The 55,342-nt window shown below is 55.9% G+C and carries 58 protein-coding genes, 1 tRNA gene and 1 pseudogene; 25 read left to right on the top strand and 35 right to left on the bottom strand.

Annotated features, from left to right (window positions below):
• Positions 1 to 14: 14 nt before the first annotated feature.
• Positions 15 to 1,697, bottom strand: a complete 1,683-nt coding sequence (locus ACTRXA_RS13900; RefSeq protein WP_442427770.1) for a TldD/PmbA family protein — start codon at positions 1,695 to 1,697, stop codon at positions 15 to 17.
• Positions 1,698 to 1,985: 288 nt separating this feature from the next.
• On the opposite strand from ACTRXA_RS13900, the gene ACTRXA_RS13905 reads away from it, so the two are divergent.
• From ACTRXA_RS13905 to ACTRXA_RS13925, 5 genes are all read left to right on the top strand, one after another.
• Positions 1,986 to 2,432 (top strand): GatB/YqeY domain-containing protein, encoded by a 447-nt coding sequence (locus tag ACTRXA_RS13905; RefSeq protein ID WP_442427771.1) that lies wholly within the window; start codon positions 1,986 to 1,988, stop codon positions 2,430 to 2,432.
• A gap of 104 nt (positions 2,433 to 2,536) precedes the next feature.
• Entirely contained in the window at positions 2,537 to 4,303 is a 1,767-nt protein-coding gene (gene dnaG / locus ACTRXA_RS13910) for a DNA primase (protein WP_442427772.1), read from the top strand.
• 61 nt (positions 4,304 to 4,364) lie between these two features.
• A complete protein-coding gene (gene rpoD / locus ACTRXA_RS13915) occupies positions 4,365 to 6,128 on the top strand; it encodes an RNA polymerase sigma factor RpoD (protein ID WP_442427773.1) in 1,764 nt (587 codons plus the stop codon).
• Positions 6,129 to 6,136: 8 nt separating this feature from the next.
• Positions 6,137 to 6,213: transfer RNA gene (locus ACTRXA_RS13920), tRNA-Ile, on the top strand.
• A gap of 242 nt (positions 6,214 to 6,455) precedes the next feature.
• Positions 6,456 to 7,127, top strand: a complete 672-nt coding sequence (locus ACTRXA_RS13925) for a M48 family metalloprotease (protein ID WP_442427774.1) — start codon at positions 6,456 to 6,458, stop codon at positions 7,125 to 7,127.
• Between the two features lie 102 nt (positions 7,128 to 7,229).
• On the opposite strand, the gene ACTRXA_RS13930 is transcribed toward ACTRXA_RS13925, so the two are convergent.
• On the bottom strand, positions 7,230 to 7,409 hold the full coding sequence (locus tag ACTRXA_RS13930; protein WP_442427775.1) for a hypothetical protein: 180 nt from the start codon (positions 7,407 to 7,409) through the stop codon (positions 7,230 to 7,232).
• 256 nt (positions 7,410 to 7,665) lie between these two features.
• Between ACTRXA_RS13930 and ACTRXA_RS13935 the strand changes: the two genes are divergently transcribed.
• From ACTRXA_RS13935 to ACTRXA_RS13945, 3 genes are all read left to right on the top strand, one after another.
• Positions 7,666 to 8,016 (top strand): helix-turn-helix domain-containing protein, encoded by a 351-nt coding sequence (locus ACTRXA_RS13935; RefSeq protein WP_442427776.1) that lies wholly within the window; start codon positions 7,666 to 7,668, stop codon positions 8,014 to 8,016.
• 249 nt (positions 8,017 to 8,265) lie between these two features.
• Positions 8,266 to 8,718 (top strand): Hsp20/alpha crystallin family protein, encoded by a 453-nt coding sequence (locus ACTRXA_RS13940; protein WP_442427777.1) that lies wholly within the window; start codon positions 8,266 to 8,268, stop codon positions 8,716 to 8,718.
• Positions 8,719 to 8,867: 149 nt separating this feature from the next.
• A complete protein-coding gene (locus tag ACTRXA_RS13945; RefSeq protein ID WP_442427778.1) occupies positions 8,868 to 9,218 on the top strand; it encodes a hypothetical protein in 351 nt (116 codons plus the stop codon).
• A 55-nt stretch (positions 9,219 to 9,273) separates the two neighbouring features.
• On the opposite strand, the gene ACTRXA_RS13950 is transcribed toward ACTRXA_RS13945, so the two are convergent.
• The 4 genes from ACTRXA_RS13950 to ACTRXA_RS13965 all read right to left on the bottom strand — a co-directional run bounded on the left by ACTRXA_RS13950 (position 9,274) and on the right by ACTRXA_RS13965 (position 11,195).
• On the bottom strand, positions 9,274 to 9,498 hold the full coding sequence (locus ACTRXA_RS13950) for a hypothetical protein (RefSeq protein WP_005005812.1): 225 nt from the start codon (positions 9,496 to 9,498) through the stop codon (positions 9,274 to 9,276).
• Between the two features lie 75 nt (positions 9,499 to 9,573).
• Complete coding sequence (locus ACTRXA_RS13955) at positions 9,574 to 9,777, bottom strand: hypothetical protein (RefSeq protein ID WP_442427779.1); 204 nt, start codon at positions 9,775 to 9,777, stop codon at positions 9,574 to 9,576.
• A gap of 120 nt (positions 9,778 to 9,897) precedes the next feature.
• Entirely contained in the window at positions 9,898 to 10,713 is an 816-nt protein-coding gene (locus ACTRXA_RS13960; RefSeq protein WP_442427780.1) for a sterol desaturase family protein, read from the bottom strand.
• Between the two features lie 35 nt (positions 10,714 to 10,748).
• Entirely contained in the window at positions 10,749 to 11,195 is a 447-nt protein-coding gene (locus tag ACTRXA_RS13965) for a hypothetical protein (RefSeq protein WP_442427781.1), read from the bottom strand.
• 199 nt (positions 11,196 to 11,394) lie between these two features.
• On the opposite strand from ACTRXA_RS13965, the gene ACTRXA_RS13970 reads away from it, so the two are divergent.
• Entirely contained in the window at positions 11,395 to 12,102 is a 708-nt protein-coding gene (locus ACTRXA_RS13970; RefSeq protein ID WP_442427782.1) for an AAA family ATPase, read from the top strand.
• Positions 12,103 to 12,183: 81 nt separating this feature from the next.
• A complete protein-coding gene (locus ACTRXA_RS13975) occupies positions 12,184 to 13,506 on the top strand; it encodes an MFS transporter (protein WP_442427783.1) in 1,323 nt (440 codons plus the stop codon).
• A gap of 9 nt (positions 13,507 to 13,515) precedes the next feature.
• On the opposite strand, the gene ACTRXA_RS13980 is transcribed toward ACTRXA_RS13975, so the two are convergent.
• Together ACTRXA_RS13980 and def are read right to left on the bottom strand one after the other, a co-directional pair.
• Positions 13,516 to 13,872: a hypothetical protein gene (locus ACTRXA_RS13980; protein WP_005005828.1), complete on the bottom strand. Its 357-nt coding sequence runs from the start codon at positions 13,870 to 13,872 to the stop codon at positions 13,516 to 13,518.
• Positions 13,869 to 14,444, bottom strand: a complete 576-nt coding sequence (gene def, locus ACTRXA_RS13985) for a peptide deformylase (protein WP_442427784.1) — start codon at positions 14,442 to 14,444, stop codon at positions 13,869 to 13,871. Before def ends, ACTRXA_RS13980 begins: the two co-directional genes overlap by 4 nt.
• 312 nt (positions 14,445 to 14,756) lie before the next feature.
• Between def and ACTRXA_RS13990 the strand changes: the two genes are divergently transcribed.
• A complete protein-coding gene (locus ACTRXA_RS13990; protein WP_005005830.1) occupies positions 14,757 to 15,035 on the top strand; it encodes an HU family DNA-binding protein in 279 nt (92 codons plus the stop codon).
• 169 nt (positions 15,036 to 15,204) lie between these two features.
• Here ACTRXA_RS13990 and ACTRXA_RS13995 read toward each other — a convergent pair whose 3' ends face one another.
• Both ACTRXA_RS13995 and ACTRXA_RS14000 read right to left on the bottom strand, forming a co-directional pair.
• Positions 15,205 to 15,588, bottom strand: coding sequence for a hypothetical protein (locus ACTRXA_RS13995; RefSeq protein WP_442427785.1), 384 nt, complete (start codon positions 15,586 to 15,588; stop codon positions 15,205 to 15,207).
• 150 nt (positions 15,589 to 15,738) lie between these two features.
• Positions 15,739 to 16,320, bottom strand: coding sequence for a lytic transglycosylase domain-containing protein (locus tag ACTRXA_RS14000; RefSeq protein WP_442427786.1), 582 nt, complete (start codon positions 16,318 to 16,320; stop codon positions 15,739 to 15,741).
• 375 nt (positions 16,321 to 16,695) lie between these two features.
• On the opposite strand from ACTRXA_RS14000, the pseudogene ACTRXA_RS14005 reads away from it, so the two are divergent.
• Positions 16,696 to 16,791 (top strand): annotated as a pseudogene (locus ACTRXA_RS14005) (zinc-ribbon domain-containing protein); the annotation flags it as partial.
• Between the two features lie 159 nt (positions 16,792 to 16,950).
• A complete protein-coding gene (locus tag ACTRXA_RS14010) occupies positions 16,951 to 19,785 on the top strand; it encodes a hypothetical protein (protein ID WP_442427821.1) in 2,835 nt (944 codons plus the stop codon).
• Here ACTRXA_RS14010 and obgE read toward each other — a convergent pair whose 3' ends face one another.
• The 3 genes from obgE to rplU are packed head-to-tail and all read right to left on the bottom strand — an operon-like array spanning position 19,786 to position 21,461.
• Positions 19,786 to 20,844 (bottom strand): GTPase ObgE, encoded by a 1,059-nt coding sequence (obgE, locus tag ACTRXA_RS14015; protein ID WP_442427787.1) that lies wholly within the window; start codon positions 20,842 to 20,844, stop codon positions 19,786 to 19,788. It abuts the gene before it with no gap.
• 32 nt (positions 20,845 to 20,876) lie between these two features.
• Complete coding sequence (gene rpmA / locus ACTRXA_RS14020; RefSeq protein ID WP_442427788.1) at positions 20,877 to 21,134, bottom strand: 50S ribosomal protein L27; 258 nt, start codon at positions 21,132 to 21,134, stop codon at positions 20,877 to 20,879.
• Between the two features lie 15 nt (positions 21,135 to 21,149).
• The gene (gene rplU / locus ACTRXA_RS14025) at positions 21,150 to 21,461 is read right to left on the bottom strand and encodes a 50S ribosomal protein L21 (RefSeq protein ID WP_442427789.1); all 312 of its coding nucleotides are present in this window, start codon (positions 21,459 to 21,461) and stop codon (positions 21,150 to 21,152) included.
• 220 nt (positions 21,462 to 21,681) lie between these two features.
• Between rplU and ACTRXA_RS14030 the strand changes: the two genes are divergently transcribed.
• Positions 21,682 to 22,257, top strand: coding sequence for a class I SAM-dependent methyltransferase (locus ACTRXA_RS14030; protein ID WP_442427790.1), 576 nt, complete (start codon positions 21,682 to 21,684; stop codon positions 22,255 to 22,257).
• Position 22,258: 1 nt separating this feature from the next.
• Positions 22,259 to 23,122, top strand: a complete 864-nt coding sequence (locus ACTRXA_RS14035; protein WP_442427791.1) for an SHOCT domain-containing protein — start codon at positions 22,259 to 22,261, stop codon at positions 23,120 to 23,122.
• Positions 23,123 to 23,153: 31 nt separating this feature from the next.
• Here the strand turns inward: ACTRXA_RS14035 and ACTRXA_RS14040 are convergent, their stop codons facing one another.
• The 4 genes from ACTRXA_RS14040 to ACTRXA_RS14055 are packed head-to-tail and all read right to left on the bottom strand — an operon-like array spanning position 23,154 to position 25,779.
• A complete protein-coding gene (locus ACTRXA_RS14040; RefSeq protein WP_442427792.1) occupies positions 23,154 to 23,786 on the bottom strand; it encodes an O-methyltransferase in 633 nt (210 codons plus the stop codon).
• Between the two features lie 11 nt (positions 23,787 to 23,797).
• Positions 23,798 to 24,457, bottom strand: a complete 660-nt coding sequence (locus ACTRXA_RS14045) for a DNA-3-methyladenine glycosylase family protein (RefSeq protein ID WP_442427793.1) — start codon at positions 24,455 to 24,457, stop codon at positions 23,798 to 23,800.
• Positions 24,457 to 25,257 (bottom strand): hypothetical protein, encoded by an 801-nt coding sequence (locus tag ACTRXA_RS14050; RefSeq protein ID WP_442427794.1) that lies wholly within the window; start codon positions 25,255 to 25,257, stop codon positions 24,457 to 24,459. The genes ACTRXA_RS14045 and ACTRXA_RS14050 overlap by 1 nt, the downstream gene beginning before the upstream one ends.
• Before the next feature lie 3 nt (positions 25,258 to 25,260).
• The gene (locus tag ACTRXA_RS14055; RefSeq protein WP_442427795.1) at positions 25,261 to 25,779 is read right to left on the bottom strand and encodes a shikimate kinase; all 519 of its coding nucleotides are present in this window, start codon (positions 25,777 to 25,779) and stop codon (positions 25,261 to 25,263) included.
• A gap of 242 nt (positions 25,780 to 26,021) precedes the next feature.
• On the opposite strand from ACTRXA_RS14055, the gene ACTRXA_RS14060 reads away from it, so the two are divergent.
• Positions 26,022 to 26,483 (top strand): tetratricopeptide repeat protein, encoded by a 462-nt coding sequence (locus ACTRXA_RS14060; protein ID WP_442427796.1) that lies wholly within the window; start codon positions 26,022 to 26,024, stop codon positions 26,481 to 26,483.
• Positions 26,480 to 27,151, top strand: a complete 672-nt coding sequence (locus tag ACTRXA_RS14065) for a hypothetical protein (RefSeq protein ID WP_442427797.1) — start codon at positions 26,480 to 26,482, stop codon at positions 27,149 to 27,151. The genes ACTRXA_RS14060 and ACTRXA_RS14065 overlap by 4 nt, the downstream gene beginning before the upstream one ends.
• Positions 27,152 to 27,179: 28 nt before the next feature.
• Here the strand turns inward: ACTRXA_RS14065 and ACTRXA_RS14070 are convergent, their stop codons facing one another.
• A complete protein-coding gene (locus ACTRXA_RS14070; RefSeq protein ID WP_442427798.1) occupies positions 27,180 to 28,121 on the bottom strand; it encodes a hypothetical protein in 942 nt (313 codons plus the stop codon).
• A gap of 385 nt (positions 28,122 to 28,506) precedes the next feature.
• On the opposite strand from ACTRXA_RS14070, the gene ACTRXA_RS14075 reads away from it, so the two are divergent.
• Positions 28,507 to 28,743: a sulfurtransferase TusA family protein gene (locus ACTRXA_RS14075; RefSeq protein ID WP_005005869.1), complete on the top strand. Its 237-nt coding sequence runs from the start codon at positions 28,507 to 28,509 to the stop codon at positions 28,741 to 28,743.
• 156 nt (positions 28,744 to 28,899) lie between these two features.
• Here ACTRXA_RS14075 and ACTRXA_RS14080 read toward each other — a convergent pair whose 3' ends face one another.
• The 5 genes from ACTRXA_RS14080 to ACTRXA_RS14100 form a co-directional block, all read right to left on the bottom strand.
• Entirely contained in the window at positions 28,900 to 29,673 is a 774-nt protein-coding gene (locus ACTRXA_RS14080) for a type III pantothenate kinase (protein WP_005005871.1), read from the bottom strand.
• Positions 29,674 to 29,714: 41 nt separating this feature from the next.
• A complete protein-coding gene (locus ACTRXA_RS14085; RefSeq protein ID WP_442427799.1) occupies positions 29,715 to 31,553 on the bottom strand; it encodes a carbamoyltransferase family protein in 1,839 nt (612 codons plus the stop codon).
• A 12-nt stretch (positions 31,554 to 31,565) separates the two neighbouring features.
• Positions 31,566 to 31,715, bottom strand: a complete 150-nt coding sequence (locus tag ACTRXA_RS14090; RefSeq protein WP_005005875.1) for a DUF5989 family protein — start codon at positions 31,713 to 31,715, stop codon at positions 31,566 to 31,568.
• A 12-nt stretch (positions 31,716 to 31,727) separates the two neighbouring features.
• Complete coding sequence (locus ACTRXA_RS14095) at positions 31,728 to 32,153, bottom strand: SxtJ family membrane protein (RefSeq protein ID WP_442427800.1); 426 nt, start codon at positions 32,151 to 32,153, stop codon at positions 31,728 to 31,730.
• Positions 32,154 to 32,248: 95 nt separating this feature from the next.
• Positions 32,249 to 33,322 (bottom strand): multicopper oxidase domain-containing protein, encoded by a 1,074-nt coding sequence (locus ACTRXA_RS14100; protein WP_442427801.1) that lies wholly within the window; start codon positions 33,320 to 33,322, stop codon positions 32,249 to 32,251.
• Between the two features lie 124 nt (positions 33,323 to 33,446).
• Here ACTRXA_RS14100 and ACTRXA_RS14105 point away from each other — a divergent pair, with 124 nt between their 5' ends.
• The 3 genes from ACTRXA_RS14105 to ACTRXA_RS14115 all read left to right on the top strand — a co-directional run bounded on the left by ACTRXA_RS14105 (position 33,447) and on the right by ACTRXA_RS14115 (position 34,710).
• A complete protein-coding gene (locus tag ACTRXA_RS14105) occupies positions 33,447 to 33,797 on the top strand; it encodes an STAS-like domain-containing protein (RefSeq protein WP_442427802.1) in 351 nt (116 codons plus the stop codon).
• A gap of 203 nt (positions 33,798 to 34,000) precedes the next feature.
• Entirely contained in the window at positions 34,001 to 34,492 is a 492-nt protein-coding gene (locus ACTRXA_RS14110; protein WP_442427803.1) for a hypothetical protein, read from the top strand.
• Positions 34,489 to 34,710 carry a hypothetical protein gene (locus ACTRXA_RS14115; protein ID WP_442427804.1) on the top strand — a complete coding sequence of 74 codons (222 nt, stop codon included), beginning with the start codon at positions 34,489 to 34,491 and terminating at the stop codon, positions 34,708 to 34,710. Before ACTRXA_RS14110 ends, ACTRXA_RS14115 begins: the two co-directional genes overlap by 4 nt.
• Before the next feature lie 6 nt (positions 34,711 to 34,716).
• Here ACTRXA_RS14115 and ACTRXA_RS14120 read toward each other — a convergent pair whose 3' ends face one another.
• Positions 34,717 to 36,003 (bottom strand): NupC/NupG family nucleoside CNT transporter, encoded by a 1,287-nt coding sequence (locus tag ACTRXA_RS14120; protein ID WP_442427805.1) that lies wholly within the window; start codon positions 36,001 to 36,003, stop codon positions 34,717 to 34,719.
• Between the two features lie 83 nt (positions 36,004 to 36,086).
• On the bottom strand, positions 36,087 to 36,977 hold the full coding sequence (locus ACTRXA_RS14125; protein ID WP_442427806.1) for an SDR family oxidoreductase: 891 nt from the start codon (positions 36,975 to 36,977) through the stop codon (positions 36,087 to 36,089).
• Between the two features lie 100 nt (positions 36,978 to 37,077).
• On the opposite strand from ACTRXA_RS14125, the gene ACTRXA_RS14130 reads away from it, so the two are divergent.
• Positions 37,078 to 37,875: an arylamine N-acetyltransferase family protein gene (locus ACTRXA_RS14130; RefSeq protein WP_442427807.1), complete on the top strand. Its 798-nt coding sequence runs from the start codon at positions 37,078 to 37,080 to the stop codon at positions 37,873 to 37,875.
• Between the two features lies 1 nt (position 37,876).
• Here the strand turns inward: ACTRXA_RS14130 and ACTRXA_RS14135 are convergent, their stop codons facing one another.
• Positions 37,877 to 38,878, bottom strand: a complete 1,002-nt coding sequence (locus tag ACTRXA_RS14135; protein ID WP_442427808.1) for a CobW family GTP-binding protein — start codon at positions 38,876 to 38,878, stop codon at positions 37,877 to 37,879.
• 50 nt (positions 38,879 to 38,928) lie between these two features.
• Positions 38,929 to 39,141 (bottom strand): hypothetical protein, encoded by a 213-nt coding sequence (locus ACTRXA_RS14140; RefSeq protein ID WP_442427809.1) that lies wholly within the window; start codon positions 39,139 to 39,141, stop codon positions 38,929 to 38,931.
• A 220-nt stretch (positions 39,142 to 39,361) separates the two neighbouring features.
• Here ACTRXA_RS14140 and ACTRXA_RS14145 point away from each other — a divergent pair, with 220 nt between their 5' ends.
• From ACTRXA_RS14145 to ACTRXA_RS14155, 3 genes are all read left to right on the top strand, one after another.
• Positions 39,362 to 40,849, top strand: coding sequence for a mannose-1-phosphate guanylyltransferase/mannose-6-phosphate isomerase (locus tag ACTRXA_RS14145; RefSeq protein WP_442427810.1), 1,488 nt, complete (start codon positions 39,362 to 39,364; stop codon positions 40,847 to 40,849).
• Positions 40,850 to 40,985: 136 nt separating this feature from the next.
• Positions 40,986 to 42,131 carry a glycosyltransferase family 4 protein gene (locus ACTRXA_RS14150; RefSeq protein ID WP_442427811.1) on the top strand — a complete coding sequence of 382 codons (1,146 nt, stop codon included), beginning with the start codon at positions 40,986 to 40,988 and terminating at the stop codon, positions 42,129 to 42,131.
• 22 nt (positions 42,132 to 42,153) lie between these two features.
• Complete coding sequence (locus tag ACTRXA_RS14155) at positions 42,154 to 42,954, top strand: transporter (protein WP_442427812.1); 801 nt, start codon at positions 42,154 to 42,156, stop codon at positions 42,952 to 42,954.
• A 48-nt stretch (positions 42,955 to 43,002) separates the two neighbouring features.
• Here ACTRXA_RS14155 and ACTRXA_RS14160 read toward each other — a convergent pair whose 3' ends face one another.
• From ACTRXA_RS14160 to ACTRXA_RS14195, 8 genes are all read right to left on the bottom strand, one after another.
• Positions 43,003 to 44,205: a response regulator gene (locus ACTRXA_RS14160; RefSeq protein ID WP_442427813.1), complete on the bottom strand. Its 1,203-nt coding sequence runs from the start codon at positions 44,203 to 44,205 to the stop codon at positions 43,003 to 43,005.
• Entirely contained in the window at positions 44,198 to 46,921 is a 2,724-nt protein-coding gene (locus ACTRXA_RS14165) for an MASE1 domain-containing protein (protein ID WP_442427814.1), read from the bottom strand. The genes ACTRXA_RS14160 and ACTRXA_RS14165 overlap by 8 nt, the downstream gene beginning before the upstream one ends.
• Positions 46,922 to 47,372: 451 nt before the next feature.
• Positions 47,373 to 48,575, bottom strand: coding sequence for a response regulator (locus ACTRXA_RS14170; RefSeq protein ID WP_442427815.1), 1,203 nt, complete (start codon positions 48,573 to 48,575; stop codon positions 47,373 to 47,375).
• Between the two features lie 190 nt (positions 48,576 to 48,765).
• Complete coding sequence (locus ACTRXA_RS14175; RefSeq protein ID WP_442427816.1) at positions 48,766 to 51,483, bottom strand: MASE1 domain-containing protein; 2,718 nt, start codon at positions 51,481 to 51,483, stop codon at positions 48,766 to 48,768.
• Positions 51,484 to 51,986: 503 nt separating this feature from the next.
• Positions 51,987 to 52,424 (bottom strand): tetratricopeptide repeat protein, encoded by a 438-nt coding sequence (locus ACTRXA_RS14180; protein WP_442427817.1) that lies wholly within the window; start codon positions 52,422 to 52,424, stop codon positions 51,987 to 51,989.
• A gap of 170 nt (positions 52,425 to 52,594) precedes the next feature.
• A complete protein-coding gene (locus ACTRXA_RS14185) occupies positions 52,595 to 53,068 on the bottom strand; it encodes a tetratricopeptide repeat-containing protein (protein ID WP_442427818.1) in 474 nt (157 codons plus the stop codon).
• Between the two features lie 530 nt (positions 53,069 to 53,598).
• On the bottom strand, positions 53,599 to 53,811 hold the full coding sequence (locus ACTRXA_RS14190; RefSeq protein WP_442427819.1) for a hypothetical protein: 213 nt from the start codon (positions 53,809 to 53,811) through the stop codon (positions 53,599 to 53,601).
• Between the two features lie 318 nt (positions 53,812 to 54,129).
• Entirely contained in the window at positions 54,130 to 55,134 is a 1,005-nt protein-coding gene (locus ACTRXA_RS14195) for an ethylbenzene dehydrogenase-related protein (protein WP_442427820.1), read from the bottom strand.
• Positions 55,135 to 55,342 lie beyond the last annotated feature (208 nt).

The following is a 55,342-nucleotide window of genomic DNA, read 5'->3' on the forward strand; positions in this document are numbered from 1 at the left end:
TTTTTCCAAAGATTTTATTGAAGCGATGTGGACACGGCAGGCGGTGTGAGGATCGGCGGGCGAACCCGCATTTTCTTCGCACCCTGCAATTCCACCTCACGCAAAAGCACGCTGGGAGCGATGCTGGTGACGGGGATCGCCCCGGACTCCGCGTGGCAGAATCCGTTCAAAACCTCCCGCTTGTCTCCGGTGACCATGATCTTGCCGATCATGGAAAGCGGCGTGCCTACGAAATCGACCCCGCGAACCAACTCCTCGCGTCCGTCGGGATACACTTTATACAGGTATAACGGTTCGCCTTTGAACACCTGGAACCCGGCGCCTTCGGTGTGGGTCTCACCACCGGTGATCTTTTTCACGAACAGGCCGAAGGGTTTGCCCTGCCGCTGGACTTCCTCGATGAGTTTCCGCTTCAACGTCGCGGCATCCACCCGCGACTTCGATTCGATGATGAAATTGCTCATGCGCGACATGGGCGCGTGCACGCCGTCGCCGCGGGCGTGGCCGTTGGTGCGGCTGAATCCCAGTACCGGCATGCGCGTGAGGAGAAAATTTTGCAGGGTGCCGCCTTCTACCAGCACCACCTCTTCGCTTTCCTGGCCTTCGTCGTCGAAGCGGTAATGCCCAAGCAGGGGGGTGCCCTGGAAACGGGTCATCTCCGGATTGTCCGTCACCGACAGGAATTCGGGAAGTATCCTCCGCCCGATCTTCTTGAGAAATGTCTTGCCGTCGCGGTCCTGCCGCAGGCGGTCGCCTTCCAGACGGTGGCCCAGCGCCTCATGGAACAGCACCGCCGTGGCATCCGGACTGAAGATGGCCGGACCGATGTACGGGTCCATGCGCGGCGCGCGTTTGAGCTTCCCCAGAGACTCGATCAGGCGGTCGGCGCGGGAGATCAGTTCTTCCTCTGTAGGAAAGGGGTCGCCTTCGTGCAGGTAAACCGATTCCTCGTCATGCAGGCGGTCGCCCTGGGGAGACCGGGCCCAGCCTTCGATGACAAGGGCATAGTACAGCTTCCCCTCACGGATCTTGTTGCCTTCGGAATCGTAGTAATAACGGATGGTGCGGTTGGCGGACACTTCCACCTTGGACTTCTCGATGTCCTCCGCGTTGCGGAACCGCTCGGAGACGGCTTTCGCCAGGGATTCCCATTCCTGCATGCGGGGCTTCCACTCAGGAACCGGCCCCAGCCGCACCTGCGGGGGGTTGCCGGGAGAAAAGTCTGAAATTTCGTGGCTTTCCACGCCACTGATGAACCGTCCCTTTTTCTTCAGCAGGTTGACGATGGCTTGTTTGTAGCGCAGATCCGTTTCATACCACAACGCACGCCGGAGGGCGCCGACCTGGTTATCGAGCGGGATCAACGCTTCGGTGACGTACTGATGGCTTTGCGGATGCGAACTGTCGAACTCGGGATCGCCCACCTTCACATCCACAAAAAGCGTCTGCTTCTGTTTGATGTCCGATTCCAGGAGCGCGCCGAACGTGGCTGTCACTTCCGCCCGGTCATGGTGACGCACCTGGTAATTGATGAAATACGGCGGGCCGAAGTCATCCACCTGGAGCTCTTTCAACGAGCGGGCCATCTCCTCTTCCATGGCCTGGAAAATCTGGGCGCCGTTTCCGGATTCCGCCTTGGCCGGCAAAGCGGCCGCAACCCAGATCAGCGCGAGGCTTCCAAAGAAATACCGTTTCAAGATCTGTCAACCTCCCTCACAACGAGAAATTCAACTTGCATAACAAATACAACCTTTTGGCGTACAGATTTCAAATTGTACCGCCGTCCGGCCCTGGCCACAAAAATGTCTTGCCACATGCCCCCCACTTTGGGGGTACTGCCATTCCGAAAGCCCAGTAACCCTAATATTATCAATATATTCTCTCCATATTGTAGGAAAAATACCGACAAAAAATTCATTTTGAGGGACATCTATTGACAAAATCCGCACCCGGCCCTATATTTTCTTGTTTATTTGAAAAGGGTTATGGGACTCAAAGACAAGCTCCTCCAGGACCTCAAAGAGGCCCTGAAATCAAAGCAATCTCTCAAGGTCGAGACCTTGCGCCTGGTTTCTGCTGAAATCAAAAACAGGGAAATCGATCTCCGCAAAGAACTTGAGGACGAGGAAATCACCGCCCTCTTGTCCACCCAGATAAAAAAAAGAAAAGAAGCCGCGGCGCTTTACGAAAAAGGCGGCCGTGCCGATCTGAAAGAAAAGGAAGAGCAGGAAATGGTCATTCTGGCAGGTTATCTGCCGGAACAGGTGGGGGAAGACACCTTGCGAAAGCGCATTCAGGAAGTCATCGCCGAAACCGGCGCGCAATCCCCCAAAGACATGGGCAAGGTAATGAAGGTGGTCGCCCCGGAGTTCAAAGGCCGGGCGGATGGAGAGCAGATTCGCTCTCTTGTTACGGAAATGCTGGCGGGGTGACGCCTCCCGGGTGCACCCTCAGTCCCACACAACTTTTTGGCAATGGAACCCCGGGCACCTGCGGGGGTTCTCAACCATCAATCCTTGAAGCCGGTTCGTGATCGTTGAAACAGCATATTCCGGAACAGGTCATTGAAGACGTGCGCCAGCGGGCCGACATCATCGATGTGGTCTCGGACTTCGTTCACCTGAAAAAAGCGGGCAAGAACTACAAGGGGCTGTGCCCGTTCCATCAGGAGAAAACCCCGTCGTTCACCGCCAGCCCCGACAAGCAGATCTATCATTGCTTCGGTTGCGGTGCGGGGGGCAATGCGTTCAAATTCCTGATGGAACTGGAGGACCTCACTTTCGTCGAGGCGGTGAGGAAGCTGGCGGCGCGCTACCACGTCACCATCCCGGAATCCGCCCTGCGTTCCTCCAGCCAGCCGTCTGAACGGGAAACCCTGCTTCACGTCAACTCCCTGTCCGCCGAATACTTCGCGCAAAACCTGAAACACCCCCAGCTCGGCAAACCCGCGCGGAAATACCTGGAGTCGCGCGGCTTTGATGATGGCGTGATCGATGCGTATCAGCTCGGCTGGGTACCGGACGAATGGCGGGGCCTCCTGACGCACCTCGAAAAGAAAACCAAATGCACCCGCGCGCAGCTGGAAAAATACGGGCTGATCGTTCGCAACCAGGAAAAGGGCGTCGAATACGACCGCTTCCGTGGGCGCATCATCTTCCCCATCCGGGACGTGCAGGGACAGGTCATCGGTTTTGGCGGCCGCGTGCTGGGGGACGGGGAACCAAAATACCTGAACAGTTCCGAAACTCCGGCTTATAAAAAAGGAAAACACCTGTTCGGCCTCAACATGGCCAAAAGCGCCATTCGCCAGCACGACCGGGTGCTGGTCGTCGAGGGCTACTTCGACCAGCTACGCGCCTGGCAGGCGGGCATGCAGAACACCGTCGCCACCTGCGGTACGGCCCTCACATCCCAGCAGGCGGCCATGCTGAAGCAGTACACCCATAACGCCGTGCTGGTTTTCGATGCCGACAACGCGGGTCTGCAGGCCGCAGCCCGGGCGTTCGAGGTATTCAAGGAACAGGGGCTCAACGTCTACATGGTGGCCCTGCCGGAGGGAGAGGACCCGGATACCCTCATCCGTGACCAGGGAGCGGGAGCGTTGTTGTCGCGGGTGGAGCAGGCGCCGCCCTACATACACTTCGTGGTGCAGAAAGCCATTCAGAGTTCGCCGCCCAAAACACCGGAGGCGAAGCTGGACCTCATCAACCGTCTCCTGCCGCTTCTCACCAAGGTGACGAACGCGGTCGAACGCAGTGAATACGTGCGATACATCGCCGAAACCGTGGGGGTGGAAGACCGGGCCCTTTTGGACGAACTGAGGAAAACGCTGGCGGAAAACAAACCCCGGGTCAAACCCCCGGTGCGGGAACAGCCTGTGGCGCACAGCCCGGAGTGGTACCTGCTCCACCTCATGCTGGCGGATGCCGAGGCGGCGGTGGAAATCCGCCGCTCGGTGGACCTCGATGGATTCCGGCGTCCGGAATGCCGAAAAACCGCCCAATTTCTTTACCAATTGATTGATGACGATCAACCGCTTGCGCTTCACCGCCTGTTGGACCATGTTGAGGATGTGGAGGTGAAATCCGTGCTGACCCGCATCGGGCTCGCACCGCTCACCTTCGACAACCTGAAACAGGCGGTTTCAGACTGTATTCTCGATATCCGCAGGAGATCGGTCCAGGACGAAATCAACAAATTGAGGCGCCAGCGCAATGAAGCGATGCAGGCCGGGGACAACGACCTTTCCCGGGAACTGCACAGCCAGGTGAGGAAAATGCAATTCTCCCTGATACCCGATTGAGTTATTTGCATCCTATTTATTAGAAACCGTTGGAATTCATAACACAGGAGAGTCGGACCTCATGTCAAATGCGGATAAAGTGGCAGATGTTTCGGAAATCAATCAGCTCATCTCACTGGGCAAGGAAAAGGGTTACCTCACCTATGAAGAGGTGAATGATGTTTTGCCGTCGCATCTCGTGGCGCCGGATCAAATCGACGATCTGATGCATCTGTTCGGCGAAAACGAAATCGATATTGTCGATTCGGCCATGAAAGAGGACAAGAGTACGGACGAAGAAGACGAATCAGAAAAGGAGGAGGCAGTGGTTGAAGAAACCATTACCGACACCAAAACCGATACCGTGAGCATTGACGACCCGGTCCGCATGTACCTGCGGGAGATGGGAACGATCTCCCTGCTCACCCGGGAGGGTGAGGTCGAGATCGCCAAGCGTATCGAAGATGGCCAGAACGAGGTGCTCTCCGCCGTGGCCAACTGCTCGGTGACGATCTACGAAATCGTCTGCCTCGGCGAGTCCATCAAGGAAGGCCTCATCAACGTATTCGAGGTCATCAACCAGGGCGAACCGGACGAGAAAAAGGAAATCGACGAAAAAGAAGAGATCAAGCGCCTGCAGAAAGCCATCCGCAACCTGCTGGCGCAGGAAAAGAAGGTGTTCCGCCTGCGCGAGCGATGTGAGACCAAGCTGTCCGATAAGATGCGCGAGAAGGTGGAGAAGGAACTGGTCGAGCAACAGAACAAGCTCGAGGACATGGTGCTGGACCTCAACCTGAACAGTGATGTGATGGACGGCATCATCGAAAGGATTTACGAGATCGCCGCCCGGTTTCGCGAAGCGGGCAAGCAGGAACGCATGATCGAGAAAGAACTCGGCCTGTCGCTCGCGGAGGTGAAGAAACTGGCCAAGAACTGGACCAAGCAGAAAAGCGTCAAGCTGCCGTCCAACAAGGTGGTCACCCGCGCGCAGTACGACAAGCACATGAAAGTCGCGCAGGCGTGCCGCCGCAAGATCAAGAAGATCGAAAAGGAAACCAACACCTCGAAGGACCAGCTGCTCGCCACGGTGCGCACCATCGCCCGCGGCCGGGTGAAGGACAAAACCGCCAAGCGCGAACTGGCCGAGGCCAACCTGCGGCTCGTGGTCAGCATCGCCAAGAAATACACCAACCGCGGCCTGCAGTTCCTCGACCTCATCCAGGAAGGCAACATCGGCCTGATGAAAGCCGTCGATAAGTTCGAGTACCGCCGCGGTTACAAGTTCAGCACCTACGCCACGTGGTGGATCCGCCAGGCCATCACCCGCGCCATCGCGGACCAGGCCCGCACCATCCGCATCCCGGTGCACATGATCGAGACCATCAACAAACTCATCCGCGTCTCCCGCCACCTCGTGCAGGAGCTGGGTCGCGAACCGACGCCGGAGGAGATCGCGGAGAAGATGAGCCTGCCGGTGGACAAGGTGCGCAAGGTGCTCAAGATCGCCAAGGAGCCCATCTCGCTGGAGACCCCGATCGGCGAGGAGGAAAACAGCCACCTGGGCGATTTCATCGAAGACAAGAAGGTGCTCTCACCCATCGACTCGGTGGTGAAAAAGAACCTGAAGGAGCAGACGCTGAAGGTGCTGGGCACGCTGGCCAGCCGCGAGGAAAAGGTTCTGCGCAAACGGTTTGGCATCGGCCTCGACTCCGAGCACACGCTGGAGGAAGTGGGCCAGGACTTCGCCGTCACGCGCGAGCGCATCCGGCAGATCGAGGCCAAGGCGCTGCGCAAACTGCGGCACCCCAGCCGGTCCAAGAAACTGCGCAGCTTCATAGAGGGCTGACCGCTTTCGGGCCCATAGCTCAGTTGGTCAGAGCCCCCGGCTCATAACCGGATGGTCCCAGGTTCGAATCCTGGTGGGCCCACCACATACGCTACAGATTTATATATTAAGGAAAGAAGGCCCGGGCGCCCCGCGCTCCCGGGTCTTTTTTAATGGTTTTGCACCGACTGCGGCCCGATCGGCCCCTCCCCTGCATTTTCTCCCCCAAACAAAAATCTCACAATCCCCGCATAAAACCCTCTCAGGCCGCCGCCATATTGAAGGCAATGAAAACGGGGCCTGTTTACAGCACCCCCTTCCGTCTTGATCCAATTTTCGAGTGAACGGATGAACCTGAACCGTGTGATGAAACGAAGCCTGCTGTTGATCCTGCTGACCTTTCAATCCGCCTGTGCGGCGCAGATGGCGCAGTTGCCCTGCGGACCCGATACCTGCGCCGGAGAAAACCGCTGGCAGGAGAGCATCGACCAGATCGCCGCGAATAATTTTCACGGCGAGGAATTTGAAGGCGTGGTTTACAAGGACCGGCTGTCCAATGCGTGGACCACGTTCGATCACCGCGTGCACATCACGGAAGACCTTCTGAATGCACTGGGCCGCGCCGGCCAACCTCACCTGTTGAGCATCGCCGCACACGAGATGGCCCACATTCAGTCCGAACACTTTTTGAAGAAAGCGACCAAGACCTACGTGCAGTGGTTCAAATCGCTGTTCAACCACGATGACTACAAAAACAGCGCGCGTCACGTGCCCGGAGCCATGGACCCGGAAGTCGCCGCCATGAGCCGGGAACACGAATTCGAAGCGGACCGGCTGGCGGTGCGTTACCTGGAGAAGCTGGGGCTGGGTAAAACCGAGTACATCGATTTCTTGAAATGGATGCAGGCACACCTGCAGGACGCACCGTTGACGGAATCGGCCAGCCACCCTTCGTTTGCTGAACGCATTGCGCGGATTGAGGCCATGGAGGAGCCACCAGAAATTCAGAAGGGTGTGTGAGAAAACCAAAATGAAAAGGAAAAACAAAAGAGGCCGGATGCGTACCGGCCTCTTTCGCTTCCTGCGGATTCGTTTCAAGTGAGCCAGGGAGCCCACTCATCGTCAATCCATACGATGTTCGTTGTGCTCGAATTCGGGGTTTTTGTACAGGTTTTTGTCCCCGTTTTTGTATTCACCCGATTGGGAGGGAGCCACATGGTTCGGGGCAACCGTCGAACAACCCATTCCCAAAATAAAGACCAGCAACACGCACAACAGCAAACCGCTTCCTCGCTTCACCATCTGGCACCTCCGCCCGGTCCGGGCAAATACAGGGTTCAAGAATCTCCACTATCAATATTAGTTGTTTGGGTGAGCGCCGCAACAAACAATTGCGTACAGCCAAAAACGGGCTCCATGAGGAGTGAATTTTTATAGCTTCATCCTATAAAAAATCATGTGGAGACAATTGAGTTTCGAAGGACCCCGGAATCGACTACAAATATAACACAAATAAAAACAACCTATTATTAGACCTGGAACACCACCGATTCGACGCATGGGATTCACTGACGCGTTCAACCGCATCCGCCTGGAAACCGATTTGCAGACGCAGGAAGAGCTGGCACGTTTCCTGGGAATCCGGCAGAGTTCCGTATCCGGCGCGAAAAAGCGGGGGCGCTTTCCCAACACCTGGGCGGAGAAACTCAGCCGGCACTACAATTTGCGCTACGAATGGATCATGGAGGGCCATGAGCCGAAGCGGCTGGTGCCCGGGATGACCCCGGCGGAGATCCAGCAATTGATGGACCGGTTCTGGTGGGTTCTGCTCCACGCCTCCGATGCCGGCCGCACGCGGTTGAAAGAGGTTCTCGAAAGCGTTTACCGAGAAGCCCGCGAGAGCAGGTGACCCCCGCATGGCCCCTCCAGGAGGGACCCCCGTCCTTCCTTCCTTTCCATCCTCCCCAGAAACGGTATCCCCCCGAAACCACTTAATTTTTAAGCCCGTACCGGCTCCCTTAAAAAAAATCACGACCAGCTTGACACCCCCGAGAAACATCTTATTTATTGAACAGAAGGTTGAGAGACACGGTTCGGTACCGAATCCTCCATTCTGGACCCAAGCAATGCGTTAACCCGTATCCTTTGGAGGAAGAACATGAGCAAGATTGTGAATTACACTCCCAAAACCTACATGGACAAGTTTTTCGAGGATGCCGACTTTTTCGGCCGGATGAGCCCGTGGGCCCCGCTGTGGGAGCCGGTATCCAAGATGCAGGAATCCCTGCGCTGCAACATCGAGGAAAAAGAAGACCGCTACATCCTGACCGCGGCCGTTCCCGGCTGGAAACAGGATGAGATCGATATCGGTATCCATGACGGGCGACTGACCGTCAAGGGCAGCCGTGAATCGGAATCCAAGTCCGAAAACGAAAAGTATCACCTGAGGGAGTTCAGCCAAACCAGGTTTGAACGTTCCTTCACCCTGGGTGACGGCATCGACCCTGAAAACGTCGAGGCCACCCTGGAGCACGGCATGTTGACCGTCAATCTTCCGAAAAAGGAAGAAATGAAGCCGCGCTCCGTGCAAATCAAGGTCAACAACGCGTAACCTCCCCAACCAGAGCCCGCGTTTCCTGAGGAAACGCGGGCTTTTTTTTCGCCGGTTTTCTTCATATAATGAGGGCAGGAAACGGGGCCCCGAGGGTCACCTTCCTGTCCCACTGCCAACCCCGCAGAAATTAGAATGGAAGGAACCGAATGAAATCGCTGGCATCCATCAATGCAAAGGATATCGAAACCATCAAGATGGCCTTGAACGATGCTATCTCCGATATCAACATGGAACTGAAAACAAACCTGCCTGAGAAGAAGAAACGCGACATCATGGAATACAAGGCGAAGTACACCCGTGTGTACGACAAACTGCGCGCCAATCCTTCCATTTACGCCCTGGTGGAACACGAACTGGACATTGCCGCCGGCGGCCTGAACGATGCCATCGAACTGCTGGAAGAAAACATGACGGACGACCTGGACGAGCAGGAGAAACAGGACATCCAGGAATACAAAAACGAGTGCGAGCGGCTGATCGATATTCTGGCGAGTTGAAAGAAGTCTGGGGACCGGGCCGGGTGCAGCCCTTCCCTGCTTTGGCGGGACCTGCCTAGAAATTCACGTAATACCCGTAAGCGAACATCCAGCCCGTCACCCCCGCCCCTGCGGCCATGCAGAGGATCCAGGCCTTCTTGCTGTTGCGAGGCAATTTCGGTGAGTCTTCGTACATCCAGGCGGAATGGATCATCATCCCCATGAAGTAGGAAATGAACACAAATGCAATTCCCATGATGATGAACATGATGGGACTGAATTCCATGTTGCTCGTGCTCATGCTTCCACTCCGTAACTCATGACCGGTTGAGAACCTTTCTTCCCATCCCGCGGTCGGGCGCGTTCCTGTTCAAAATTAAAATCCGGATTGTGCAATACCAAGCGTTTCCAGCAGTTTCGCCAGTCCGGCAATCAGCAGACCGATGACGACCAGGCCCGCGGCCACGGCGGCCATGATGGTGAAAAATTCCTTCTTCGTGCGGGTCTGACGAAGCCAGCTGATGACAACCGTCAGCACCAGCACAACGATAAAACTGATCCAGTAATACCTGGCGGACATTGGCAGATTCTATCAAGAATGGGTTGGAGAATGGGAAAAATCTGACACGGGCCCAAGCCCGTCATCAGGCTCGCAACCGGCCCCGGACGAGCTTTCCTTAGCCCGATCAGGCGTCCAGAATCATGAGGCGGGCCGGGGTGGCGCCCCCTGAGGCCCGGCTTTAAGCGGGAGCATCACCACCCGGCCGAAGGTCAACTGCTCCGGCTGCTTGTACTGGGGCACGCCGATCACGATCTCCGGCTGGGCCTTCTGCGCATCGGCAATGTACGTCCCCAGCATGCGGTCCCAGATGGACAGGTTGAACCCGTAATTGGAGTTGGTCTCACGCATCTCTTCGGAATGGTGGATACGGTGCATGTCCGGCGTCACGATCAGGCGGCGAAGCACACGGTCCACCGGCTCAGGAATGTAAATATTGGAATGCGTGAACTGCGCCATGCCGTTCAGCACCGCTTCAAAAATGATCACCGCAAGCACCGACGGACCGATCGCCAGCACCAGTCCCATCTTGAACAGCATCGATCCCAGGATTTCCACGGGGTGAAAACGCAGGGCGGAGGTGACGTCCAGATCCAGGTCCGAATGGTGCACGATGTGGAACCGCCAGAAGAACGGAATCATATGCACCACCACGTGCTGCAGGTAAATCATGAAATCGAAGAACACGATGGTGAGGGCCACTTCGATCCACACGGGCCAGTGCAGGTAATTGAACAGCCCCCATCCCCGGTCTGCAGCGAAGGCGGCGGCGCCCACGGCGGCGGTGCTTAAAAACAGTTTGACCAGAACGACATTCACTCCCGTGAGACCGAGATTGATACCCAGCCGCCGCAGCTTGGAATCCACCGTCGGGTGACGCGGGATCAGCCGCTCCAGCCCCAGCAGAAGCACAAATACTCCCAGAAAAATGGCAAAACGGATCTGGTCGACGTTCATGGCAAGCCCCTTTGGGCGCAGGCTCTCTCAATGCATCACAATGGAGGTTTCTGCTGGCGAACGAGGTTGACCACCCCCTGAATCATGAGTCCGATAAACCAGAACCCGGAAAAAGCGATCATCCACAGTCCAAATAAATTGAACCAGTACTGGTAGGGAGTGTAGTCGATGGACTCGTGGTAGATTTTGCGGATCTTCCCTTTCTCCACCTCCGAGGCCTTCATATAGGAATGGTAAAAAGGATGCTTTGCCTTTTTTACTTCCTTTATCTTTTCATCGTGAGGCATGCGCAGGAACTCGCCGACCTTGATTGCATTTTCCTTGAAGAACAGGCGCATGCGTTTCAACTCATCACCGTCCGGTGGGTTGGCCATGGCATACCAGACGGTCATGGCTGTAGCCAGAAAAAGAGATATCCATAAGGAGATTTTGCCAACGAGTCGGTCGAGCTTGTCATCAAGTTCGTGCGGGGTTTGATCCATAGGTCGCGGTCGTGAGTGAATGATTAAAAAAGAAGTCCATTATGAATTATTATTTTATCGCATTCACGGAAATTCCGGCAGGTTCTTTCGGTGAAACCGGTGAATTTCCGGCAAATATGTTTGAGGAATGTCAGGGGATAACCTATATTACTTGTGGAATCGAAACCATCGGGCACCCTTCAACTTTAAGGAGGGGAACATGTCTGCAACCCTGCCGGAGTCCATAGCGGAAAAAATCATTGAAGACAAAATTCAGGAATGGGAAGCCAAAAAAAGAGGCCGGTCCGGGAAGGAACCGGGCATCGGGGCCTATCCTTTCATCGCCATTTCACGGGATTACGGATGCCTGGAAGAAAAACTGATTCCCCTCTTCGAAAAAAAATTCCAGTGGAAGGTTTACGGCCGCAACCTGCTGGACCACATCGCCAGCCGCGACGCCCTGAACCGCAGCTTCATCGAAACCCTCGACGAACACCATGCCAACCAGTTGGACCAGTGGATTCATTACCTCATCTCATCCGGAGCGTTGCGTCCGGACGAGTACCTGGTCAAGCTGTCCAAACTGATGAAGGTGATCGTCACTCACGAAGCCGCAATTTTCGTCGGTCGCGGCGCACACTACATTCTCGCCGACAAACCGCATGGCGTGTTCGTGAAGCTCACCGCGCCTTTTGCTTACCGCGCAGAGCACATCGCCCGCCTGAAAAATATTTCGCAGACGGAGGCGGAAACCCTGGTCCGGCGAATCGACCGGGAACGCCAGGAATTCATCCAGCACCATTTCAAACAGGACATCGAGGACGCATCGCATTTCGACCTGTCACTGAACACGCGGACGATTCCCGCGGACATGGTGTGCCAGCTGGTAGGGCGCGTGATGGAGATCAAGACGTCAACCGTGTGGTAATCCATCCAGCCGTTCCGTCCCGGAATACGCCGCACGCGTTCCGCTTATTCATTCGACCCGTTTTCTTCTGAAACCGCGACCATGGCCACCGACCGTTCGGCCGGGTACGTCCGGCTTCTCAAATCCAACCGCCCGTTTCGCAACCTGTGGTACGCACAGGTGGTCTCCGAACTCGGCGACTGGCTGAACAGCATCGCCATCTTCGCGCTGGTGCTGAAAGTCGGGGGCACCGGCATGGCCATGGCGACGGTGATGATGGCCAAGCTCCTGCCTATTTTTTTCGTGAGCCCCATCGCCGGTGTGCTGATCGACCGCATGGACCGGCGTGCCATCATGATGGCCTCCGACGTGTTTCGCTTCGTGGTGGTACTGGGTTTCCTGCTGGTGGAAGACCAGAACGACCTGTGGTTGCTGTACACGCTGGCGGTGGTGGAAATCGCGCTGGCGGGATTTTTCGAACCGGCACGCAGCGCGGTGATCCCTTCCCTCTGCACACGCGAGGAGCTGGTGACGGCGAACGCGTTGAGCGGTTCCACCTGGTCGGTGATGCTGGCTTTGGGCGCGGCCCTGGGAGGCGGTGTGGTCAGCCTGTTCGGCATCAAAGCCGCTTTTGTCGTCGATGCCTTCACCTTCCTCGTGTCCGCATTTTTCGTCTCGCGGATTCAATTCCCGGTTAAAGCCGCCGCAGGCACAGAGGATGAAACCCCACGCACGAAAAAAGAGAACGGCTGGGTGGAAGGCATGAAGTACCTCGTACGCCGGCCGGTGATCGGCGTGCTTTCCCTTTTGAAAGCCGGCCTGGCGCTGGGCGGTGGGTTGATGACCCTCATTCCGCTTTACGCCAACACTTTGTTCTCGACCGAAGCCGCTATTTCCATGGCCACGGGTTTGATGTATTCGGCGCGCGGGCTGGGTGCGGCACTCGGGCCGGTCCTCGTGAAACGCTTTTTCGGCGACTCCACCCGGGTTCTGCAACTGTCGATTTTTTCCGCGTTCTTCATCAGTGGCGTCGGGTTTTATTTTCTGTCGCGGTCGTTCACGCTGGGAACGGCGGCGGTGAGCATCGGGCTCGTTACGTTTTTTGGTTCCATCATCTGGGTGTTCAGCTCCGCCCTCATTCATCTGGAAGCGGAGGACCGGTTTCTAGGCCGCGTGTTCAGCACGGAGATGGCGATGCTCACCCTGGTCATGGGACTCAGCAACTGGTGGGTCGGGTATTCGATCGACCACCTGGGATGGACATTGAGCGAGGTGGCCCTGGGGCTGGCCGCGGCGTTCGCCTTGCCGGGAACCTTGTGGGGGTTGTTTCTGCTGGTGCGCAGGCGGGCTGAGAAAAGGAAGGCCGTGGATTCGATCTGCCCGGTGGAACCGAGCGATTCCAAACTGCCTCCGTCGAACTATTGAATCAACCGATCAGGGAGGATTGATGACAAAGTGCTCGGCGAGGGATTTGCCGATGTCGAAGTGGCTGGTGAACATATGGCTGTCGTCACGCCCTTCCGCCCACTGGTATGCATTTTCCACATGGTCGTGCATGCCGAGCGCGTGCAGGACGCCGACGGAGACGTAACTGGAAGCGAGATCGTCCGACTGCGAGAACGTGACCACCATGGATTTCATGTATTCCATCTGTTCCGATTCCAGGCTGCGGAACTTGGTCACCAGATTGACGAGGTTGGCTTCACCGTAGGTGTTGCTGTAACCAGAGCCGATGACCGGTTCCTGGTACAGGTGCAGGATTTCCTGTTCCAATGTATCGTGCCAGCTCATACGGTTTGTTGGGGTTCAGTGGTTTCTTCCGCGGGTTTCACCCAGTAGGTCATGAACTCTTTTTCGTAGGAAAGCTGAGTGAGGTCCTCCATGCGGTCCAGGAATACCTTGCCGTTCAGATGGTCGATCTCATGCTGCAGCACCACGGCGAGAAACCCGTCCGTCTTCACCACCACCTTCTCACCCCGGCGGTTGTAGGCTTCCATGGTGCAGGCGGAAGGACGGCTCACCAGCCCGCGCAAATCCTTGACGCTCAGGCATCCTTCCCAGAACTCTTTTTTCTCTTCACTGACCCAGGTGATCACCGGGTTGATGTAAACCTCAAGAGGTATTTCGGCCCCATCCGGGTAACGTTCGTTGCCCTGGTACTCCACCACAATGATCTGCAATGAACGCTGAACCTGGGGCGCAGCAATGCCCACACCGCCTTCATCGTGCATGGTCTCGATCATGTCATCGATAAAATTTTGCAGTTCGTTGTCTCCGGGTGCCGTCAATTGTTCGAGATCCACCGGATCTGCCACGCGTCGCAACACCGGATGACCCAGATACGCTATGGGTAACACCGCCACTTCCGCACTCCTAATCAATTTTGATTTAATTTTATTATTGTATCCCTGATGAAGAACGAGTCCAATCAAAAATGAAAATCGTTGCGATAATTTTTCCTTTCCCGCATTGCGAAACGCTTATAATTCCGTACGCAAAAACAGGCATACCCCGTATCGGCCTTTATTTATGGGAGGGAAAAGGGTGTTGCTTCTGATTTTTTGTTTGACATTTAAACCCCATTTTTTATAATGAGCCCGCTTGATGTCCTACACCATACTCACCTTTTCCAGAAGGTCCTGTCTCAAAAAAATCTCGAAAGGAGGGATGATCCATTGACTAAAGATGAGCTCATCGCCAGCGTAACCAAAAACGTGAAAGATTCGAACCTCAGTAAACGATTGGCCGGAGATGTTGTCGACGCCACCTTTGATGTCATCGCCAAGGCGATCAAGAAAGACAAACGTTTTGCTTATCCCGGATTTGGAACTTTTACCGTGAGGACCCGAAAAGCCCGCAAAGGCCGAAACCCGCAGACCGGTGAAGAAATCAAAATCAAGGCAAGCAAAACGGTCGGCTTCAAACCTGCACCGAACATGAAGAATTCCCTCTAACATCCCAAGCAGATCGAATTCGCGGAAAAACCGCCCGGGTTACGGGCGGTTTTTTTGTGCCCTTCAGATCCCTTCGTACTCGCCCCGAAATTCCTTTAAAAGCACATAAACAAAGGGATTCATGCCCCGCATTGAACCCGGTCCAGGCCGCAGGAATGTCAGCAAAATGTCAGGAAGTGGAATCGTCGTGGGGTAAGGGTGAGGTTTTCTGCGATTCCAGAAACTCGCGTTCGAACGCGGTGTAAACGCCCTTGTTGGCTTCTTTGGGGCGGCGGGTTTTACGCAGAAAATCGTTCAGGTACCAGTGCTTTTCCAGGTAGTGACAGACCCGGCACTCGGTGGCGTAACGGAACACCTTCCGTTGGTAGCTCAGCGAGACTTCCTCCACATGCGAACTGGAGTTGAAATCCCTGTGCAGATGACAGCTCATGCAGTATTCATTGATGATGCGGTTGTTCTCAAAGGAGGCAAATTCCCCTTCGAACGCCCGTTCGACCTGCATGGCGTAGCATCCCGCGCCAGCCAGCAGAGCCAGCCCGCAGAAGACCCCCATCCACCTCCGCCTGCGGAAAACGGGTGAGGTCCGGGTTGCGGCCCGACCGGATGATTGTCTCGCAATTCGTTTCATCACCGATTCATTGTACTCAAACAGGCAGGGTGATTTCCAACCGGGAATGGCGGGCAGAAGCAGTGCAGGAAGGAATCAAGTGGTTTTCGACCTCAACTGGCCGTACATCCGGATGACCTTGCGGGAATACTTTTTGGGTTTTTTGCCCTGACGCAGGTAGCGGGAAAGCCGTGAAGGCCCGTGGTTGTAGGCTTCCAGAGCCAAATCCAGGTCCTGAAACCGTTTCTGAAGTTTATCGAGGTACATCGCACCAAGCGCAATGTTCGTATCCGGGTTGAACAGTGTGAAGTTACCCTTCCACGCCATTTGCGCTTCTGTCGCCAGAGCCGAGCCGGTTGCGGGACGGATCTGCATCAAACCCAGAGCCCCTTTGTGCGACTTCGCTTTCTGATTGAACGAGCTTTCCGTAACGATGAGGGCCGTCAAAAGCAGAGGATCGTGGCCGTATTTCCGGCTTTCACTGAAAATCCGGTTGGATATACTCCGCATCCCTTTTCTGTCGAGGCCGGAATTGTATTTGCGGATCACCTCGTGTATCCGGTTTCTGATGCGCCGCTCCTGCCGGATGGCATCGAACCGGGCCTTCAGGTACAGATCCCGGAACGTCCGTTTGTCCAGCTTCATCAGGTACCGCGATTCCGCAGAAATTCCCTTCACAGCCCTTGATTTCTCAGGAAAAAAACCGAAAAGGGTTAACAGGAGAACCAACGATAAAAGACTGCTCTGTTTAGAAAGTGCCTTCATGCAAGACGAATATCAGCGCAACAGATTCAGGTTTTGACATCAATTATTGCTAGTTGGAAAATGGATAGAATGTGGCGGTTCCGGAGTGGTATCGGAGCCGCGACCTCCGTCATTCAACGCCCAAACAACCCAGCCCTTGAAAAATCATGTTGGCCGCGGCTGGAAAAGGATTATATATTTAATTAAAACCCTTGTCAAATTGGGACTTATAGGGATTTTGCCGATATAAACTGGCTCCTTGTTTGGCTTTCCCTATAATGGAAGTTAAACCTTGTTAAACAAGATTTTATGAAGATCGTATGTCCGAAATGCCGCGCGAATTATGAGGTCGCCCTCCCTCCCCTGGGCGAACAGGGCATCGAGCTTAAATGTGCGGTCTGCCACCATCCGTTCCGCATCAAGAAAAAAGCGGCCCCCTCTTTGACAAAGCCGCAGCCGCCCACCCAACCTCGAACAGGTGGGGAAAGTGCCTCCCCCGACTCGCAAAAAAGTCCCAGTGCCCCTCCGGTTGTGTCTGCCGGTGAGGAATCGTCGGAATCAAGAATGGAAGAAACATCAGGCGACATGCTGGGCCTGGGCGATGAACCGATCGATCCCGACCTGCCGGAGGAAGTGATCGCGCGTGCCGAAGACCTGGAAGCCATTCCCGACACAAAAGACTGGGATCAGGTAGCGGACTCGGCAAAAGCGCTGGAAGAGGAGGAACTGGCGGAAGCTGCCCAGTACGCGGAAGAGTTTGCCAAAAACGGGGATTCCTCAACCGAACCTTCCGGGGAAACCGGCAACGACGCCATGCCGGAGAATCCGGAACCTGTTGAAACGATCGCCAAGGCACCAAAGGATCTGGTTGACCCTGAAATCTGGGTAGACGCAATATCCGGAGAGGCCGAGCCCGAGGCTCCTCCGGAAGAAGAAGCCTCCGATGCTCCATTTGAGGATCCGGAATTGTGGGCCGAGGCCTTTGCAGATGAAACGGCCCAACCCGCCGCCATCAATGCGGAACCGGAAGAGGAAGCCGCAGAGCCGGAAGCGGGGGAAGAGGAAGTCGATGATATCGATGCCTGGGCCGAAATGTTTGCGGAAATGGCACCGGAAGACGACCAGTGGGAAAAGGCGGCGGCCGAAAGCGAAATGGAATCCGCGCCTCCCCCGGACGTGCAGGCCGAGGCTGACAGGCCCGGGGCCCAGGAGCCTTCTCCACCGGAAGAAGTCCCTCCATCCAGGCCGGACGAGGTCCCTCCAGAACCGGAACCCGTTCCTTCCCCGCCCCCCAGGGAAATGCCATCAGACCAGCCTGAAGAGGTGCCGCCCGAACCGGAAGGCATGACCGCCGGGACCGCGCCGGAGCCGTCCAAATCTTATGAAGATCTGGAATCCGAACTCGAGGCACTGGAGGCACAAAGAAAAAAACTCAAAAGTCAGAAGGCGGAGTCCAAACTGAAGCAACTGGAAGAACAGCGCCTGATGCTGGAATTGGAGAGACAAAAATTACAGGGTGAAGCTTTCGAGGAACAGGAGAAAAAAGAAGCGGATGCCGCATCTCTTCAGGAACAGGAAACCCGACCAGATCCCGAACCCAGCGTGGAGCCCGAAGTCCTCACTACGGTGGAGGAGTTGACCGCCTCTCCTGGAGAACCGGAAGAAATTAATATGTTGGACGACGATCTGGACGTCATCGGACTGGATGAAGAGTTCGCCGACCAGGAAAAGGAAGTCATTGGCCTGGATGAAGAGTTTGCGCGGGCAGATGCAGAAGCGACCCCGGAACCCGTCCCGCCGGCTCCCGAAGATGCCTTTACCGATCTGTTCCCGGAAACCGAGGGCGAAACCGAACAGATGCCTGAAACGAAAACCGCCGTCTCAGAAAAAGAAGCGGTGCCCCCTCCGGAGGGAGAAACCGAATCGGGAACCCCTCCAAAACCCCTGCATCCCGGGTTCAGCGCCCTGGAGAATCTTGGGGGCGATTTTTTTTCCGGAGATCGGGTAACCGGGGAATCGAAGCCGGCGTCCAAGGAATCTGCCATGTTCGATAACCTGGGTAAAAGGGGTTTTGACGACTTGCCTTCGGACCCTTCACCCGGCCTGGATTACACTTCCGCCACATCCAACGAGGAACCGGACGACTTCACCGCCGCCTTCTTCAGTCAAAAAGGAGAACTGGACATCGCGTCCCTTGGAAAACAGGAAACGGACACCCCATCGCCGATGAAAAACGTATCGGATTCCAGCTGGGCCGAGTCGCTGGATGCTTCCGAGGAAGACGATGGGTTGACGCGGGAGGAAATGTGGGAACGCGAGTTTCCAAACATGGATGAGGATGAAGAGGAAAACTCCCTGGCGGTCACCCATGACGACCCGTTTTCAGATGTAGGGGATTTCCGCGATGAAGATGAAGAGGATCTGGACGAGTATGGCGACGATGCCCGCCCGGTGGTCATTGGCAGGGAATATGACGATGATGCGGCTTACGAGGAGGAGGGATTTGAAGGCGTCGACGAGTCAGCTTACGAAGACTATGATGATGACGAAGATTACGACCTCGCTTTCAGGGAGAAAAAGCCCGGTCTGTTCTCAACCCATCAGCGACGCAAGGGCGGCCTGGTCGCCGCATCGGTCGTCGCAGGCCTTCTTCTGCTTGCCGGGACAGGGTATTTCCTCATGCAAACCTTCACTCCGGAGGAGTTGACCGACTCCATGGTGGCAGACGGTGAAATCCCTGAAGACATGGTTCCCCATGACACCCAAAGCACTCAAACTTCCCCCACCATCAATCCCGAGGTGCAGGATCTGCTTACGGAGTCCGGGGAGGAAAAAGAAATGGACATCGATCAATTGATGGGAGACACCCGGATTCCCGAAACCAAGACCGAGCCGGAAATCGAGCCGGTGGTGAAGGACCCTGAAACCAAGCCCGGCAACGCACTGGATGAGGCGGCGCAATTGCTGGAGCCTTCCGCGGACAATGAACTGTTGAAGGAACTGGAACAATCCGAAATCCTTCAGGAATCCCAACAGGAGATCGAGCAGGCGATCAAGCAGGAAGAAGAACTCGCGCAATTCATCGATCCCAATGCCACCATCGTGGCCTTCAACACGATTCTGCCCGTTGCTTATAACACCACGGACATCCGCGTATTGAGTTTCCGCCTGGAGATTGAAATGGACACGCCGGACAGCGCGGAAGTTGTTCGCAAGGCCCTGCCCGTATACGAAAACGTGATGGTTTCGACGGTGGAGCGGTTTTTCAAACAGCGGTTCTATACCGATGTGGTGTATGCCAAGGAGAAACTGCGCGACAGGTTGCAGGAAGCGTTCAACAAGAACATCGAAAATGGAAAAATCCGCAAAGCCAGCTTCACCGACTTCGCTATCCAGTAATCAGTTTTCTTCCGCCCAATCTTCCTTTCCTGACCCTCCGGGGGCAATGTCCGGAGGCGGCACGTGCTCCTGCAATAGTTGATAGGTCTGGTGGATCAGACCGCTGATGCCTTTCCCTGTCACCGAGGACACCGCCAACAGCCTGGGATTGATGATCTTCAGGCGTTCGCGGTAACGTTCGAATTTTTCTTCCGCTTCCGGGTGGTCGATCTTGCTCGCCACCAGGATCTGCGGCTTTTCATGCAAGTCCTCGCTGAAGGCCTTCAACTCTTTCTGAATGGTTTCATAATCCTCGATCGGATCGCGATCAGACAGGGCGGAAAAGTCCAGCATGTGCAGGATGACCCGGGTGCGTTCGGTGTGCTTGAGAAAGCGCGTGCCCAGTCCCTTGCCCTCGTGCGCCCCTTCGATGAGACCGGGAATGTCCGCAGCGACAAACGACTGGTATTCGTCCACGCGCACCAGTCCGAGGTTGGGTGTGAGCGTGGTGAAAGGGTAGTCGGCGACCTTCGGCCGTGCGTTGGAGATTTTGGAGATGAGCGTGGACTTGCCGGCGTTGGGAAACCCGATGATGCCAACATCAGCAAGCAGCTTCAATTCCACCAGCAGGACACGCGAGTCACCCGGCTTTCCCGAATCAGCCCGGCGTGGAGCGCGGTTGGTGGAGGATTTGTAATGATCGTTGCCGAATCCGCCGCGGCCGCCTTTGCCAGCGACGTATTCCTGGAATTCTTCGGTCAGGTCCGCCAGCACTTCACCCGTTTCGTAATCCTTGACGACCGTGCCCATGGGCACACGGATGACGCAGGTCTCGCCGCTTTTTCCGGTTTTGAGATTGCCGCTTCCAGGACGGCCATTTTCGGCGCGGTAAAGTTGCTGGTAACGGAGGTCGAGAAGGGTGGTGAGGTTGGATACGGCCTGCAGGACAACATCGCCGCCGCGGCCGCCGTCGCCGCCGTCGGGTCCGCCCTTGGGGATGTACTTCTCACGGCGGAAACTGCAACAGCCGTCGCCGCCTTTGCCCGCGCGGACGGTGATCTTGACCTGATCGACAAACATGTATGGAAACGCATCCCCTTATGGGGAGCGCCTCAGTTGGCGGGATAAATGCTGACTTTTTTCTTGGTGCGGCTCAGCCACTCGAACTTCACGACGCCCGGCGTTTTGGCGAACAACGTGTAATCGTTGCCCACACCGACGTTGGTACCGGCATGGATGGTCGTGCCACGCTGGCGCACGATGATCTCGCCCGCCTTCACCGTCTGTCCGGCGAACCGCTTCACGCCCAGCCGCTTGCCGATGCTGTCTCGGCCGTTCGAAGTACTGCCCTGTCCTTTTTTGTGTGCCATGACGTCTCCTTCGCCTTACTTGGAAATGCCGGTGATCTTGAGGCGGGTCACCAGCTGGCGGTGTCCGTTTTTCCGGCGATAGTTCTTGCGGCGTCGCTTCTTGAATACCAGAATCTTTTTGTCCTTGAACTGCTCCACGATCTCGGCTGTCACCGCACTGCCTGAGACAAGAGGACTGCCTACCTGGATGTCCTCGTCCCCACCGACCAGAAGAACCTGGTCCAGAGTGACTGTATCGCCGACGTTGCCTTCCACTTTTTCCACCTGGATGACGTCGCCTTCGGCAACCTTGTATTGCTTTCCGCCTGTTTTGAGTACCGCGTACATTCCAATAACTCCAATGAACCTGTCTGGGACCGGTTTGGCTGGTGAGAGATGCTTTCCTGCGAGCCGGAAACGAAAGAAAGAATATACCGAAAACCCCCCTCCAAGTCAACCCGGACCGGGGCCTTCCCAAAATTATTTTGATACGCCCTCAAAATGGCATACCATGCTGGTTTTCCGGGAAATCAGGGGGGAAGCCGCAGGAAACCCGATTCTGCATAATATGTCGGCAAAAGACAAGGAAAAATGGAACGCCAAGTACGAGGCCACGGACTGCCTGGCCGGTCGCGAGCCCTGCCAGTGGCTGGTGGAACACACCCCGCTTCTGCCCCCCGGTGGGCGGGCGCTTGACATCGCCATGGGCGAAGGCCGGAACGCCCTCTACCTGGCGGAACGGGGGTACCGGGTGACAGGGGTGGACATCTCCGAAGTCGCCATCGACCGGGTTCACCGCCTTGCCCGGGAAAAAAGTTTAAGGATTGAGGGCATTGCCGCCGATCTGGATTCATACCAGTTCGAAAAAAACGCCTACGATGTGATCCTCTGCTTTTATTTTCTGGACCGGCGGCTGTTTCCGGCCATCCGCGAGGGCCTGAAACCGGGCGGATTCTTGATCTACGAAACCTTCAACCAGGACTATCTGAAATACAGCCGGTTCAAGCCCGAATGGGTGCTGGCACCGAATGAGCTGCTGAAAACGTTCGGCGACTGGCTTGTGTTACATTACCGGGAAGTGGACGACCCGAAAGAGGAAAAAGCCTTCGCCTCGATCGTGGCCCGCAAACCCATACAGGAGTGACATGTCCCCATCCACGCACACGCAACTGAACTCGAACCGGATTTGCCGCTGGACCGCCCTTTTCCTGCTCGTCTGCCTGATCGCAATGCTGGTGGGATGCAAGATCAAACACGAACCGGAAAGTTCCGGCCGGGTTTTGGAAGTGGACAACCTCACTCTCCGCTACATCAGTAAATTCCAGCTGGGGGATGCGGTGGCCCAGCTGCAACTGCAACACCCGCTCGCAATCAGCGAAGCGGAGCTGGTCCAGCAGATGTGGTCCCTCAAATACAAGCCCAACTCCCTTTTGGGCGAGGAGGGGCGCGTGTTCACCAAGGACGACGTCATGGACTCCAAACGGCTGCTGACCAAGGCCCTCAACCGGGTCCGGCCGGGGAATGTCGTCGGCTTCACCGTTGAATCTGATGAGGGAGACACTGAGGGAGCCGTCTTCGCCAGCGACAACCGACTGTACTGGAAGTTCGACAAGATTCAGGGAGTGGCGCACAATCTGACCCGCAACTTCAACGCACGTTACGGCTCTTCGTGGCACATGCTGCCCCAGGAAGGGCAAAAGTACTTCGTCACCGGCAAACTGTTCGGCAATAAAACATGGGAAAACTGGATCGTGGCGGACCTCGATTACAAGGGGCCGGTGAAGATCCGTCGGCTGAAACGCAAAACCGGCACCACGGTTCCGGAAAAACAGAACACGAAACCAATGGCACCGGAAAACACCCAGCCGCAGGCCACCGGCAACGAACCGCCTCTGAACCCGGAACTGGTGAAGAAACTGGAATTCCTGAAAAGCCTGCATGACCGCAAACTGATCGGTGAAGAGGAATACCTGGAGAAGCGGAAGGAACTGCTGGACAGTTTGTTCTGATATGGGCCCGGGCCGCCCGCCCACATCCTTTTCATTTTTTACGCAGGCAATACACTCCGTCACGCACGGTGAGCAGGACTCCTTCCACGCGGTCGTCGGCATGCACCGAACGGTTGAAGTCGTCTATGGCGTGGTCTGACTCGTCCTTCGGGTTCAGCACCCGGCCGCTCCACAGCACATTGTCCACAACAATCAATCCCCCGCTCCGCACTTTCGGAAGAACCGCTTCGTAATAATTCAGGTAATTGACCTTGTCCGCGTCAATGAACACCATGTCGAGCGGCCCGTCCACCTTCTCAACCGACTTCAAAGCGTCGCCTTCAAGAAGGGTGATCTTGCTTCCGTGCTCACTGCGGTGAAAGTATTTTTTAGCCATTTCAATCGCCGCGGGATCGACATCGCAGGTGAACAGGCGTCCGTCTTCCGGCAGGCCCTCCGCCATGGACAGCGCGCTGTACCCACTGAAGGTGCCGATTTCCAGCACGCGTTTCGCGCCCAAAATCTGCACCAGCAGTTTCAGAAACCGCCCTTCCAGCCGACCTGTCAGCATCTGCGGCAGTTCCAGTTTCTCATGGGTTTCCTGCTTGAGCTGGGTCAGCAAGGGACCCTCATCCTGCGTGTGGTTGAACGCATAACGTTCAATCCTGTCGTCGATAAAATCCATGGGTCGTGCCTTCAGTAATTGATGATGGTTCCATCCAGCGCACGCCACGCGTACCAGGTGGCGACCGTTTCCAAAGGATGCCACGTCTCCGCCAGCGACCGCAACTGTTTTGCCTTTGGCATTTCGGGCAAATCATAAATCGTCTTCACCGCAGCGCGCAGGCCCAGGTCGTCCACCGGAAGAACGTCCATCCGGTTCAGGGAAAAGATGAGAAACATTTCCGCCGTCCAGCGTCCGATGCCGTGAACCGCGGTCAGGCGCTCAATGATGGCTTCGTTTTCCAGGTAATTCAACTGGTGCGGCCGGATGGTCTTGTCGAGAAAGCGCGCGCTCAGGTCGTGCAGGTAGGCCGCCTTCTGACGCGACAGGCCGACGGCGCGCAGTCGGTCGACGGACACTCCCGCCACCCGGTCCGGCGTCGGCGGTTTGCCGTCGAACAACGCCTGAAAGCGGGCATAGATGACATCCGCCACGCGCGTGGAGATCTGCTGGCCGACGATCGCCTTGCACAGCACCTGGAAATAATTCCGGTTGCGCCGGAGACGCATGGGTCCGATTTGGCGGATGACGGCCGCCATCACGGGGTCCTGCCGGTCAAAATGGCGGAGGATGGCACGCGAGGCAGGGATGACGTGGTTGCGCGAGCGGGTGGATTTCGTGCGCGGGGGCATCAATCCACCTGCAGGAACTTGAAGCGGGTGAGCTTCGGCGCATTTTTCAGTTTCTGCGCGTAACCTTCGGTAAAACGGTTTTTGTAAAGGTCGAGCGTGACGAGATTCGGCAGGTGCTCGCTCTCGGCCAGCAGGTCGATGGCGCTGTCGGTGAGGCCGTTGTGCGGCAGGGTGAGCTTTTCCACGCTGTCGAGCACCTCCGATTCGCACAAGGCTTTCAACCCCTCGTTGCCGATGGACGTGCGGTCCAGATACAACTCCTTGAGACCCCTCAATTTGGAAGACGCCGCCAGCGCCGCCGCACCTTCGGGTCCGAGCGACGTCGCTTTCAGGTAGAGCGTCGTCAGGCCGGAGAGGGTCTCGGAGTTGCCGAGCGCCTCCATCGCCGCCGCGCCGATGTTGTTGTGATGCAGGTACAATACGCGCAGGCGGGTGAGGTGGGGCGACTCCGCCAGCGCGGCCACGGCCGCATCGGTGAGCTTGTTGTCGGCCAGCGACAGGGTGTGAAGTTTTTTGAGGGCCCCGGTTTTCGCAAGGAGGGCCACGCCTTCGTCGCCGAAACTGTTGGCATCCAGGTACATCATCTTGACCAGCTTCAGCCGGGCGTAGCCCATCAAATCTTCCAGCTCGTCGTAAATGACGTCCTTGTCGTTGAGGTCGAGCTTGAAGGTCGGCTCTTCGCTGGTCTCGGCATTGGCGAACATGTCTCCCTCGTGCACCACCATCGACTCGCTTTTGTCGATGTCAGTGATGAGGGTCATGCTGTTGCGCACCAGGCTTTCGAACAGGGAGCCTTCCATGGTTCAAATCCACCCGTAGTTGTGCATGCGTTCGATGATTTGCTGGACCGTCTGTCCGGGGCGGGCGCGGCTGGTGTCGCACACCATGTCCGCCACGGCGGAGTACAAAGGCGCACGCTCTTCGTACACCTTTTTCTGCTCCTCCTCGAAAGACAGGCCTTCGGTGAGAGGCGGACGGTCCCGGCCGCGCTGAAGCCGTTCCAGTATGATCTCCAGGCTGGCGTCCAGCAACACCACCTTGCCGTTGCGTTTTAGAAGCTCGACGTTGTCCGGGTTCAGCACCACGCCGCCGCCGCAGTCGATGATGCAGTTGTCACGCACCGCCACCCGGGACACCACGTCCGCCTCCATTTCGCGGAAGCGCGGCCAGCCGCATTGCTCCACGATGTCGGAGATGTCGCAGCCCGCGTCGTCCATGATCATGCGGTCGATGCTGAACAGCGGCCATTTGAGTTGCTTGGATAGAATTTTGCCGACGACCGACTTGCCGGTTCCGCGGTAGCCCATCAACACAATGTTCATTCCCATTTCCTCCCCAGGGTTCTGTAACGGGCGGCCACCAAAACCATAAACAGCTTCAAATCAATAAGTCCGATAACGGATGAAGGTTAGTGGATTTTTAAACCCGATGCAAACCAAAGACACGGCTCGTGGAAAAGCACCGGGGACATCGCTGGCAACAATGCCCCCAAGTTATGTTAAAATGCCCGCATTGTCGCATGAAGGTCAGGTGTGGCTTCACCTCTTTCAGGAAAGGGCATACCGTGAACACTTTCAAAATTGTGAAGACTGTGGTGTTGGCCGGAATACTGGTTGCCTTGGGGGCTTCCGCCTCCTGGGCGGAAGAGGACAAACTCCTCAAATTGTGTGAAGAAGGAAACTCCGCCGCATGTTTCGAACGGGGTAAAAAGTACATCACCCTGGACAACGAAATTAAAAAAGCGATTCCCCTGTTCCGTAAATCCTGTGAACAGGATTACATGACGGCATGCATCTGGGGCGGTATCTACATCCAGAACCGGGGCCAACAATACAGCCCGGAATGGAAGGAAGCAGCCAAAATGTTTGAGAAGGCCTGCGAAGCGAAAGAGGACGCCGCATGCTTCAACCTGGGGGCCTTGAAATACCGGGAAGGCCGGCAGAGCGCGGCCCTGAAATGGTTTCGAATTGCATGCGACATGGGCAATCAACCCGCATGCGGGAACATCGTTAAAATAGAAAAATGAGCACGCAACCGAAGAAAGCGAAAAACTGGGAAGAACTGATCAACGACGGCGAAAACTACGCAGGGCGTGGCGCGGAGTTCACCCCGGTGCAGAAAGCCCTGTTTGAATCCATCCGCGACAAGGTGGTGTTGAAAGTGCAGGATCACTTTGTTTTCGCCAAACTGATGGACACGGAAGATCCAGGTTACCCGGTGGAGCTGGCGAAACTGATCGCCGGCTTCGAGCCCCTCGACAAGGTGACCTCCCTCATCATCACCCACAACAAAATGAACGCGGAGGCCATCCGCCTCATCACCGAAAGCAGTGTGCTGGGCAAGATCGAATACCTGCACCTGGGTTCCAACACGCTGGGGGACGAGGGTGCGCGGGTGGTGGCGGAATCACCGATGTTCAGCGAGGTCCACACGCTGAACCTGGAATGCAACGGCATCGGTCCTGAAGGCGCGAAAGCACTCGCCGCCTCACCGCACCTCACGAAGGTGACCTCGCTCAGCCTGGTGGACAACCGCATCGGCGAGGAAGGCGCATATGCCTTTGCCGACTCCGACACGTTTTCCAACCTCACCTACCTGCACCTGGGCGGCAACCGCATCAAGTCCGACGAAGCCAAAAAGGCACTCCGCGAATCGCCCAAACTCTCCAAAATCGAAAAACTGAAAGTGTTCTGACGAGAGGGATGGCCGTTTCCAGGCTCTCTCATTCCTCTTCATAATCCGGGCGCAGAAGTTCCGGACGGGAGTAGTTGACGAAGTCGGGATTGGTCTCGACGCCCTCGGTCAGAACCAGCGTCTTGAGACCGGTGAGTGTTTTCGTGTAATAGACCGCATCGCCCCCTTCCTGGCCGAAATAGTTGCGGCCCATGTACAGTTTTTCCAGGTTGGGGAAATGGGTGCTTTCGCCGATGGCCTTGGCACCGGGGTCATCGATGGCGTTGTTGGTGAGCCACAGGATTTTGAGGTTGGGCAAAGGCTTCAGAGTGGCGAGTGCCACGGCTCCTTCTCCCAAAAGCTTGTTGGACGCGAGGTTCAATTCTTCCAGTCCGTCGAGCACCGTACCCGCCAACAGGGCGCGCACTCCCGCTTCCGTGATGTAGTTGCGCTCGAGAATCAAGGTCTTCAGGCATGGCATTTTGCCACCCGCACCCAGCGCTTCGGCGGTGGCGTCGGCCACTTCATTCCAGCCCAGGTTCAATTCTTCCAGTTCCCCGAAATGAGGCGAGTTCACCAGCGCCACCGCGGCGGGATCTTTCAGCCGGTTGTCTTCCATAGACAACCTCTTCAGGTGAGTCACCGTCACCCCCTGCGCTTCGGCGAGTTGCTTCACCCCCGTTTCGGTAATGAAATTGATGGAAAGGTTCAGGTCCTCCAACTGCTCCAGGTTGGGCGACTGAAACAGCGACATCAGGGCTTCGTCCGCCAACTGGTTGTCGGACAGGTCGAGGGTTTTGACCGATTTCACCGCATCGCATTCGGCAATGATGCGGGCTTCGTCGGTGCCAAAGTAGCGACCGGTCAACACCAGCCGGGAGGCATCCTGCTCCAACTGCCGGGCGATTTCCGCGTGCAGTTTTTCCGCTTTCTCCTCGTAGGTGGGCTCGTTCGCTTCATATTCCGTGTTTCCATCGCTTCGCACCGCCATATTGTTTTCTCGACTTTCCTTAAAAACAGGGTTTTCGAAAACCGCCGGATTATCCCCTCCGGCACTCCGATTGTAACAAATCCCCGGCCGGCACCATACCTCCCGGGAAGCTCAAAATAGCCCCGTCCCTATCCCTTGGCCACCTGTCGGACCAAGCCTCCCGCAAAAAAGGGGGATTGAAGACCCGCAACCCACCCGAACTCTTCAACAAAAACAAAACTCCAATAGAATCAATCGGTTGAAACCCACCCTGAGAATTAAAAAAAATTAATGAACCATTCATTTTCTTTTAATGTTGCCGTCCTATATTTACAACCAAGGCAGGAAGTTGCCGGGGAGAATCTTTTAATTGACCAGCGTCATCTTAATAAACAGGAGTGGGACCATGACCGTGTTCAAAACGCTCGATACCCGTGGATTGTCATTCTTCAGCGCGACCGATCAGTTGAACCAGGCTTTCAAGGATGTCAAAATGAACGGCATCCTGGAAATCATTTTGGACAAAAAGAAAAATTTTTCCGAAGCTTTTAGCCGCTGGGTGGAATCTAAAGGATATAAGGTATCCAATCGGGACGAAGATGCCCGGCTGGTTCGCTTGTTTATAAGCAAATCCAAACGGTAAAATAGAGATATAGAGAATCAATCGAATACATGGACATGCCTGATATGCAGTTGCCGGCTTTTTCGACTACTGATTTTCCTGGGGTCCCTCCTCTCCCCGGGTTTTAGCCCCTCCTCTAGTCGGGAAAGCCGGTTTTTTGTGTGAAGGACCTCCTTCTCACTTTCCCTGCCGGTTTCGATCATAAAGAATTTTCAAACCTTCCAGCGTCAGAAACGGGTCGATCACCTCGACCACCGGAACCTGGTCGGCGATGGCCTTGATGAGCCCGCCGGTGCCGATCACTTTCGCTTTTTCTCCCAGCTCCCCCTGCATCCTGGAGACGATGTTTTCGATCATGCCGACGAAGCCGTAAATGGTGCCGGCCTGAATGCTCTCCACCGTTGATTTCCCGATCACCTTTTCAGGCCGCACCAAGTCCACCGGTGACAGCTTTGCCGTGCTTTTGTAGAGCGCTTCCATCGAAATCTGCAGGCCGGGAAAAATCGCGCCGCCCAGGTACTCGCCTTTATTCGACACCACGTCGAAGGTGATGGCCGTTCCGAAATCGACGATGATCAGCGGCCCGCCGTATTTTTCCAGCCCCGCCACGGCGTTGACGATGCGGTCGGCCCCCACTTCCGCCGGATTCTTGTAAAGGATGGGAATGCCCGTCTTGATGCCCGGCCCCACCACCAGCGGTTCGGTTTTGAAATACTTGCGCGACAACTCCTCGAACACCGGGATGAGCGGCGGCACCACGCAGGAGATGACAATGTCGTCGATGGTGCCGGTGGTGATGTCGTTCAGCAGGATGAACTCGTTGGCCAGAACCCAGTACTCGTCCACCGTGCGGTTGCGTTCCGTACGGATGCGCCAGTGCGTGCGCAGGCAGTCCGCGTCATACAGACCGAAGACGATGTTGGTATTCCCAATGTCTACCGCTAAGAGCATGTGCAGAAATCCTGAAAGGCGGGGGGAGGAGGCGGGATGGCTCAGTCCAGCTCAAACGCCCCGGCGTGGTTGTTGATGAGAGCGGGGTTCTGCTCTCCCTTCTTAAGAAAACAGTTGCCTATGGCGAGCACGTCGATCTGCGTGCCCATGAAACAGCGAAACGCGTCTTCCGGCGTGCACACGATGGGCTCGCCGCGCACGTTGAAACTGGTGTTGACGAGCACCGGACACCCGGTGCGTCGCTGGAACGCCGTGATCAATGCATGATAGCGGGGATTGGTCTCTTTGTGAACTGTTTGAATGCGGGCCGAACAATCGACATGCGTCACGGCGGGGAGATCGGACCGCACCACGCGGAGCTGTTCCAGCCCGGTCCGGGAGAGATCGGCGTCCGTCAAGGAGCGACGCCGCCGCCGGGCCACCTCCGCCACCAGCATCATGTAGGGGCTGTCGGTGTCCATTTCAAAGTAGCGCGCCACCTCCTCTCTCAGGACGGACGGGGCGAACGGGCGAAACGACTCGCGGTTTTTGACCTTGAGGTTGAGGGTGGCCTGCATGTCCGGCGAGCGGGGATCGGCCAGAATCGACCGGTTGCCGAGGGCCCGCGGACCGAACTCCATCCGTCCCTGAAACCACCCCACGGCGCGCCCTTCGGCCAGCGCCTCGGCGCAGGCGTCGATCATTTCCCCCTCTTCCATCACCGCAAATTGCGCCCCGGCGGCATCCAGCCGCGCCTGGATTTCCTCCTGCGAAAACTCCGGCCCCAGAAACGCCCCCCGCATGCCGTCAAGGGCAATGCCCGTCCTGCGGGGGTTGCCCGCATGCAGGTGGTAAGCGCAGTAGGCCGCACCCAGCGCGCCCCCGGCATCCCCTGCGGCGGGTTGAATCCAGATGCGCTCGAACGCCCCGTCGCGCAGAACGCGCCCGTTGGCGACGCAGTTGAGCGCCACCCCGCCCGCCATACAGAGATTCTTCAATCCCGACTCCCTGGCGATCGAGCGGGTGAGTTTCAGCAGGACCTCTTCCGTCACCGACTGAATGGAGGCCGCGAGGTCCATATGCCGCTCCGTCAGCACCTCGGCGTCGCCGTTGCGCGGCGGACCGCCGAACAGCGCGTGAAACTTCTTGTTGGTCATGGTGAGGCCGGTGCAGTAATCGAAGCAGTCCAGGTTCAACCGGAACGTGCCGTCGGCTTTCACGTCGATCAGGTGCTCGAGGATCGTGTCTTTGAATCGCGGTTCCCCGTAGGGGGCCAACCCCATCAGCTTGTACTCGCCGGAGTTCACCTTGAACCCGAGGTACTGTGTGAACGCTGAATAGAGCAGGCCCAGCGAATGCGGGAAATGGATTTCTTTTTGCAGGGTGAGTTCGCGCCCGCGGCCGATGCCGAACGACGTCGTCGCCCATTCGCCGACGCCGTCGAGCGTCAGCACCGCCGCTTCTTCAAACGGCGACGGGTAAAAGGCACTGGCCGCATGGCTCAGGTGGTGTTCGGAAAACAGCAGGGCCCGGTCGGGATCGCCCTCCCATCCCATGGCGCGCAATTGGCGCAGGAGCAGCGGTTTTTGAAACAGCTTGTCCTTGATCCAGACGGGAATGGCTTTATGAAAGGTGCGGAATCCTTTCGGCGCGAAGGCGATGCTGGTTTCCAGCAGGCGTTCGAATTTCAGAAAGGGCTTGTCGTAGAAGGCGATGACATCGACCTCGGCGAGGCCGAGGCCCGTCTGCTCCAGGCAGGAATGGATGGCGTGGCGGGGAAAGCGGGCGTCGTGTTTTTTACGGGTGAAGCGCTCTTCCTGCGCCGCGGCCACCACCACTCCGTCCCGCAACAGGGCCGCCGCGCTGTCGTGGTAAAAAGCGGAGATGCCGAGAACAACCATGGCCCGGCAGGATCAGAACAGGGTGTAGATGAACGGCGCCACCGCGGACCCTTGAGTCAGAATCACCAGCCCGCTCATCATGAGAAGCAGAGTCACGATGGGCAACAGCCAGTACTTCTTGCGGACCCGAATGAACACCCACAATTCCTTGACGACCGTCACGGAAACCTCCCGTCAAAACTGATTGATCAGCGACTCCGGCGCCGGGCCGGGGGGATCGCGTTCGATCCAGTAACTCGCAGCGGCGGGGTCCCGCCGCATCCGCAACAGGTCTTTTCCTAGTATACGAAGGAAAACCCCTGTCGGCGTCACCACGCAGAAATACAGGATGCCGAGGATTCCCGGGCTCATTATATTTCCTAAAATCCCACCAAGGCGAATCCATCTCCGATTGAACGGAGACAGCCAGGAAGGCCTCAACCCGGCAATGCCCAGTGTGACCCCGGCGAGAACCAGAAACACCGGACGCACCGGACCGCCGTTCAGCAGGGGCCACAGGCCGATCCCCGCAAACACGGCGAAGAAAACCAGGCCAAACGACCTGTCGGAAGAACCCGATACCGGATCATCCTCCAATCCTTCATTTTCCACGGCATCCATGCCGAAAGATTATATATCAAATTGAGGATTTCTTCACCTGCGTAGGAAAACAGGATACCTGGAAAGGGTGGATATGATGAGGGTGAATCCCCCGGTCAGGGGGTGGACAGGAGTCCGGGGACAGGGTGGCCGTCGACTTTCAGCAGGCCGTAGGAGCCGCGATCGATGCGGGCGATGGCGTGGTCGAGCAGGATGTAGTCGCCGGAATTCTCCAGGGTGAGTTCGACGGCGGACGCCCCTCCGGCAGGCACCAGGGTGGTCTGCACCCGGTGACGCGGCGGACTCATGGCCCCTTCCGGATAGACCGCATCAAACATCTCCCCGATGATGTGGAAATTGAGGACGCGGGACACCCCGCCGTTGCCGACGAAGATGCGGATGCGTTCCCCCTGTTTCACCTGAAGGGCACCCGGGCCGGTGAGGGACCGCACCCGGCCGTTCCACACGATGTACTCGGGCCGCTCCTGCATCATTTTTTCAGGAGAAAAGTCCTGGAATCCCCGGTCTCCCACCGCTCCACGGGTATAAAATTCGCCCTGCATGATGTAGAATTCACGATCCACCTCGGGCCAGCCGTCTTCGGGATCGATGACGATCAGTCCGTAGAGGCCGTTGGTGATGTGCGACGGCACGTTGGGCGTGGCGCAGTGGTAGAGGTACACGCCGGGATGAAGCGCCTTGAATACGATCGTCCGCGTCTCGCCCGGTTTCACTTCGGAAAGCTTCGAACCACCCCCCGGACCCGTGACCGCGTGCAGGTCTATGGAATGCGAATGGGTGCTGGTGGGATGGTTGGCCAGCGTCAACTCCACTGTATCGCCCACACGGGCGCGTAGAAAAGGACCCGGAACCGTGCCGTCAAACGTCCAGAAAACGTATTCCGTATCCGGGGACAGGGTGGACACCAGCTCGCGGAATTCCAACTTGAACTTGACGGTTTCGGATTTCTTGCGTTGAATGGGTGGAGGCAGGTCGTGAGGCCGTTTGGCGATATCGTCCACGCGGGTCAGCTTGTCCACATCGATTTCATGAAAATGCGGCGCTTCGCCGGGCCCTACGGAAGGCAAATGGCCCGAACGGTGTGGATGATGATGCGGGTTCTCCGCGAACGCGGGTGGGAGCAGCATCCCCAAAACGAGCAGAATAAGCGGGCTGAAACGAAGACACATCAAATCCTGGTACTCCCGAATGGCAAAGCGAACTGAATGCTAAAACGCCCGCATTGGTGTTTGAATTCAGTATAAGGGATCGCATCATGCAGGGAAAACCTTATATTCCCCAGGAACTGGAATCATGGAAATCAAACTGAAAGAGGATATCGGAACCCGGTGCATTGCGCTCGACGACGGCATCCGGCTTTATGAAAAAATCCTGCCGGAATTGAAAGCAAAACAACCCGTGTATATGGACTTCACCGGCGTGGAGGCGGTATTCTCCCCGTTTTTAATGGGGTGTGTCGGTCGCCTGCTGGATCATTTCGAAAAAGAGTTTTTGATGGAACACCTCATGCTCCGCAACATCCAGCCGGAACACCTGAAGACCGTCAACGAATTCATCGACCGTGCCGAACAGCGGCTGACTGAGAAAACGGACCTGGAATCCATGAAGGAATTTTTCGAAGAGGATGAGCTCGGCGACATTTAAAACCGTCGGCTGGGCCGGTCCCACGGTTTGAGCCCTTCCTTCAAATAGCCAGAAAGTGGAAAAGGATGTGCCGGATCCGCTCCCGGTTCGCCAACCGTGCGGATTTCGCATTTTCTGCGACTTGGGGTCAGGCTCTCTCCCACAGGCGGGAAGACAAATCGAATCTGAATTCGTATAATAGGAGGCTCAAGAAAGGGCCTGACATGAATCTTTACAAAGCATATTCACTGATTCCATCGACCCGTTTGACGATGGACCACGAGGAAGATGACATCCGCATCGAATGGATTGTCTATTTTCGTGACGAGCCCCTGCCCGTGCCCAAGATCATCGCCAATTACCCGCAAGCACTGGAGATGAATGAGGAGCAATCGGCCCCCGAATACCTGCGCTGGATCCAGAGCCGTGTCAACAACCTGCTGCTGGAAGAGGAAAAGGAGGAACTGGAGCGGTATCTGACCGAGAAATACGGCATGTCCGCCTATTTTGAGAAAATGGTCATCCCGATCGACGTCAAAAAACTGCCTTGGTTCCGCGAACGCTACATCAACAGCATGGTCATCCTGCACGAGCGCGGCGACCCCTTCATCCTCAACTCCTGCATCGTCGGCATGGTCTCACCGTTCAAAAATTTCAACACCGTCCACACGGTCAGCGAATTCCTGCAGGAAATCGACCGGCAGAACGAGGTGTGACCGATGTCCCCCACCCTTCAGCCGCGCGGACTCACCACTCTTCCCTTCCCGGCATCATGAGCGGCCGACACGAACCGGACGGGGACAAGTACCCTCCCCTTACGGAAAAAGAAAAACGCGAGGCGTACTCGGTGTACATCGCCGCCATCGGTGTGTTGATCATCATCATTTCATTTTTCTGGAACATCGTGTCCCTGCTGTTTGGCGGCGGCGAGTGAATCCCGTCACGCCAGCACCCCGGCCACGCACCCTGTAAGCAGGGTCGCCAGAAACGACGTCCACAGTGCCCGCACGCCCAGCACCGAAACCTCCCGCACACGCCTCGGCATCAGGCTCGACACCCCGCCGATGAAGATTCCCATGCTGGCGATGTGCACGAAACCGCAAAGCGCATAGGTCAGGATGGTGAGCGAACGCGGGGTGAATGCCGGGACGTCTCCTCCCTGCACCGCCGCCAGCGTGAAGTACGCCGTCACCTCCGTCTCCACGAAACGCGAACCGAGAATCTGGGCCGCCATCTGCCACTCGCCGGGTTCCAACCCGAGCAGAACCACGAACGGCCACGTGAGCATCCCCAAAATGCGGGCCAGCGTGATCGGCTCCCCACCCACTTGGGGCAGGAGGTTCAGCAACAGATCCAGCACCGCTTCCAGCCCCAGCACCACAATCAATAGAGTAGCGATGCCCACCGCCATCCCCACGCCCTGTTTGCCGCCGTCCATCAGAGCCACCATCAGGTTGGCTGGCGGCGTGTCATTTCCGTCGTACCCCGCTTTGGCGGGCACCTCGCCTGCGGTGACGGGCTGGTCGTTTTCCGGCAGGGTGAGCTTGCTCACCAGGATGGCGCAGGGGATGGAGATGATCGACGCGGACACCAGGTGGCCCGCGATCTGTGGAAACACGTTCTGCAATGCCAGGACGTACACGGCAAGCACGGTGCTGGCCACCGTCGCCATCATGCAGGTGAGAAGCGTGAGCAGTTCCGAGCGCGTCATGCGTTCGAGATACGGCCGCACGGTGAGGCTGGACTCGATGCCGACAAAGATGTTGGCGGAGGCCGACAGGGCCTCCGCGCCGGACAGGCCCATCAGCCGGTAAAATATGCGCGCAAAAAACCGCACCACCGCCTGCATGACATTCAGGTAATACAATCCGGCGACCACCGCCGAGAAAAAGATCACCGCAGGCAATACCTGCATGGCGAGCACGAAACCGATGGATTTCGTCCCGTCGGGCAGGCTCTCCCCGGGCCCCAGGGCCAGCGGACCGAACAGGAACACACTGCCCTTTCGCGATGCGGCGATCAGGGCCAGCAGAGCGTCGTTCACCCACGACAACGCGTCGCGCGTGAACGGCAACCAGAAAGTGAAGGCGCCGATCAGCCAGATGAGGACCAGGCTCCCCGCCACCGTGCGCACATTCGGCCGGGCGCGGTTGCCGGTGGCCCAGGCCACAAGGGCAAGAACAAAAAATCCGGTGAGTGACAGCAAACGGTACGGGGCGTCGTCCATGCTCCTCCTTGAGAATCGGGGTTGGGGCAGGCGGACCTCGACGGGGTCCGGGTACAGGGATTATAACAATGCTTCCGCCCGGATCATTCCAGTTTGGCGGCCAGGGCTTTCAACCCTTCGCGGTAGTCCGGGTAATGCAGGCGCACCTTCAGTTCCTTTTTGATGCGGAAATTGCTGACCCGCTTGTTGGTCAGGTAAAAGCTTTTTCCCATCTCGCTCAAACCGGCTTCTTCAAACGGGACCAAAGGCGGTGGTTCCATGCCCAGCAGTTTGCAGGCGAGCTCGGTGACCTCCGCCGGGGGGGCGGGGCAGTTGTCCACCACGTTGTACACGCGGCCCGGATGCGGCCGTTCGATGGACGCCTTCAGCACCTGCACCACGTCCGCCACATGGACGCGTCCGAACATGAGGCCGGGCTTGTCGATTCGCTGCGCGAGGCCCTGCCTGGCTTTGAGCAGGGGGTTGCGTCCCGGACCGTAAATGCCCGCCAGCCGGAACAGGTGCACGGGAAGCGCGTGTTTGTAGGCGAGGCGCATCCAGTTCGCCTCGGCCTTGGCGCGGCGTTGCTGGTGCGGGAAGGTCGGCGCGGGGGGCGTCTCTTCTTCCACCCAGTCGCCGCCGCGGTCGCCGTACACGCCGGTGGTCGAGAGGTAACCGATCCATTCGCATTGCGGCAGGGACATCAACAGCTCGCCGAAATGGTGCAGGACCACATCACCCGCGTCCCCCCTGGGCGCAATGGTGACGAGCACATGCGTGGCCTCGGCCAGCGCATGGGACACATCCGGAACCGTTTCCGGAGCGTCGAACGTCCACACCTGCCAGCCCTGCTGTTCATGTTCTTTTCTTTTTTCTTCGCTCCGGCAGGTGCCGGAAACGCTCCAACCCTCGCCGTGCAAAATTTCCGCGAGCGCCCTTCCCACATACCCGAGGCCAAAACAGAACAGCCTGGCAGGTTTTATTTCTTCCTTCATAATTTCCACGCGTTCGTTATAAAATCGGTCAACCATAGCATAAAATTTAAAGCACGCTCAGACCTGATTCCTTTTTCCCGGCACCGGATCGAAAACCGACATGACCCCGCTGACACACGAACAACTGGACGCCTACCTTCACCGCATCGGCCACAGCGGCCCGGTGGCCAACGATGCGGCCACGCTCACCGCGCTCCACACAGCGCACACGTTGAACGTGCCGTTCGAAAACCTCGACCTGTACCTCGGACGCGCCATATCGCTTGAACCCGGCGCCCTGTTCGAAAAGATCGTGACCCAAAGGCGTGGCGGCTGGTGTTTTGAGATGAACGGTTTGTTCGTCCGTGTGCTGAAGACCCTCGGTTTCGAGTTCACCCTCCTCGCCGCCCGCGTGTTCGACGAAGACGACATTCCCGGCCCGCGAAGTCATCAGCTCCAGCTGGTACGGGCCGGTGGACGCGACTGGGTGGTCGATGTCGGCTTCGGCGGGTTCGGGCTCATCGCGCCGGTTCCACTGGAAGCGGAGACGGTGCACAAGCAGTTCGCCCAGGAATTCCGGCTGGTGCGGGATCCGGCGGGAGGGTACATTCTGCAAACCCGGCTGGATGGCAAATGGGACAGCCAGTACGTGTTCACCCTCGAGCCGTCCTTGCCGCGCGACTACGAGTATGCGAATTTTTACCTGTCTCACGCACCGGATTCCATTTTCCGGCAGAAACGGGTGGTCACCCGGCCCACCGAAAACGGGCGTCTTAAGTTTTCAAACCGCGAGTTGAAAATCTGGGACAATGGCGGCACGCGAACGGTCCATGCCGCCGACGATACGGAATACAAGCGCCTGCTGCAGGACCATTTCAGGCTGGCGATCGACGAGGGGTTTGTCGATCCAAACCGGTAAATCAAACCAGGCAGGATTTCACGCCGGCTTCCAGTCGCTCGCGGTTCAGGTTGCGCCCGATGAACAGCAGGGTGTTCTGGCGGGGCGATTCTCCCCACGGCCTGTCCTCCCTCGCGTCAAACATCATGTACACGCTCTGGAAAACATAGCGATTGGGTGAGTCCTCGACATTCAGGATACCCTTGGAGCGAAACACATCCATCCCTTCGGTGAGGTACAGCATCTGCAACCAGATATTGAATCGGTTGGGATCGATGCAACCGGGCACCGTGATGCCGACGGAGGTGATGGCGTCCCCGTGCCGCGGCTCGGTGTCGTCGTGGTCGTGTCCGTCCTCATGCGCGTGGTCGTGTCCGGCGTCGTCGAAGTTCAGACGCTTTAGGTCGAAACCGCCGATGTCCAGCACCTGGTCGAGGGAAACCTGCGCATGCCGGGTGACGTGAAGGGTTGCGGTGGGGTTGATTCCTGCAATGCGCTTGTGCACGCGGTCCCGTTCCTCAGCCGACACCAGGTCGGTTTTATTGAGCAGGAGCACATTGGAAAAGGCGATCTGTTCCCAGGCCACGTCCAGGTCTTCGAGTTGCATCTCGATGTGCTTGCAGTCGACCAGCGTCACCACCCCGTCCAGCTTCAACCCCTGAGCGATGTCCTCCTCCACCATGAACGCCTGGGCGATGGGTCCGGGTGAGGCGAGACCGGTCGCTTCGATCACGATGTAATCGATCTGCTTCTGCCGTGCAAGCAGGCGGTTGAGCGTCTCGATCAGGTCCCCTTTGATCGAGCAACAGACGCACCCGTTGCTCATTTCAAACAAATCCTCCTCCGCGCCGACCACCAGATCGTGGTCGATGCCGATTTCACCGAACTCGTTTTCAATGACGGCGATGCGCCGGCCATGCCGGCCGGTGAGGATGTGATTGAGCAGGGTGGTCTTGCCCGATCCGAGAAACCCCGCCAGCAGGGTGACGGGGAGTTCCCGGTGTTTTTCTTTATTGCCTTGCATGGAAAGCCTGATGGCGAAAGGGTGAGTTTCCGGAAACGGGTACGGACCTTTTAAGAAGCACGCGGTCCGTCGGCGGGCGCATCTTCCGTGCGGTCTTCCGTCTCCCGGACTTCTTCGTAACGTTTTTCGATTTCCAGCTCGTCGTACACCTTGTCGATTTTCGACTTGATGCCGGACCGGGGCTCGCCGGCGTCTTTCTTCACAAAACTTTTGTCCGCCAGCACCGACTGCCAGAGCTGCTTTTTCTTTTCATCTCCCGACATGAAATTCATACCTCCACAAACTGAATGAAAATGAAATGAAAAAGGTTTTTATTTGGCCCGGTTGAGGCCGACCCTCATTCTACAACAGGCTGCCTTTTTCCCAATGATTTTTGTAAACGATTCTGTTAGTCTGAAATTTCAGGGGGTTGCCCGGTCATGCCCATGATCCGCACCCCCTTTTTTGTGGGCTTCATCCCAAGGCGGACCAAAGGGACAGAACATGATTGTTCCCGTCATTCTCTCCGGCGGCGCGGGTACCCGGTTGTGGCCCCTGTCACGGGAGGACCATCCCAAACCCTTTCTGGCCCCGGCGGGCGGCGATTCTCTTTTGCGCCGCACCTTTGACCGCGTGCTTCATTTTGAAGACACCGACCGCATTGTCGTCGCCGGCCCCCGGCACCTGCAATACCCGATCCTGAACGAATACGCCGCGTTGCCCGATCACGGTAACGTTCCCCTCGATTTCATCCTGGAACCGATGGGACGCAACACCGCCCCGGCGATCGCGCTGGCGGCCTTGTACGTGTCGCAGGAAGTGGGACCGGAAACGGTTCTGTTTGTGCTCGCGGCGGACCAGCACCTGGCGCGTCCTGAAGTTTTGCAGACCGCGGTCGCCACCGCACGTGAGCTTGCGGAAAACAATTTTCTTGTCACCATCGGCATCGAACCCGAACGTCCGGAGACGGGCTACGGTTACATTGAACTGGGCGATTCGCTGGAACACCTGCTGTCGCCTTCGCCGCTGCGTTCCGAGCGCGGCGTGGCGGTGCAGGAAGTCACCCAGTTCGTCGAAAAACCGGACCGTGAACGCGCCGAAGCGTTTGTTGCCTCCGGCCGTTACCTGTGGAACGCGGGTATGTTCTGTTTCCGCTGTGACGTGTTCATGGGCGCCCTGCTCCGCACCGCGCCGGAGGTGCACGACGGGGTTCTGAACTGCTGGGAAGGGTCGCGCGTGCGTGACCGGGCCTTGAAGGTGAACCGCGACCGGTTCCAGAAAGTCCCCTCGATTTCCGTTGATTACGCGGTGATGGAAAAAGCCCGGCAGGTGGCGGTGGTGCGTTGCGACCCGGGCTGGGACGACCTCGGCAACTGGGAGGCGGTGGCGCGTTGTTTCCCTGAAGACGAACACGGCAACCGTGGCGAGGGGGACATCCTCCACCTTGGAAGCGAACACTGTTTTGTGCAGGCGGGATCGCGACTGGTCGCCGTGGTCGGCATGAAAGACGCCTTTGTTATTGATACCGAGGACGCCCTGCTGGTGGCCGACCGCGATCACCTGGACTCCTTGCGGAAGGTGGTGGCGGAATTGAAAAAACGCCACCACCCGGCGGGCGACAGCGGCCGCGAGGTGATCCGTCCGTGGGGCCGGTTTGCCGTGGTGGACCAGGGAGAGGGTTACCAGGTAAAACGCATCGTGGTCGCACCCGGCGGCATGCTGTCGCTGCAACTGCACCACCACCGCCTCGAACACTGGGTGATCGTTCAGGGAGAATGCCGGGTGATTCTGGGCGAAACCGAACAGGTGCTTTCCATCAACGACACCCTCAGGATTCCTCCCGAAACCCGCCACCGTGTGACCAACTGCGGCGACCGGCCCCTCATCATCATCGAGGTCTCCACAGGACCCTACCTGGGAGAGGACGACATCGTGCGTTTTGCCGACATCTACGGTCGCGTTCCCCCGCCCGACGAAACGGAATCGGATTGATTTTCCCCCTTTCCGGAATCAGGTCCAAGAGGGCGATTTTCCGAAAATGTTTGCAAATCGCCCCAAAATCCCGCAAATTGTATATAACTATTTGAATCCAAATAGTCTTTCGGCTTGGGAGGAGGGCCGTTTTCGTTTGAAACTGATCGTCAACACAGAGATCCTCACGCCTCCTTTACGGGGTATCGGAAATTACTTATTTCACCTCCTGCAGGGACTGAAAAGCCAGGCGACGATGGGGACGGTGATGTGTTTCAACGGCTCCGACCGGCTGTTGACGATCGATGAAGTCACCGACAACCTCAAAGCCACCCCCATCAATCCGGAAGCCATCGCATGCCGCGAGTCGCTGTGTGAAGCCCCCCGCGAATCGATCGATGCCCGGTTCCGGGAGTTGACCCGGCCGCATACCGATGCCCTGTACCTGGAACCGGAATGCCTGTTCCGTCCGTTTGAAGGGCGGACGGTACCCATCCTTTACGACCTTTCGCCAATCCAGCATCCCGAGTTTCACCGGCAGGCCTACTGCACGATGATGCAGACCTACGCCCCCGCCTGCCTGGAACGGGCGGCACATGTTTTTACGGTGTCCGAATTCACTCGTACTGAAATCATTTCAGCGTGGGGTTTGTCGCGGGAAAAGATCACCATTATTCCTCCCGGTGTTTCGCCTTTGTTTCATCCGCGCCAACCTGAGGAAGTGGAGGCGGTGCGTGCCAAGTACAATCTGCCGACGCATTACCTGCTGACGGTCGGCACGCTGGAACCCAAAAAGAACCAGACCAACCTGATTGCCGCCTATTCCCGACTGCCGGAAAGTTTGCGAAAAGATTACCCGCTGGTGATGGTGGGTGCACCGGGGTGGGGCACCGAGCGCCTGCAGGCGGTCATCCGGTCGTACCACCACCCGGACGAATTGTTCTACCTGGGATACGTTGAGGAGAACGATCTGCCGCTTCTTTACAGTGGAGCGTACGGATTCGTGTATGTGTCGGTCTATGAAGGATTCGGGATGTGCCTGCTGGAGGCCATGGCCAGCGGCGTACCGGTGCTGACTTCCAACCAGTCCGCCCTGCCGGAAATGGTCAACAAGGCGGCATTGCTGACCAATCCCCTCAACCTGAACTCCCTGACTGCCAACCTGGAACGTTTGATCCGGGATGATGATTTCCGGTCCAACGCGCGGTTGTTGGGGCCCGAGAAATCCCGAAACTACTCCTGGGAGTCCAGTGCCCGGGAAATGGCACAGGCATTGTGCAGAATTTCCGAAACCGTTTCCTGAAACCCAAACGGGAGTTGACTTGATGCGAAACATTATAATGGGACACATCCTGGCCACCCTGTTGCTGGCAGCCACGCCATTGTGGGCGGCGGAACCTTCCCCCATCGTCACCGACCGTCCGGGGCAATCCGACGCGAGCAGTGTGGTCGCACCCGGAACACTTCAAATCGAAACGGGTTATTTCCTGACCCACGACGACGACGGCGGACATGCAACCACGCACCTTCTTCCGGAACCGTTGTTTCGTCTGGGTGTGCTGGAGTGGCTGGAACTGCGTTTTTTCCTGGACGGTTACATCGCACAGGATGTCACCGGCGGTCCCGATGCCTCCGGCTTCGGCGACGGCAACATAGGCACCAAGTTTTATTTCTGGGGGCCCGAGGGCTTGCGGCCTGAGTTCGCCCTCGACTGGGGGGTCGCCCTGCCTTTTGGTGACGATGAAGTGTCGCGCCAGCGTTACGACCCTTTTGTGCGCCTCCTCTTTACCAATGTGATCACAAAACGCTTCAGCATCACATACAATCTGGGCGCAGAATGGAACACCACCACCTTGGGCAGCGGAGCGCGTGAAACGCTGGGTGCCTACACGTATACCTTTTCTCCTGCATATGTGCTCACACCGGAATGGAGTGTTTTTGCGGAGGTGTTCGGCTCGGTGCCGATGGACCCGGCGGACGATGCACACACCTTCAATGGCGGGGTGTTGTGGCTGATCACCCCCGACTGGCAGTTCGACCTGTCAGCCGGTGTGGGGCTGAATGACGCGGCAAACGACCTGTTCATCCGGGCCGGACTTTCCACCCGCTGGGGAAACCTGTTCTGATCGGGATTTCCGGGACACACCAGGAAAACGAGGGGGGGGTCGGGGAGATCACTCCTCAACCAGCACCTGGATGGGTTCCTTGATGCCGGTTATGAGGTGATGATTTTTCAATAGAAGCAGTTTTGCCTGGGTGATGATCTGCCCCGGTGAGAGCAACAGCGTGCCGTCCACCGAGTCCACGCGCTTGGCGATGACGTGACCTACCTTGAGCCCTTCGAGGGTGACGGACTTCACCCGCTTTTTTTCATCTTCCTGAACCTGATTCTGGAAATGGTCGTACAAGGTGCGGAGAAGATCCATATCGTAATGAGACTTGCGTTCCTTCATCTTCTCCAGGGCCTGCACGCGGGTTAGCCCCGAGGCTTCCAATTCCACGAGGTCGAACACCAGGACCAGGATCCGCGAGCCCAATGGAATGGACTTGCCTTCCAGGGTCCCGGGCGGATAACCGGAACCATCGAACCCCTTCCTGTGATACAACACGATTTTGGACACATCCTTGAGGTGCGGAATGTTTTCCAGAAGCTTCATGCTGGTCTTGGGGATGTTGCGAAACAATTCTTCTTCCCGGACCGAGAGGGGCGCTTTTTTATTTTTTTTGTAAAGGATGTGCGGCGGTATGGTGATGTTGCCGATGGGTGCCAGCATGGCCGCCAGTTCCAACTGCCATGTTTCCTCGTATTCCAGGACGTTTGCGATTTCCCTCACCACTTCCCGCACCCGCGTACCCCGGCTGAACAGGTTGCTGTCGAAGTTGGTCAGAAGCTCCATCAGGATGGACACGCTGCCGTTGAGAGTCTCTTCCAGCACTTCACGGGTTTTGTCGTATTGTGTTTTGAGTGAGCGGCGGAGATAAAGGAGTTCCAGGTGGTTGCGCACGCGGGCGCATACTTCCTCCTGTTGAATGGGCTTGCGGATGTAATCGACGCCCCCCGCCTGAAACCCTTCCACCACGTCCTGGGTTTCACGACGGGCGGTGATGAAGATGACGGGAATGTTGAGGCCGATTTCCGTGGCCTTCAATCGCCGGCAGGTCTCGAAGCCATCGATACCCGGCATCATGACATCGAGCAGGATCAGGTCCGGCATCAGTTCCGGCACGATCTCGAGGGTTTCATTGCCACTGGAGGCAAAGGCGAGGCGATAGCCCTCCGGCTCCAAAGCACCCCTTAAAACCGCAAGGTTGGAAGGGGTGTCGTCCACGAGCAAAATGCGTTTATTGGTTTGGTCAAACTTCTGGTATTCAGCCATGCCCTACGGTGTCTAGTACTTTAAGGATGCCATCTTTGTCAAAATTTTCGGCCAAAGCTTTAAGGTGAGACGCAAGTTGAGGTCCCTGTGGTTGGATCTTCTCGATTTCAGTCAACTGCTTCTCCATCTCTGCAATCATACCTAATTTTGCCATCTTTTTCAGGTTAAGTAATAAAAAATCAGGAACCTTCACTTTGGAAAAATTCACTTCGGAATCTGCTGACTTCGGTTTTTCTATATCGTCCAGTGCCCGGCTTTTCTTTCCATGCTCAAATTCCACGCGGAGTACATCTTGCAGGGCCTTGAGAAGTTCCTCCCGCAAAAATGGTTTCCCGATAAATCCATCCACACCTTCCTTCAAAAACCGGTCACGTTCGTGCCTGTAATTGGAGGCGGTGACGATTACGATGCGGATGTCCTGGTTTTCATGCTGGATGGCCTTCGCCGCTTCCAGACCGTTGAGTTGCGGCATTTTGAAATCCATAAAAATGATATCCGGCTTCCACCCGCCGGCCATTTCGATGCCTTCTTTTCCCGAATAAGCCTTTTGGACTTCCACTCCGATATCCATGAGCATTTCGGACAAAACGTCGACGTTGGCCTCATTGTCGTCCACAACCAGTGCCCTCACCGGGTGCCTCGGGCTGAGCCGCAATACGGTGGAAAGGCTCTCGACGGCCCTTTCTTTTTTCTCCATCACAGGAGGCAGGGGCAGGGTGAAGCGGAACAGCGATCCTTTGCCCACCTCGGACTCCACTTCCAACTCACCGTCCATCATATTTGCAAGCCGCTGGGAGATGGTCAATCCCAATCCCGTTCCCCCGCGCTCCATCCCTTCCCAGTTCTGTTCGTAATAATTGAATATTGTTTTCTGCTGATCCCTGTAGATGCCAATCCCCGTGTCCGTGACCTCGAATTGGTACACATCCTCACCCTTTCGCTGGACATGGAAGGAGACCGCCCCCTCATCGGTGAATTTAAGCGCGTTATCCAGCAGGTTTATGAGGATCTGCCGCAGTTTACCCTGGTCACCATGCACCCATTCGTCCTTGTTGCTCAGGTCATTGCGCAAGTCGAACTCAATTCCTTTTTCATCACACCGGACCCGGAAGATATCGGCCAGGTCACTCACCATGGAACTGAGGCTCAGGTCCTGTTTGTTCAACTTCAATTTACCGGCTTCGATTTTGGAAAAATCCAGAATATCGTTTATCAGGTCCAACAGGTGATGCCCGGCTTTCTGGATACCTTCCATCTTGACCCGCTGGTCCCGGTTGAGCTCCTGATCCTTGGTCAGAATCTGGGTGTAACCGAGGATGGCGTTCATGGGGGTGCGGATTTCATGGCTCATGCTGGAGAGAAAAACGCTTTTGGCCCGGTTGGCCTGCTCGGCTTTTTCGCGTGCTGCGACGATTTCGCGCTGGATTTCCTTTTTTTCCGAGATGTCGAGGGCCACCGCCAGGATCCAGTCCTCCCCGTCCACCCGGGCCAGCTGCAAGCGAACTTCAACCGGATAGGTGCTGCCATCTTTTCGCCGGTGAAGGGTCTCGATCACCGGTCGCGGGTTGTCGCCGCTTTTAATGCTTTCAAACAATTCCTCCAGCCGGCTTTCATTGAACTCCGGCGCGATGGCAATTGGAGTGCACGCCTGCAACTCCTCAAGGGAATACCCCAGGTTCTGGCGCGCGCCCTGATTGACATAGACAAATTGATAGGTTTCGGGATCAGCCAGATAGATTTCATGAAATGCCTGACTGAGCAGGTTTCCCAACTGGATGGACTGACGGGTAGCCTCGAGAACACGGTTCAGCAGGGAATGAAGCAGGTAGGCTGTCATCATGAGTCCGAACAGGTAACCCTGGAGCAAGAGCACGCTTTTATCATGGTCGGTTTCGACCGGGTAATCGGTCAGTCCGATGCCCCAGATGGTCAACAGGCTCACCCCAACCATGACCACGACCCCGCCCACCTGTCGGAACCGGAAAATCGACCACACAAGCAACGGAAAAGACAAAAGAATGAGCGGGTATTCCTGAAAAGTGATGGGCGTGTGGAAAATAATCCGGGCACCTGCGTAGAGCAACCCCGCAAGCAGGACCGCCTCCACTTTTTTCTGCGAAGTCAGCGGCTGCAGACGCGATGTCTGAAACGCGGTGAAAAAAGGTGTGACCATGAGGACTCCCAGACTGTCGCCCAGCCATCCGGTGATCCAGGAAATGCCATACTGGTCCAGAGTGATGATGTCGGCCCAGACCAGTGCCGTCACAGTGAAATTAGTATGGATGAGGCTGTTCAACAAGCCGCCCACGAAGACGAATACGGTCAGGTCCCGCAGGTGATGGAGGGGATGAAGATTCCTCAGCCATCGCCGTTGAATGTAACCGCCGGTCCAGGTCTGGAGAGTCGCGCCGAAAGCAATGAGGACAGCGACCCCGACCAGAACTGGAAGGGAGAGGTGCGAGGCGGGGTGGGGATGCAGTCCCAACCAGTATATCAAGGTAAGAAAAAAGGCTCCTGCAAAGACTCCCGGTAAAACGCGGTAGCCGAACAGGAGATGAAAGCCCAGTGCGACTCCCAGCGGAAGAAAAACGGGAAACGAATGTCCATGAAAATGGGTGAGTGAGGCAAGCAAACAACCGCTTAAAATATAAGATGCCATCACCAGCACATTGGCGTGAAACGCTGTAAAACTATTCAATATGGCGGGAGATCTCATGACCCGGCACCTTAAATTTTGGAAGAGAGGGAACCCCACCCTCCCCATTTACCTTCCAAGTGCCCGCGCAACTTGAACCCGGCATTTCTCCAGGAAAAAGATACCAATGCGTCGTGGCAATCATATTAAGAACGGTTCGCTGGACTCATCCTTGACCTTCGGAAGGCCCCGCCCCTTCCGGTGCTTTCAGGGATACCTGGCCAGAATGATGTTTTTTTCTTCTTTTCAGGTTAAGGCAATTTATATAAATATGGTATATCAAATAACCGGCCTTCGGATTTCGGAGAGGGCATTCCGGAGGGCCCCTTCCAATATTCCTGAAAACCCCCACCCTACCGGGCTAGTGCCTCCTTTTTGAAAGAATTTGATACAGTCCTCCGCGCCGCAATCCAGAGATACTTTGGTCCGAATATCCTGCTTCCCTTATTTGCATTTCTTCTTTCAAGCCGATTCAGGTTTCCAAAACCAGAATGGGCTCCTTGATGCCGACGAACTCCTTATGATTTTTCAATAGCATCATGTGCAGTTCCGTGATGGTCTGACCGGGGTTGAGCAGGATCATTCCTTCCTTGTTTTCAATTTTGTCGGCGAGCACCAGGCCGGTTTTCAGTTCCTCAAAAGAAATGGATTTCTCCACCTTCGGGGACTGTTCAAGGATGTGCTCCTGCCGGTCAATGAAGACCCTGAATTTTGCCATCAGGAAAGGGTCATACTGTTTGGGGTTTTCTTCCAGCCGTTCGACGGCGCGGGCCCCCTCCAGACCATTCAATTCTGCGAAAACGAAATCCGACAACAACTTTAGAACCCGCGACTCAATCGGCAGACCTTCTCTTTGAGGGCCATCCTCCGGGAATCCACTTCCGTCATATCCCTTTTGATGAAAGCGTACGATTTTCGAAATTGCTTTCAGATGGGGAATCTTTTCCAGCAACCGGGCTCCCGCCTCGGGAACCCGGATGAGCATGTCCTTTTCCACCGGGGACAGGCTTCTGTTTTCCCGGTATCGGGCAATCGTGTCCGGCGGCAGGGTGACCAGCCCCAGCGGCAGAAACATGGCGGCGATTTCCAGCGTGGTGGTGTCCTCGAACCCAAGGGCCGAACCGCATTCCTTCACCAGTTGGCGCAGCCGCGCGGCATGGTTGAACAAGTTGGGATCAAACCCCGCAAGAACCTGGTGGAAGATGTTCAAACTTCCAGTCAGAGTTTGCTCCAGAAGTTCCTGCGTATGGTGGACTTGAGTCTCCAGCGTTCGTCTGAGGGTGATCAGCTCCATGTGGCTTCGAACGCGGGCGCGCACTTCTTCATGCTGGAATGGCTTGGTTATGTAATCGATCCCACCGGCATCAAATCCCGCCAAAAGGTCCGGGGTGTCCGTGCGAGCGGTCACAAAAACGACGGGGATGCCTTTGCCTGTTTCGGATTTCTTGAGGCGGCGGCAGGTTTCGAAGCCATCGATCCCGGGCATCATGACATCCAGCAGTATCAGGTCCGGTTTCAGTTCGGGGACGATGCCCAAGGCGTCTTCACCTGTGGCTGCAAACGCGAGTTCGTATCCTTCTTCCTGCAAAGTTCCCCGCAATACCTCCAGGTTTGCGGGTTGGTCATCGACCAGCAGAACCATCCATGAATTATCCCCGGCCTTGTAATCCGTCATCCCGCCCCTCTTTCATCCACAAGGTCCATTTCTGTGATGCAACATCCATGGTAAAACATCGTTAAACAATTTTATGCCACAATTCGCAAGACTCCACCCCTGAAAATACAGCGTCTGCTTTGGGCACCCCACCCTTGATGAATTACAAACGAATTTAAGCTTTTCAACTTGAATTGCAATTCCAAGGAGTCTAGGAGGGATGCTCGAGAGTGCAGGTTTCCAGTAGTTTCATTATGCCGTTTTTATCAAAATTTTCAGCCTTCTCCCGAAGTTGCGCAGCCATTTCGACCCCTTCGGGTCCCAAGGATTCGACGTCCTTTAAAACTTCTTCAAACTGACTCATGATTCCCAGGCGGGCGAACTTTTTCAGTTTTGACAGGAGCGGTCCGGGCAGGGCCAGCGGAGCGGTTTGTCTGTTTTTCTCAGGAAAGGGATCCGTCGTTTTTTCCGTTTCTTTCCGGTATACGAACTCGAGGCCCAATAAATCATGCAAGGACTTGAACACCTCTCCGCGCATGAAGGGTTTTGCAATGAATCCCTGCACTCCCTCCCTCAAAAACCGTTCCTTTTCATGGCGGTAGCTGGATGCGGTGACCATGACAATTTTGGTGGATTCCTCGCTTAGGTTGTTTTGGACCATTTTTGCGGTATCCAGACCATTGAGTCCCGGCATCCGGTAGTCCATGAAAATGATATCGGGTTTCCAGGCCAGGGCACTGTCGATGGCATCCCAGCCGCTGACCACCGCCTGGCATTCAATGCCGATTTCGGTGAGCATTTCCTGCATGACTTCGATGTTGGACTGGTTGTCATCCACAATTAGGGCGCGGACGGATTGGTCCGCAGCCAGCGCAACCACATGTTCGTAATCGCGATGGTCTTCCATGGGCCGCTCCTGAGCGGAAGGGAGCTTTATGGAAAAGAAGAACCGGGAACCCCATCCGGGGTAGGATTCCAGCTTCAGCTCCCCACCCATCAGCTCCACCTGCCGCCTGGAAATGGACAGGCCCAAACCGGTTCCGCCCTTTTCCTGACCGTTCTGGTTCTGGATGAAATAATCGAACACATCTTCCTGCTTTTCGAGGGGGATGCCACATCCGGTGTCGACGACTTCGAATAAATATTGATCCTTCCTTTCCTCGGTAACGCGAAAAAACACTTTGCCCTGATCGGTGAATTTAACGGCGTTCTCAAGCAGGTTGATGAGAATCTGCCGGAGTTTCCCCTGGTCGCCTTCCACCCAACGCCTCTGCCCGCTGAAACTGTATTCCACCTTCAAGGTCAGGTGGTTCCTTTCACAACGGTTGTGGAATATCACCTGCAAATCCCCAATCAGGCCGGACAGACTGAATTGCGCTACGTTCAACTCCATTTTCCCGGCTTCGATTTTGGAGAAATCCAGGATGTCGTTGATCAGGCCGAGAAGATGGTTGCCTGCTTTCTGGATTCCATCCACCCGCTTTTTCTGGTCGGTCGACAAGGTGTCGTCACGCTCCAGAATCTGCACGTAACCCAGAATGGCGTTCATGGGTGTGCGGATTTCGTGGCTCATGTTGGATATGAACATGCTTTTGGCCTGGTTTGCCTCCTCGGCGCGAACGCGGGCGTTGACGATGGCGTCCTGCGCCAGGCGTTTGTCGGTCGTGTCCGTGGCGATGAGGGTCAGGTATTTCTTGTTGCCGAAAGTCGCAATGTTCACATAGGCTTCGATGGGGTAAGTCGAGCCGTTCCGGCATTTGTGAATCGCTTCCACCCGCTCCATCCTGTCCGGGTCCTCCAGCAAACGGTCGACCAGTTGGTTCAACTCCTGGCGGGTTATTCCCTGGGTGAAATCCAAAGGCTTCATTTGCAGGATATCTTCCATGTAATAGCCCAGCCTCTTGCACGCACCCTGGTTGACAAATACGTATTTCATGGATTCCAGCTCGATCACGTAGATTTCATTGATCGCCCGGTTCAGCAGAACCCCGAACTTTTCGGACTCGCTTTGATGCTGGTAGCTGGTGGCAATGGTGGCGCCCAGAATGAGGGACATGGCGGCCAGCACAAACAAGTACAGTTGAAGCAGGATGACAGCCGTTTCGACGGGTTTGGGACCCATGGGCCCGCGGCCCTCCGCCGTACCCCAGATGGCGATCAAGGCGGTGTACAGGATGGCCAGGATGGCCCCGGGCTGGCGAAAACGAAGCGCCGCCCATACCAGAACCGGAAACAACAGGTAAACCAGGGGATAATCGGTCTGCTCCAACCAGGGCCCGTACACCACCTGGCCCACGATGTACAGCACCAGGGCCAGGAGCACGGCCTCCCGACCCGATTTTGGCGGCAGCGGGATACGGTTCTTTTTCTGAAAAACCAGAAAAAACGGGGTGATGTGCATGACCGCGAGCAGGTTCGACAGCCAACTGATGACCCAGTACGACCCCATTCCGGAACCGGGAATTTGCCCGGAAAGATTAAAGAGAATAAGCGACCAAAACGGAAAGATTTGCGTGGAAAGGGCGGCCACACCAAACACAAATATCATTACCTCACTGATGCCATTGAGGGGCGTGTCCTTCTCCAGCCACTTCTGAACCAGGGTGGCGCCAACCCACACCTGAAGGAAGCTCCCCAGGGCCAACAAGGCGGAGAATCCCAGCATTTGCACCTGGTCGAAATCCGCAAATTGGGTCTGGCCGGACCAGAAAAAGAAAGCGGTGGTGCCCAACAAAATGCCGGGGGTCACTCGGTGGGAATACAGCAGGTAGGCCCCCAGGGCGATACCGTGAGGAATATGAATGACCAGGTTGGTGCTGAGCGGGTGCGCCAACCTGGTCATCAGTATCCCACTAAAAAATATCAGGAGTGTGACAATCAGGTTGTGCTTCAGTACCTGTAAATTTGTTTGGGAGTTTTCTTTCGCCATGAGTTTGCCTTCATCACGAACATCAAAAGCCGCCGTCAAATTTTTAATGGTAATGGTGGGGTATTCATTTGCATTGGCGGCAGGCACCCTCCCTGGTTCCTTCGAATTAAACAATTCTCACATATTCAAAGAGAAACGGAAAGCCTTTTTTGACATACCGATAGATAAGCCAGGGCGTCTATTCTTGTACTTAAAAACAATGGGTGGGCCACGAAGGGCCGTCTGAGGTGGGGATTTAATTTGCGTTGCCAGGCGGAAATTCTCCCGGACCAAAACCACAGCAGGTGGAGGGGTCCGGATTTGGCGTCTTGCCAGGATGACCATTCGTGCCCATCAAGGGAAGAAACCATCGACAGTTAAAAAGTTCCTTAAAGAGCCTGCGGGCGGCTCTTCAATTCACAGGGGCAAACTCCTTAAAGGTACCGTTACGGGAAACAGGTTTTTGACGTATTTCCCCAGGGGCTGGTGGACCCAACCCTCGCCCTTGGAATGGCAACCCGAAATCAAGCAACGGCCTGGCCCATTCGAGAAAAAAGGGATTTTATTTTTCTTTCAATTTCGTGGGCCATATCCCCCATACCGGACTGACGCGCAATCTGGTGGGCCCGCTCAAAAAACTGGATGGCTTTTTCATATTCTCCCTGCCCTGCCAGTGCCAGACCCAGATTGTTGCAGGTCTGCGCAAGAAGCGGATGATCCGGACTGCAAACCCGGTGAAAGCCCTGCAATGCCTGGTACATGTTTTGCGCGGCCATGGCATAATCCTTTTTCTTGAAAAATATACTCCCGATGTTACTGTAAATAAAAGAGGCTTCAGGATGGTATTCGCCACAGGTTTTGATCCGTTCATTGAGGGCCTGACTGTAATAACCCACTGCCTGGTCAAAAAGTCCATTTGCCTGAGCTTCTTTACCCAACCGTACCCATTCCGTCGAATTCATGATTTCCTCCGCTGTTTTTACTTGAGTCGCTTGCCTTTTTTCGGGATCCGTTCCCGAGTCCCCCGGAACCCTGGGTCAAGCTCTCTCGGTTCCTATTATTTATATTTACAGAATAGGTAAATATAATGATGATTGCAACCCTAAAATTGATAAAAAAGCATTTATTCTTTTTAATTTTCCGTAACCGCTTGTTTTTTTATGGGGTTTGGTTTCGAGGAATTTCCAATTTGAACGAAAAGATCGGCAATCATCCCTTCCAGGTCCGGAACCGGGTCATTCATTCCATTTTTCTTATAAATGGATAAAGCCTTTTCAAAATATTGGATGGCTTTTTCGGGATCTCCATCCTGCCGACAAACCTTACCCAGATTATGGAAGGCTTCAGCCAGCATGGGGTGTTTGGGATCGCAAATTTTAGACAGGGTTTTTAAAGAATCTTCCAGGTATTTAATGGCTTTGGCCGTATCGCCCTTTTGAACCCAAAGGTTACCCAGACTGTTTTTAATAAAGGCCACATCAGGGTGAAACTTACCCAGGGACTCCTCATTCGCTGTTAAAGACTTCTGGAACCATTCCAATGCCTCATCCAGGCGCCCCTGAATTTGTGCATTTTTCCCTTTTAAAAACAAATCTGTGGCAATCATAAGCTTTCCTCTCCGCTGGTATTTCCTTTAAAACCGGGCGTTCTCCCTGCCCCCCTCCTTGCAGAGAAGAGATTCCAATTCATCTTCGAAAATCCATTTTTAAATGTTTATGGAAATAAACTAAATTTAGGTTAAGGGCTTCCAAATAATTTGGAAAGCGGAATTTAATAAAAACAATAAAATTCCAGCAATTACCAACTTAACTTTATTATTTTCAATCTTTTATAATTATTCCATCTGAACTTTTATTAAGTCAAATTGGACAAAATAAAACTCCAAACCGATTTTAAATTTATTTTGGATATTAAAATTTACACTTGTTCGGACTCTTTCAAACAAATTCTATTCGGTTTTTGTTTCAAATAAAACCGGTAACCATTTCAAACCCTGCTACTTCAAAGAATTAAAAACAATCCGGGACGCATTTCCCGGCAGTGGGTGAAATCGGTTTGATAAATGGGGGAATTTTTTGGAAATGGAAAGGTAATTTCAAAAAGAAGGGGTTGGGGATAATTGAGGAGGGGCTTTAACTAAGGAGTATCTCTTTTTTCAATACCTTGAATTATCACCCGTCCAACCATGCGGCCCGCCACATTGGGTGCCTGGGTGCGTAAATATTCTTTTACTTTTAGAACGGCATCACGGTCGTCCAATGCTTTCACAAACATGCTGAAATCATCTTCTGTTTGGGTGTCATCAACCACAATCACCCCACGAATTTTAAAAAAATGTTCTTTCATCATAAAAAGGGGTTTGTTTTTGGGACTGTAAAAGAGGTAACAGATTATGGCTTTTTTGCCAAGGACTGAATGAGTCGTGGGGGGGGACAGGAGATTCCGACCAAGAGGGAAGGAAGGGTAAGGTATTTCGCATTCCATGCACGGATTGGAAAGAATCGCCCGGGTCAAAGGCGATTCTTTTAACCACGGAAATAACAAACCCCCTTCACTCTTTAGCCGACTGTAAACCCTAAGGGAGGATGGGTTGTAAAAACTCCCGGAAGCCCGGGGGAACGGGACTTCCGGGAGCGCTACCAGTCTTGAAAAAGGAATGCCCTTCGGTCAGTACTTCAGGGTATTCCAGGCCGTAATGGCTTTCTGGCCATTGCGTTCCTTGTTGGCACCGTTCCAGATGGCGATGGACATCGGCGTGCTGTTGCCGGTGAACTGGACGTCATTGGCATCCTCGGTCTTCAAAGGTCGTTTGAAAACCACGGCCCAACGATCGTTGTTCCAGTTGCCTTCACCATCCACATCCTGGTTGGCCTGCGTGGTCAGCGTGCTGAAACCCTCGGCGTTGAGGTCTTCAACCGGAGACCGCCGCATGGATGCGTCGGACATGATGTTGTGGGTGGCCCGGCCCGGGTTGTAAACACCTTCGTTTTTACCCATGCCCAGGTCCACGTAGGTGGAACGTTTAACGATATCGCCAGCACCACCGGTATGAACACCTTCATTGGTGCGCTCATCCTTGCTGCCAGACATACCAGGCTTCAGGGCACCTTTCAGCAACAGGCCTCCATCCGGCTCATACATGTAGTAACCACTGGAACCCATTGCCATGTTGGTGTAATAGTCTTCCAGATCCTGCATGCCTTCGTTTCCGGCCCGTCCAGCGGCTTCTTTGTTCCAGGTCGCTTTCCATTGCCAGATGTTGACACGCTCGCCTTCAGAGCCCATGGTGAAAGGAGGCTCACTGCCTGCCTTCACCGGGAACATCAGCGCGGCCTGGTCCTTGTAATGCTGGGACCGGACCATGATGTCGTCGCGGACACCGTCATTCCACTCCAGGCGAACTGCGATTTCCTTGTCATTGCGTGCCGCCTTGACGTTCACCCACTTCGTAGCCGGGTTCGGCCACATCGGGTTGGTGATCATCTGCGGGTCCAAATCAATCACCACTCCCTTTTCTTTCGTGGGGCCATAAGCAGACCAGAAAGGATCGGTCGGGTCGATTGGAATATTTCCCTTGCCGACATTCAGGGCTTCGATGGTTGCTGCAGAAGACACCATCGCACCACCCAGAACGAATGCGGCAATCGATGCGAATACTACGCTTTTTTTCATTTTCACGGTTTTCCTCCTGTTAAGCAGTTTCCGGGTTTGAAAGCGCATCCCCTCCCGTTCCAAACCAGGTTCAAACCGCCTCCCGGAACAGGGCATAGTGCCCTGTTCCGGAGCGGCAGATGATACCCGACTTAGAACGCACCAGGATGCTCTTCGGGCCGGACATAGAAAGGTTCTTCAACCGTGACACGGATGATCTCCTTACCCT

This window comes from Nitrospina sp. P1_D6, assembly GCF_052156615.1.
Taxonomy (GTDB): Bacteria; Nitrospinota; Nitrospinia; order Nitrospinales; family Nitrospinaceae; genus Nitrospina.

What these genes read in the sequence shown, in the direction of transcription:
- ACTRXA_RS14180 (WP_442427817.1), bottom strand. Translation starts at nt 52,424, where the DNA reads ATGAATTCGACGGAATGGGTACGGTTGGGTAAAGAAGCTCAGGCAAAT.
- ACTRXA_RS14010 (WP_442427821.1), top strand. Translation starts at nt 16,951, where the DNA reads ATGGAAGAAACATCAGGCGACATGCTGGGCCTGGGCGATGAACCGATC.
- ACTRXA_RS14125 (WP_442427806.1), bottom strand. Translation starts at nt 36,977, where the DNA reads ATGAAGGAAGAAATAAAACCTGCCAGGCTGTTCTGTTTTGGCCTCGGG.
- ACTRXA_RS14065 (WP_442427797.1), top strand. Translation starts at nt 26,480, where the DNA reads ATGAGCACGCAACCGAAGAAAGCGAAAAACTGGGAAGAACTGATCAAC.
- ACTRXA_RS13940 (WP_442427777.1), top strand. Translation starts at nt 8,266, where the DNA reads ATGAGCAAGATTGTGAATTACACTCCCAAAACCTACATGGACAAGTTT.
- ACTRXA_RS13995 (WP_442427785.1), bottom strand. Translation starts at nt 15,588, where the DNA reads ATGGGGGTCTTCTGCGGGCTGGCTCTGCTGGCTGGCGCGGGATGCTAC.
- ACTRXA_RS14130 (WP_442427807.1), top strand. Translation starts at nt 37,078, where the DNA reads ATGACCCCGCTGACACACGAACAACTGGACGCCTACCTTCACCGCATC.
- ACTRXA_RS14045 (WP_442427793.1), bottom strand. Translation starts at nt 24,457, where the DNA reads ATGCCCCCGCGCACGAAATCCACCCGCTCGCGCAACCACGTCATCCCT.
- ACTRXA_RS14040 (WP_442427792.1), bottom strand. Translation starts at nt 23,786, where the DNA reads ATGGATTTTATCGACGACAGGATTGAACGTTATGCGTTCAACCACACG.
- ACTRXA_RS13980 (WP_005005828.1), bottom strand. Translation starts at nt 13,872, where the DNA reads ATGAGCTGGCACGATACATTGGAACAGGAAATCCTGCACCTGTACCAG.
- ACTRXA_RS14120 (WP_442427805.1), bottom strand. Translation starts at nt 36,003, where the DNA reads ATGGACGACGCCCCGTACCGTTTGCTGTCACTCACCGGATTTTTTGTT.
- ACTRXA_RS14195 (WP_442427820.1), bottom strand. Translation starts at nt 55,134, where the DNA reads ATGAAAAAAAGCGTAGTATTCGCATCGATTGCCGCATTCGTTCTGGGT.
- rplU (WP_442427789.1), bottom strand. Translation starts at nt 21,461, where the DNA reads ATGTACGCGGTACTCAAAACAGGCGGAAAGCAATACAAGGTTGCCGAA.
- ACTRXA_RS14070 (WP_442427798.1), bottom strand. Translation starts at nt 28,121, where the DNA reads ATGGCGGTGCGAAGCGATGGAAACACGGAATATGAAGCGAACGAGCCC.
- ACTRXA_RS14110 (WP_442427803.1), top strand. Translation starts at nt 34,001, where the DNA reads ATGAATCTTTACAAAGCATATTCACTGATTCCATCGACCCGTTTGACG.
- ACTRXA_RS14105 (WP_442427802.1), top strand. Translation starts at nt 33,447, where the DNA reads ATGGAAATCAAACTGAAAGAGGATATCGGAACCCGGTGCATTGCGCTC.
- ACTRXA_RS14030 (WP_442427790.1), top strand. Translation starts at nt 21,682, where the DNA reads ATGTCGGCAAAAGACAAGGAAAAATGGAACGCCAAGTACGAGGCCACG.
- ACTRXA_RS14190 (WP_442427819.1), bottom strand. Translation starts at nt 53,811, where the DNA reads ATGATGAAAGAACATTTTTTTAAAATTCGTGGGGTGATTGTGGTTGAT.
- obgE (WP_442427787.1), bottom strand. Translation starts at nt 20,844, where the DNA reads ATGTTTGTCGATCAGGTCAAGATCACCGTCCGCGCGGGCAAAGGCGGC.
- ACTRXA_RS13935 (WP_442427776.1), top strand. Translation starts at nt 7,666, where the DNA reads ATGGGATTCACTGACGCGTTCAACCGCATCCGCCTGGAAACCGATTTG.
- ACTRXA_RS14160 (WP_442427813.1), bottom strand. Translation starts at nt 44,205, where the DNA reads ATGGCTGAATACCAGAAGTTTGACCAAACCAATAAACGCATTTTGCTC.
- ACTRXA_RS13905 (WP_442427771.1), top strand. Translation starts at nt 1,986, where the DNA reads ATGGGACTCAAAGACAAGCTCCTCCAGGACCTCAAAGAGGCCCTGAAA.
- ACTRXA_RS13975 (WP_442427783.1), top strand. Translation starts at nt 12,184, where the DNA reads ATGGCCACCGACCGTTCGGCCGGGTACGTCCGGCTTCTCAAATCCAAC.
- ACTRXA_RS13965 (WP_442427781.1), bottom strand. Translation starts at nt 11,195, where the DNA reads ATGGATCAAACCCCGCACGAACTTGATGACAAGCTCGACCGACTCGTT.
- ACTRXA_RS14050 (WP_442427794.1), bottom strand. Translation starts at nt 25,257, where the DNA reads ATGGAAGGCTCCCTGTTCGAAAGCCTGGTGCGCAACAGCATGACCCTC.
- ACTRXA_RS14165 (WP_442427814.1), bottom strand. Translation starts at nt 46,921, where the DNA reads ATGAGATCTCCCGCCATATTGAATAGTTTTACAGCGTTTCACGCCAAT.
- ACTRXA_RS14155 (WP_442427812.1), top strand. Translation starts at nt 42,154, where the DNA reads ATGCGAAACATTATAATGGGACACATCCTGGCCACCCTGTTGCTGGCA.
- ACTRXA_RS14055 (WP_442427795.1), bottom strand. Translation starts at nt 25,779, where the DNA reads ATGAACATTGTGTTGATGGGCTACCGCGGAACCGGCAAGTCGGTCGTC.
- ACTRXA_RS14080 (WP_005005871.1), bottom strand. Translation starts at nt 29,673, where the DNA reads ATGCTCTTAGCGGTAGACATTGGGAATACCAACATCGTCTTCGGTCTG.
- ACTRXA_RS14075 (WP_005005869.1), top strand. Translation starts at nt 28,507, where the DNA reads ATGACCGTGTTCAAAACGCTCGATACCCGTGGATTGTCATTCTTCAGC.
- ACTRXA_RS14170 (WP_442427815.1), bottom strand. Translation starts at nt 48,575, where the DNA reads ATGACGGATTACAAGGCCGGGGATAATTCATGGATGGTTCTGCTGGTC.
- ACTRXA_RS13930 (WP_442427775.1), bottom strand. Translation starts at nt 7,409, where the DNA reads ATGGTGAAGCGAGGAAGCGGTTTGCTGTTGTGCGTGTTGCTGGTCTTT.
- ACTRXA_RS14085 (WP_442427799.1), bottom strand. Translation starts at nt 31,553, where the DNA reads ATGGTTGTTCTCGGCATCTCCGCTTTTTACCACGACAGCGCGGCGGCC.
- ACTRXA_RS14095 (WP_442427800.1), bottom strand. Translation starts at nt 32,153, where the DNA reads ATGGATGCCGTGGAAAATGAAGGATTGGAGGATGATCCGGTATCGGGT.
- ACTRXA_RS14175 (WP_442427816.1), bottom strand. Translation starts at nt 51,483, where the DNA reads ATGGCGAAAGAAAACTCCCAAACAAATTTACAGGTACTGAAGCACAAC.
- ACTRXA_RS13970 (WP_442427782.1), top strand. Translation starts at nt 11,395, where the DNA reads ATGTCTGCAACCCTGCCGGAGTCCATAGCGGAAAAAATCATTGAAGAC.
- rpmA (WP_442427788.1), bottom strand. Translation starts at nt 21,134, where the DNA reads ATGGCACACAAAAAAGGACAGGGCAGTACTTCGAACGGCCGAGACAGC.
- ACTRXA_RS14035 (WP_442427791.1), top strand. Translation starts at nt 22,259, where the DNA reads ATGTCCCCATCCACGCACACGCAACTGAACTCGAACCGGATTTGCCGC.
- ACTRXA_RS13960 (WP_442427780.1), bottom strand. Translation starts at nt 10,713, where the DNA reads ATGAACGTCGACCAGATCCGTTTTGCCATTTTTCTGGGAGTATTTGTG.
- ACTRXA_RS14145 (WP_442427810.1), top strand. Translation starts at nt 39,362, where the DNA reads ATGATTGTTCCCGTCATTCTCTCCGGCGGCGCGGGTACCCGGTTGTGG.
- ACTRXA_RS13925 (WP_442427774.1), top strand. Translation starts at nt 6,456, where the DNA reads ATGAACCTGAACCGTGTGATGAAACGAAGCCTGCTGTTGATCCTGCTG.
- rpoD (WP_442427773.1), top strand. Translation starts at nt 4,365, where the DNA reads ATGTCAAATGCGGATAAAGTGGCAGATGTTTCGGAAATCAATCAGCTC.
- ACTRXA_RS14135 (WP_442427808.1), bottom strand. Translation starts at nt 38,878, where the DNA reads ATGCAAGGCAATAAAGAAAAACACCGGGAACTCCCCGTCACCCTGCTG.
- ACTRXA_RS13955 (WP_442427779.1), bottom strand. Translation starts at nt 9,777, where the DNA reads ATGTCCGCCAGGTATTACTGGATCAGTTTTATCGTTGTGCTGGTGCTG.
- ACTRXA_RS13945 (WP_442427778.1), top strand. Translation starts at nt 8,868, where the DNA reads ATGAAATCGCTGGCATCCATCAATGCAAAGGATATCGAAACCATCAAG.
- ACTRXA_RS14185 (WP_442427818.1), bottom strand. Translation starts at nt 53,068, where the DNA reads ATGATTGCCACAGATTTGTTTTTAAAAGGGAAAAATGCACAAATTCAG.
- ACTRXA_RS13950 (WP_005005812.1), bottom strand. Translation starts at nt 9,498, where the DNA reads ATGAGCACGAGCAACATGGAATTCAGTCCCATCATGTTCATCATCATG.
- ACTRXA_RS14140 (WP_442427809.1), bottom strand. Translation starts at nt 39,141, where the DNA reads ATGTCGGGAGATGAAAAGAAAAAGCAGCTCTGGCAGTCGGTGCTGGCG.
- ACTRXA_RS14100 (WP_442427801.1), bottom strand. Translation starts at nt 33,322, where the DNA reads ATGTGTCTTCGTTTCAGCCCGCTTATTCTGCTCGTTTTGGGGATGCTG.